This is a genomic window from Cerasibacillus sp., from assembly GCF_036516575.1.
Taxonomy (GTDB): domain Bacteria; phylum Bacillota; class Bacilli; order Bacillales; family Amphibacillaceae; genus Cerasibacillus.
This window is the reverse complement of record NZ_DATBTY010000026.1, coordinates 1-51739: the sequence shown is the minus strand read 5'-3', so window position 1 is coordinate 51739 and position 51739 is coordinate 1. Positions and strand designations below refer to the sequence as shown.

Sequence of the window (51739 nt, the reverse complement as noted above, 5' to 3'; positions counted from 1 at the left end):
GATGAGACTTCCCATCACTTCAAGTGAGTAAGATCCCTCAGAGACGATGAGGTTGATAGGTCCGAGGTGGAAGCGTGGTGACACGTGGAGCTGACGGATACTAATTGATCGAGGATTTGACTAGCTATTTAATTGATGTCTAAGGTTTTCTTCTTATTTGGTTTTCAGGGTGCAAATCTTGTTAAAATACTTGCATTTCTTTCATGTGGAATGCTATAATTAAATTTACAATTCAAATAATTTGTCTGGTGACGACAGCGAAGAGGTCACACCTGTTCCCATACCGAACACAGAAGTTAAGCTCTTCAGCGCCGATGGTAGTTGGGGCATAGCCCCTGCAAGAGTAGGACGTTGCCAGGCAGATTTTTGTATTCAAAATGATTTTTAAAAATATTCCACAGTAGCTCAGTGGTAGAGCAATCGGCTGTTAACCGATCGGTCGTAGGTTCGAATCCTACCTGTGGAGCCATTTTCATGCTTCCATAGCTCAGCAGGTAGAGCGCTTCCATGGTAAGGAAGAGGTCGCAGGTTCAAATCCTGTTGGAAGCTCTTCTTAAAACGCTTGTTCCACAAGGAATAGAGCGTTTTTTTGTTGCCTAATTGTTGCCCAATAGGCGTTCTCTTTTTCTTTTCATTTCTTTCCTTCAAACTTACTTTCAACACTTTTTCCTTTTGTAGAGCTCATTATAAATTCACAATCTACATAATTAAGCGGTCGAATATATGTGAACATCCATGTCTATTTCATGTATCCTTTAAGGAAATATTTTCCCATACCAAACATTTGAATAATGAACCCTTCACAGAGATTAAACGTCTTCTTGAATCAATAAAGGAAAGTGTGGTTGTTATCTGGATTGCCTCTAATTTCACATCGCGAATTATAGGCTATTCGAAGGATTTGAAACAAAACCAATAAAGACAATGGTGATGTTATTCCCCAAAAGTTATCTGTCCCTACATATCCGTGGTCTGTTTCCTCCCAACCTAAATTATTATAAAATTTACGGAGAAGATAGGGGATTTGATGAATTTAATATGCTAGTTATTAATGACCAGTAAAAGTTAGGGTATTCTTGTGAAATAATGTAATCAAATGAATGGTCCAAGAAAACATCTGCATCTCCAAGTGTTCAATTTTACTTGACGGTTACAATAGGTGCCTTGGTTGGTACACAAGGTAAAAATAATACGAAACAGCATAGTCTTTTGTGAACTATGCTGTTTTATTTGAGTATAATTAGTACTGCATTTTGAGGTGCAATTCTTATGTATTTTTAATGACAATTTAATGCACAAGGTATATTTTTGCGATATGTAATAGATTCCTGTAATTGCTAGAAAATACAGTGTCTAATATTTCATCATTGTCTTTCAGCAGTTTAAGGTAAAATTATATTGAATATACCCTCCCTTTTGGAAAAAGAAAAACTATAATTTTGTTGGTCAAATTCAGAACTAAATTTTCCTTATTAAATTAATTCTCAATATAAATTGACTTTTAAGAGAAGTGATGATAATTATTATTATAAAAGGAAGTTTAAGGGAATAAAGACTCATTCTTAGAAAATCTTTAGACAATATTCAGTTTAAAGATATTCAATTTATAGGAGGATAGAAAACTATGGCATCATGTTATTTATTCAACTATTATTTAATGAAGATACAATAAATGCGAGTAATATCCCTCAAAAGGAACTATCACTGCAAACAGACAAAGAGTATTCTGATGATGGTAATGATATTAATTACTCACGGAACTGGACAAAACTTGTATGGTGGATATCTAACAAAGCTGGAAACTTTATTTATAAGAGACAACCTACGAGACAAGTTGGGCCAAATTGGGACACAATAAGCTCTGGTACTATTAGTTTTAATTCGGGAAATTACGGAACTTCAACTAGGCATACAGTTAGCGTTAAACACCGTGATCATGAGATAGATACATGGCCTCAAACTTCAGTGGTTAACTGGGCTTCTAAAATATCAGTAATTATTACTAATCCCTCAAACACAGACGTTCGATCACGGTCTGTTACACATAATCAGCACACATACTATAAAGGCGGTCGTAATGGAACATACACTGTAAGGTACGCGCAACCCAGTAAACAATCGTGGGGGATATTTGGTTAAGATTATTTCATTGGACTGGATCGTGCAGTATACCACCATGCCCTATTCCAACAGGAGCAGAAACAGCCGCTGAGCTAAAAGATGGAGATGTCACCACTATTACTAACTTAGAGCAAATAAAGAATATAAAGCAATGCAGATAGAGGGCGGTCTTTATGTATTGCCTTCAAAGTCACATCTAGCTAATAATACTGCTTTCAAAGATGAAAAAACTTTTACTCTAAGCTCATTACAGAATCGTGCATTTGATACTGAACTTGGAGTATTAGTACGAAACTTTAAGGGACTTTCAATTGGAGATAAAATTACTCTAGAAGATGAAATAAAATTAATTAGGTATGATAAGGACCTAGATGAAACTTTTTTTGGTTTTGAAGAGTTCGGTGGTACTATCACAGAATGGCCATTCAATGGAGACTTGACATCTGAATTTACAGTAGGAGAAAAAGTAGCGTTTAAATTTGAAATTGTCAATGAACATTCAGATGGTCCATTTGAAACTTTAGATTATATTAAATATGGTCTAGATAATAATGGTAAGGCTCCTAAAATTGATAAATTTTTAAAATAGAAAATATCTTTGGCCAGTTCGGGTAACAGAATATTATTATTGAATGGATAAAAAAGTAAAGTAAATATACAGATAAAATAATTATCCTGTATAAATGCAATCGATGCTTGGAATACAGCTTTGTCAATAGTTGCTTTTTACAAAATTCATCGTCGGGAGGTATAATATGAAAAGGAATATTGCGAAAATATTAAGCTTCATAGTAATTTTCACTTTGCTTTTCAGTTTGTTAAGATTATTAATCAATATAAATGTAATTCCTTGGAACATATTAACAGATATTTTAATTTTACTGTTAGTCATTCCTATTTTAATCTTTATTTCCATTTTGTTATCAGTGAAATTAATAAATTCAATAGTAGATTAAAATTTGGTAATTTCCCCTCCTATAATATAAAGAGTATTTATCAGCATAATAGGGAGTAGTCCTTGGATAGGTGCCTACTCCCACCTTTAACAAATAATCCAAGGAGAACTATTGTAAAAAATCAAAGCACAGTCGTCTTGCCTAGCGGTAGGCTTCCCCCTGGATGGAATTTAAAAGTTTATTTATATCCAGGGATAGAGTGTGTCTATTTCAACTCAATAATTTGGAAATTAACTCAGCTATCCACCTTTTTCATGTCAAGATATTAAGGCGGCTTTATAAAGCATTTATATTTATTCCTTCGCTATAACCTTTTAGCTATTTCTCTTTCATCAAAATGTATCGTTTTATCATTAGGAATTTGATAAGTTTCATGCCCTTTACCAGCTATGTTATAACAACATCATTAGAAGAAGCCGTATTGATAGCTTTAGTAATGGCTTCCTTTCGATCAACTATTAATTCGTATTGTAATGAACTAGACTGAATAATTCTACTTTCAATAAACAAGCAGAGAATAAGAAGGTAGAAAGAAATGATGAGAAAGGGATTCGGTTTATTTTTGGAGAAGTTCGTTTTAGTCGTACGCTTATGTGTTTTTGTAACTAAAATAAGGGCTAAATTGTATGATATATTATTGATAAATAAGCCGGGGACGGTGAAAATATGAAATGGTCAGAGGTTAGAAATATGTACCCGAATCAGTTTGTAAAGATAAAAGTGTTATCGTCTCAAGTAAATAAAAATCAAGAAATAATAGAAGACATGGCTGTTATAAAATCTGTCCCGGATGAATTAGCAACAAAGGAATTATTAAATTCAAAAGGTGATGAGTTGGTATATCCCACTGCTCATGAAAATATTGTGCTCGAAATTCGTCAAGATGTCGGTTTAAGGAGAGATATGAAGTCCATGAAAATCAAGTATAAGCATGGGCTTTTATTAGTAGATATTACTCTAACACTTAATGGGAGGAAAAAGCTGATAAAGAACATGGTTTTAGACAATGAAGCAGCTAAAACTCTTATTTCTCAAGATGCTGTTGAAGATATTGGAATTCAAGTTGATCTAGAAGATACAATTGTGACTTACTTTGGCATTGGTGGTAAAGAACATGCATATAGAAAATGAATAGAACAAGTCTAAATGGGTGATTTTGTCATTGAAAATGTTGATGTTGATTTTAATGACTTTGGATATGAGGTTTGCTTGGATTTGTTAATGAAAGCAAAATTCATCATTGATCTCCGATATTTACAGATGAAAAGAAATGAGTGAACCATAAATAAGGCGTTTTTTTATGGAAACATACCCCTTCTTGTTGTAAAATGTCGGTGTGGGGGGGAACGAGTGTTGTTTAATTTATTTTACAAAAAGTGTTACTTATGTCATAAAAAAGTTCCGAAAAAGAAGTTGCGAAAGTATTTAGATGACAAAAATAAAGATATACATATTTGTGAACGATGTGTCGAATATGCAGAAAGAAGAGCTTTTAGAAAAGCACAATAATATGTTGTGTTAAAGAGATTTTAATTTATGTTTATAAATTATCCAATTACCCCTCGTTGCTTAGATAATGACAACAAGGGGCTATTTATTATGAGTTAAGAATCTCCTATGGCCAGATCCTTACCTAATAACACAGTGGATATTAATTGAGATAGAAAGGAAGCCCCCCTTATTACAAGACCGGTTAAGATGTTTTATATTAAAACAAAGTGGAACTACGAAAAGTTATTAGTTAATCGCTCGTTGATTACTAAAAATAGTCGTCAATGAGCATGAAAAGGCTGTACAATCCCTTTTTAAAAAATATTATAAACTTTTTATGGTTAACTATGGTTATCAAGTGCTACTTATATATGAGAAAAATAAAAAAAACGATAAAAAAGGTTAAACATTTTCCAAAACTGCCGATATAAGAAATGAGCATGAGAAATCATGTTCAAAAAGGGACACAAGGACGTGACCCAAAAATAATATTACATGGAGGTAATTTACATGAGAATCAATCACAACATTGCAGCACTGAACACTCATCGTCAGTTAGCTGCGAACAACGGCGCTGTGCAAAATTCATTAGAAAAGCTGTCATCAGGCCTTCGTATTAATAAGGCGGGAGATGATGCTGCAGGTCTTGCTATTTCTGAAAAAATGAGAGGGCAAATTCGAGGGTTAGAAATGGCGACTAAAAACTCACAAGACGCAATTTCATTAATTCAAACTGCAGAAGGAGCCTTAACTGAAACACATGCAATTTTACAGCGTATGCGTGAGTTGGCTGTTCAGGCAGGTAACGTAGGAACACAAGAAAAAGACACTGATCTTCAAGCAATTCAAGATGAGATTAACAATCTGGTTGCTGAAATAGATGGGATTTCCGAACGTACTGCATTTAATGGCAAAAAATTAATTGATGGAAGCTTTGCTAGTGGTACAGATTTAGTTTTCCAAATTGGTGCTAATGAAAATCAGTCATTAGCAGTAAATATCAATAGTATGTCGGCATCCGGTCTAGGAGTAAGTGGATTAGATGTTTTAGCATTCGGCGATGCCACTGACAAATCTGGCCTTGATAGTGCTGTTTCAGGTGTATTATCTAAGATTGATACAGCTATCAACAGTGTTTCAACAGAACGATCAAATTTGGGTGCAGTCCAAAACCGCTTGGAACACACTATTAACAATTTAGGTGCGTCCCAAGAAAACCTAACAGCTGCAGAATCACGTATTCGTGATGTTGATATGGCGAAAGAAATGATGGAGTTCACTAAGAACAACATCTTAACTCAAGCGGCACAAGCAATGTTAGCTCAATTTGAACAGGTTGCATAACTGTTCATAGGGCGTCCGGTAAAGTGATTTATCGGAGGATCACTGGGTGAATTGCTGGAATATCCTTAGAGCTTCATGACCACAACGTGGCCAGAAACGGCGAGCGTGAAGGTTTGAAAACATGAAGATTGGACAATCAGCAGCGAAGCTCCTGTAGGGAAACCTTGGAGAACGTTCAACGACTAGGATACACCGTTTAAGGCATGTGCTATGACGATGAAATCCGTAGAGTGTCATAACAGACATTCGAAGTGCCCAGCATCTCAATTGAGATGAAGATATAGTCTATTCTATGCTCGAAAGACATAGTGGCAAAGCAGGCCAACCAAACACCACAAGGAGTACTACAGTTACTTCGTTAATAGTGGACAAATCAAAGACTCTAGCCTTTGGCTAGAGTCTTTTAAAATGCGCAAAATATAATATACCGTCTATTCTTAATAAATCTTATAAAACCGACCAGTAGGTTTTTTTTCAATTTTACAAGATAGCTTTATTGGCATATTCTAAAATTGTATTAATTTTAATGAGAACTAATACCTACCTAACCTTTCTGCTATGATAGTGGTTAAAGAGAAATACCTCTTAATGTAAGTGATGAATTTATCTAGTTCTGTAAGTTTTCACCCATTTTTAAAGGAATGTTTTGCTCAGCTTCACAATACATTATATAGTTAAATAAACAAGTTCTGTTGTACATTTAATCTTTAAATTTTTTATCTTTAACCGATAATATTAGTAAATCCTACTTTTGGAGGTCGCTATGCAATTAATATACAAAAATAAACAGACAGAATTACCAAGAGATGAATCTGCATTTACAATGATTTTAGAAAAAGTAAATGAATTAACTAAAAAACAAGATGTTATATTTAGTCATTTAATTATTGATGAAATGGGAATATTTGAGAACCATGAATCATTCATAAATGAACGACTAAATGAAATTATGCAAATTGAAATCGTTACTCGTTCTACTAATGAAATGATATGGGACACGATGCAATCAATACATGAATATTTGCAAAGAGCAATACCGACGTTAAATAAATTAATTGATGAAAGTTATGACGTTTTTTCTAAAAAAACGTGGGAAGGTATTGGTCAATTATCAGAAGGATTCCAATGGCTGCTTCAGTTTATCACATTTACAGAGGCGGCACCTAAACAACCGTCCTATTGGTCTGAAATCATGAAGGACTTCAAAATGTGCGAAAATAATTTTAAACAATTATTAGAAGCAGTTGAAGTACAAGATACCGTACTTATTTTGGATATTCTAGCCTACGAAATAGTTCCCGCATATGAGTCATTGGAGCAGAATATAGCAAAGTCCCTGAAAGATAAGGAGTTTTTTACTCATGTTAATTGATAATATCCTTTTTTTAAGAGAACGCTTTCCTGTGATTAGGCAATATTTTGCACAGCATGAAACTGATTTGCAGCTACAGCAACTAGAGTGTATGGCTTCTAAGGCAGGATATAAAACCATTCGTTATCATGTTGATAAAAATCAGCCATTAATGGTACATAGTATATATAATCCAATTCGAGAAGCAGAGAGAGTGATCGCTTCCCATAAAGATGGTATAAAAGATGATACACATATCTTCTTTTACGGAATTGGAATGGGTTACCATGTTGAAAAGTTTATTGAACAATATCCAAATAATTCATATTCACTTTACGAACCTATTCCTGAAGTATTTTTTGAAATGTCTAAACATCGTGATATAAATCGTATTATTGCAAAAAATATCCGTCATTTATATGTTGATCAACATAATAAAGAAACTCTTGCTTATTTAGAGGAATTTCAAACAAACAATCGAAAGATACATTTAATTGTATTGCCAAGTTACAAAAATATAATAAAAGAAAAATATGAGCGGTTTCATAACAATATAAAAGAAATGATATTAAATCGGCGAATAAATTTACAGACTGACGCTGGTTTTCAAAAATTTTGGGTAATGAATAGCATAATTAATTTTAAAACGGTATTGAATACACCAAATATGTTGAAAGATATAGATCGTACGCAATTTGAGGGAAAGCCTGCTATTATAGTTTCAGCGGGTCCATCACTTGCAGAGGATATTGAATACATTCGATATATCAAGGCGAATAACTTAGCGTATATTTTCTCCGTGGGTTCCGCGATAAATAGTTTGATTGAATATGATGTGCTTCCAGATGCGGTTTTTACTTATGACCCTAAACGTAGAAATAAGAATGTATTTAAGAAGATGATTGAGAACGGTATTGATCATATACCGATGGTTTTTGGCTCAAGTGTAGGATATGAAACAATTAAAGATTATCAAGGTCCAAAGGTTCATTTTATTACTTCACAAGATAAAACATCACTCTACTTATTAGAAGAACAATTAGAGTTTGAAGAGCACCTAATTGTAGATTCCCCATCAATAGCAGTAATGGCGTTTCAAGTATTAACTAAGTTAGGTACAGATCCAATTATATTTGCTGGACAAAATTTAGGCTACTTAAATGGTCGTCAATATTCAAAAGGAATTGCTTATGACCATATTCCAACCAATATAGACAAAGAAACATTGGATAAGGCATTAATAACAACGGATGTTTATGGAAACGAAATGAAGACTAATCATAGTTTTAATAGTATGCGAAAAGCAATTGAAAAAATTGCTAAATTATATACAAAAAGAACTTTTATTAATACTACAAAAGGTGGAGCTAGGATTGAAGGAGTGCCATTTCAAACAATTGAGACATTAATTAGAGAAACTCTGAAACAATCAAATAATACTCTAAAGTGGTGGAAAGCTAAGAATAGCTATAATGAAAGAGAAGTGAGAATAAAGTATCAATTATTAAAGAAAAGTATGAAAGACTTTATAAATATAATATCTCAACTCGATAAAGTAATAAATAATATTTCTCTTAGTACTAAAGTGAGAAATAAAACACAACTTATTTCTGAACTACAAAAATTTGACTCGATTTACAATAGTCTCGGTAATAATGTATATTATAAATTCTTTGTATCCTTTTACATACGAACACATGTAAAATACGTTGCGAATGAGATAATTAGATTAAATTTAGAAGATGATATATTTATAAAAGGTAAAGAAATTATAGAACTAATTACTATGTTTATTTCACACTGTAAACAAGCTAATATTGAAATTAATGAGTTTTTAGATAAAGGTATGGAACATTTAAAATAGGAAGTGTAGCATGCAAAAAATAACTGTTCTACATATTGCTAGTTTTAACGGAAATATTGGAGATAATGCTAATCATACTGGATTAAGGAGAAAATTAAGTAATATAATAAAGCAGGAAATAACATATGCTGAAATTGAAATAAGACATTTTTATAAATCATGGAATCTTAGAGACTTCAATAGCGATGATTTTATTAGTTTATGTAATAAATATCAACTTGTTATCATAGGTGGAGGAAATTTTTTTGAACTAAAATGGGACTACTCCCATACAGGTACGACTGTAAACTTAAGTGAAGAAACTTTAAAGAAAATTAAAACACCAATACTCTTTTTTGGATTGGGAAGTGATATTGGGAAGGGATATAGCGAAAGCACAAGAGAAAAATTTAATAAGTTTTTACAAGTTGTTACTAACTCTGATAAATATTTAGTAACCGTTAGAAATGATGGATCTTTTGAGACTTTGAGCAACTTGTATGGAAAAGAATATATCGACAAGATTTATAAAGTTGCGGATGGTGCTTTTTTCTTTAAAACAGAACCTGTTGCCCTCCCAATAAATACGAGAGGAAAGAGATTTATTGGTATTAATGTTGTGTGTGATATGAAGCCTATAAGATTTAGTGAAAAATTTACTTATGATGACTTTATTAATGCTTTTTCCAGGTTTGTAAATCGTTTTTTACAAAGTCAAAATAAGTTCGACTTAATTTTCTTTCCACATATCTATAGTGATATCGAAGCAATTTCGGATGTATTAAACAACATAAATGACCAATATAGAAGATATAGGGTTACAGTGGCGCCATATATAAATGGAGAAGGCTCTGATAGATATATTTTCGGACTTTATCAAAAATGTGAACTGATTCTAGGTATGAGATTTCATAGTAATGTATGTGCCATTGCACAAAATATACCAACGATTGGTTTAAGTAGTTATAAAAAAATTCATGATTTATATTCAGAATTAGGTTTGTTGGATAAGGTAGTCTATGTAAATGAAGAAGGTTTCGAAAACAAACTTTTTAACAAGATTAGAGATACCTTAGATAATATCGAGATTATTAAAAAACAATATAAACAAATTAATCAAAGATTAAATGATGTAGAAAATATTTTTTATCAGAATTTAATAGAATGGTTAAAAAGAAACAAAACAATTAAAGGTGTGTGAGTTTTACACACCTTTATTTTCTATCATCCATTTAAATAAATTTATATCACTGGGTTCGTCAATATCTAAATCATAAATATTTTCCATGATATAAGCTAATTTATTATCATTCAGACTCGTTTCAGAGTTCATGCACGACGTTTTGTTAATATAAATGGCTCCGTTAACTTTGTATATTTCAGAAAAGTCTTGTCTTCTAACTGTACTATTCATATTTAGGATGTTTTTCAGTTGGTCATTCTTCATTAATGTACGCATTAGTATAGGATGTTCCATTACCTTCGAAACACTGGTCAGACTGTCTGCGTTATAATAAATAATCTTTTCAATGGCTTCATTAATATGTCTAGCTTGTCTTAAAGGTTGCGTTGGTTGTAATGTTACTACATAATCATATGTTCTGCCTAATTTTTTTTGCCCTTCAATGACATGGATTAAAGTTTCAATAGTTGGCGATTGTTCAGTTGCTAAATGCTTTGGTCTTAAGTAGGGGACGCTAGCGCCCAAATCCCGTGAAATTGTAGCAATTTCTTTATCATCAGTTGAAACGATAATATCATCTAAATATTTAGATGATAGAGCAGCATCTATTGTATATTGAATGAGCGGTTTTTTATTGATTTTGATAATGTTTTTTCTGGGAATTCCTTTACTACCACCGCGGGCAGGAATAACTGCTAAAAAGGTTTTGTCATTATACAATTACTTCTCGCTCCTTTGCAGAATCAACGAAGTTTTTTTGTAGGCTACTCTCCCATATTGTCCCGTTCTCTAAAAGCCGAATAAATTTTGTATGACTTTTTCCATCCCCGAAATTAAAGTTAGTATATTGCTTGTCTTCTACTAAATTTATAGCTTTTAAGATAAGTTCTTCGCTATCTGGTGTATAAATAATATTAGAAGTCTTACTAAGTTTGTATCTACCTTTTTGTCTATTGCCAATATCTACAGATGGTATACCATATATTTCTGTTTCCCGAATCCCAGTACTAGAATTACCAATCATAAATTCACTATGTTTTAATAAAGTTAAGAAATACTCAAATCGCATAGAAGGGAATACTTTAAAGTTACTATTGTTTTCAAAACGCTTATATTCTTCAAATATATAACGATTCCCCTCATCATTGTTGGGATAAATAACGATATAATTCTTACGTGAGCGAATCACAGCATTTACTACATTTTTTACGTTAGTAGGTAATTGATCTAATTCAGTTGTTACAGGGTGATAAATAAAAATAGCGTACTCATCAAAAAGAATATCATATCTGTTTTTAACCTCGTCAATTGTAGGTAGTTTATCTGATAACATAATATCAATATCTGGTGATCCAATTATATGGACAGATGAATCTTTTTCTCCTAGTTGAATGACTCTATTTTTTGCTTCTTCATTACTTACTAGATGAATATGAGAAAATTTTGTAATAGCATGTCTAATCGATTCGTCAATTGTTCCAGATACTTCTCCTCCTTCAATGTGGGCTACACGAATATTATTTAAGCTACCAACTATTGCTCCGGCTAGAGCTTCGAGCCGATCTCCATGAACAACAATTAAATCAGGTTGTAATTCATTCACATAGTTACTTAAACCTAATATAGTATTACTTAAGGTAATGTCCATTTTTGCGTCGTTTTGTTGATTAATAAATTGGTATAAGTTTTGAAAACCATCCTTTTTAATTTCTTGTATTGTATAACCATATTTCTTTAGCATATGCATTCCTGTTACAAATATATGTAGTTCAAATTGCGGGTTTTTTTCAACTTCTTTCATTAATGATTTAATCTTTCCGTAGTCTGCTCTTGTTCCTGTTATAAACAATATTTTTTTCACAGTTCAACATCGCTCCACTTTATATGTTCATTAGATTTTAGATTACGTTTAATCTTTTTACCTATTAATCTATCATAATGTTCAGCCTTAATTTCCCCTGTTCCTGGTCTTTTAACCCAAATATTATCTTTAGTTAATGTTTCCCCTATTTTTATTTTTTCTGTCGTAACAACGGTAGCAAAGGCAAAGTCCATCGTTACTTGTTCTTCCTTAGCCGGTTTCTTATCACCACCACGCATTTTCCATATTTCTTTAGTTCCGGAAATTAACAATTCTAACTCTGAAGGAGTCATAGAACAGACAATATCTGGGCCCTTTCGCGATTTCGTATCTGTAAAATGTCTCTCTAATACAGAAGCACCCAATGCTGTTGCTGCTAAACAGGCGTTATTATTTACAGTATGATCAGATAAGCCAATAACAGCTTTTGGAAATGCTTTGGTTAACTGCTCCATTCCACCTAATCTGACTAATTCTGGTGGTGTTGGATAAAGGTTTGTGCAGTGTAATAATGCATAAGGTACTTTAAATTTCTCCATTATTGATACAGCTTTTTTAATGCTACTAATATCATTCATACCTGTTGATACAATCATAGGTTTTCCGAATGAAGCGATATGTTCAATTAATGGATAATTATTACATTCTCCAGATCCAATTTTATATGCGAGAACGCCCATTTTTTCTAAGCGGTTGGCCGCTGCCCTTGAAAATGGGGTACTTAAAAAAATCATATCTTTAGATTCAACATAATTTTTAAGTTCAATTTCATCTGTTTCATTTAGAGCACAACGTTCCATAACTTCGTATATTGATATATTAGTATTGCCGGGAATAACCGTTTTAGCTTTTTCACTCATTTCGTCGTCAATTATATGTGTCTGATGTTTAATTATTTCAGCCCCGGCCTTATGAGCGGCATCCACCATTGCTTTGGCTGTTTCTAAATTACCTTCATGATTTATACCGATTTCTGCTATTACAACTGGTTCATAATCTAAACCAATTTTTCGTTTGCCTATTTGTATAAAAGGATTATTCATGTTGTATCCTCCCTCTCTATTATTATATCGGTAAATTAATATAGTTTTTAAAACTATGGTCTAACATTGTTTTCCATATGTTCCTAATCAGATCAAGTGGCTGTAAACTACCTCTCGTTAAATACGAAGGCTGCTAGGAACTTTTTCTTGCATTTTTGGTTGAACTTTTACTAGCGCAATCAATAGCGAGATTAGCAATGGAAAAAACACATGAAAAACAAGTCAATTTTTGTGAATGCGTCTTACACTTAGCTCCTTAATAAAATACTTATTGTAAAATAATGCTCTCGTCTTGAGCGTTATTTTTTTGCATATAAATAAAAAAGCGAGGTTCTTTGAATTTCATAGATGATGACAGTAAAATAAACATGATGAACAAATATTTTTCATACGACAAAATATATATGATGATTTAGTTTCTGTATAGAGAGGGTGGACGTCATCGATTTAACGACACGTATTTTAAAGTATAAAAAATCTATCGTGACTGTCTTTATCGTTTTTGCGCTTGTTAGTGTTGTCGTGCAGTTCGGGGTTTCGGTAAATTATAGTATGTTTGATTATTTACCGAAAAACGCACCATCAACGATTGCTATTGATGTGATGGAAGAAGAGTTTGCCGGGGATGTGGACAATACCCGTGTCATGATAAAAGATGTTAGTATCCAAGAGGCACTTGATTATAAGGAAAGCATTGAAGCGATTGATGGCGTGTCTAAGTTGACTTGGCTTGATGATGCCATGGATATAAAGATACCGATTGAAATGATGGATACAGATCTGGTGGAAACATATTATAAAGATGGGCATGCCTTGTTTACTTTCCATGTTGACGAAGGTAAAGAAGTAGAAGCGACAGATGCGATTTATGACGTTATTGGAGAGAAAAATGCGATGGCGGGGGATGCGTTAAATACAGCCATTTCCCAAAAGGCGACTGGACAAGAAACATTCAATGCAGCAGCGATTCTTGTACCGATTATTATTATCATCCTTTTGTTATCTACGAGATCCTGGATTGAGCCAGTATTTTTCTTAATGGCAATCGGCATTTCCGTTTTAATTAATATGGGAACGAATATTTTTATTGGTGAAATTTCCTTCATATCACAAGCGGTCGCACCTATTTTGCAGTTAGCAGTCTCTCTTGATTATGCTATCTTTTTACTACATAGTTTTGATGATTATAGGAAAAGGCTTGAAAGTCCAGAAAAAGCGATGCAATTGGCAATGAAAAGATCTTTTCCAGCTATTGCAGCAAGTGCTTCAACGACATTTTTTGGATTTATGGCGCTTACCTTAATGGATTTTGAAATTGGTGCTGATTTAGGTCTGAATCTCGTTAAAGGTATTTTACTTAGCTTTTTAAGTGTGATGATCTTTTTACCAGCATTGACATTAATGTTCTATCGCTATATTGATAAAACACAACATAGACAATGGTTGCCAAGTAAATACAAAATAGGGAAACATATTATAAAATTACGTTTGCCTGTTCTTTTAATGATAGCTATCCTCGTTGTTCCTGCCTTTCTTGCCCAAAGCAAGACGAACTTTATATATGGAATGGGAGAATTACCAGAGGATACACGAGCAGGGAAAGATGTGATGGAAATTGAGGCGGCATTTGGTAAATTTACGCCGATCGTTTTATTAGTACCAAAGGGTGATCTTGCTAGAGAAGCAGAGCTTATTGATGAGCTGAGTAATCTCAAACAAGTGAAAAGTACGATTTTTTATACGAACATGATTGGTTCTACAATTCCACCAGAATATCTGGATGAATCGGTGAAAGAGCAGTTTTTCTCTGAAAATTACAGTCGACTGATATTGAATACGACAACAGATGCAGAGGGAAAAGAAGCATTTGCTTTAGTTGAAGACGTTCAATCTATGACGGAGAAATTTTACGAAGATGATTACCATGTTACTGGAGAAAGTGTCACATTATATGATATGAAAAAGATCGTTGAGAAAGACAATGTGCTAGTGAATGGACTAACCGTTGTGATGATTGCGCTCGTCTTACTCATGACATTTCGCTCTTTATCTATTCCAATTGTTTTAATACTTACCATCCAAAGTTCCGTATGGATTAATTTAGCTGTTCCGTACTTTACGGATGACCCGCTTGTTTATATTGGTTATTTAATTATTAGTATCGTTCAGCTAGCTGCGACAGTTGATTATGCAATTTTATTTACAGAAGATTATACGAATAACCGAAAAGAGATGAGCGCTAAAGCAGCTATTATAAAAACAATCAACGAAAAGATTTTTTCAATTGGCGTTTCTGCGTCCATTCTTTCAAGTGTTGGTTTTATTTTATGGTTAACATCAACCGACCCAATTATATCGTCAATTGGCCTTTTACTTGGACGGGGAACATTATTAGCGTTTCTGCTTGTGATTCTCTTTTTACCAGCATTACTCGTCATATTTGACCGATTGATCGAAAAAACAACACGAAAAGCAAATTTTTATAAAGGGAAGTGATGATTTGCGAAGAAAACAAGGGTTGTCTGTTTTAATAATTGTCCTTTTATTGTTTATCATGTTTCCGTTTACTGTTTTATCGAAGGAACAAACGGATAGAAAAACGGAGCGCGGAGAATACGATACAAAAGATGAAGTCATCTATGGAAACTTAGATGTCTATGGTAAAAAACAGAATCTATATGTCGTCAATACGTTTCATATGACTAAACCAGGAATGATTGAGGATTACGGTGCGTATATAGATATACGGAATTTGACTGACTTAACGGATATGAAGCAATCCGAAGATGGAAAAGTTCAATTTCACGCGGATGAAGGGGAATTTTATTATCAAGGTGAGTTACACCATCAATCACTTCCATGGGATATTGTAATAAATTATTTATTAGATGGTAAAAAGGTAGAAGTAGAAGAATTAGCAGGACAAAGTGGTTTTCTTGAGATTCAAATCGCCACATCTGCTAATAAGAAAGTAAATCCTTTATTCTTTGAAAATTATTTATTGCAAATATCGCTTACATTGGATCCGGCTATATGTAACAATATTCAAGCTCCAGAGGGAACAGAGGCAAATGTCGGAAAGGATAAACAAATCACGTTTACAGTGATGCCTGAACAGGAAGAAGAATTTATTATAACGACTCATGTAATAAATTTTGAAATGGATCCGATTAATATTTCTGCACTGCCTGCTAATTTAGCGATTGATGATCCGGATTTAGGAACTATGATAGGTGATATGCAGTCCTTATCTGATGCGATTAAAGATGTGAATGATGGTGTTTATGAATTAAATAAAGGGATTACTGACCTTAATGCTGGTGCTTCAGAATTAAGTAAGGGGTCTAAAGATTATCGGAATGGACTTAATAAGCTCGATCAATCTTCACAACAATTAGTTGATGGTTCCAAAGAAATTCGTGATATTTTACAAATGGTAAATGGCTCTATGCATGAAAATATGGATGTACCAGACATAAGTGAGATGAAAGCTCTTCCGAAAGGTCTACGAAAAATCGCTAGTGGTTTAAAAGAGACAGCTAATGGACTCGATATGCTACAAGAAAACTACGGAAAAGTATATAACCAATTAGATCGGGTTATGCTGCAAATTCCAGAGGGGTCTATTAGTGAAGAGCAAATTCAGGCATTATATGAAAGTGATGCAGATGCTCAAGTTGTCAATCAACTAGTTAAAACATATATCGCCGCTCAAACAGCTAAAAAAACATATCTTGCTGTTAAGGACGGGTTTGACGCTGTATCCGAGACGTTGAAACACCTATCTTATCCAATATATGAAATGGAAAATCAACTAAAGACAATGTCCGATGCGATGGATCAGGCTATGAAAAACACCGAGCAACTGACTTTACTAGAAGAGTTACAGAACGGCTTATCGACTCTAGCAACCGAATATCAAGCTTTCCATGACGGCTTAGTCCGTTATACAGGGGGCGTAAGTACGTTAACGACATCTTATGATAAGCTTGATGATGGCATTCAACAATTATCAGATGGCGTTTCTACTTTAAGTAAAGGGACAGGTGAACTGTATAATGGTACGAAGGCATTACAAGAGTCTACCGCTGATTTACCAGGTCAAATGGAATCAGAAATCAAGGAGAAATTAGAAGCGTATGATTTCTCTGATTTTGAACCCGTATCATTTATGTCAGACAAAAATAAGAACATCGGTGTTGTCCAATTCGTGTTACAAACTGAACGTATTGAAATAGAGGAAGTAGAATCGGTTGAAGAAGAGGAGACGGAAGAAAAAGGGTTTTGGGCTAAACTGATAGACCTTTTTAAATAATCGATGATGTTAAAAGAAGCTGGGACAAAATGTGAACTGCCGATTATTAAGTAGGCAGTGGAAATAATAAAAACGGCTTTTGCTCTGTATTTAGAGCTAAAGCCGTTTTATTATAACTGTTATAAAGGTATATGGATCAATGACTTTGGGGAAATATTCAAAAATGGCGCCTTTTGATTTGTTCGTTTATATCGTGTCTTTTTTCTATAGTATCGCATTGAATCCGTCAATGGTATGTAAGTCTGCGTTGGTTGCTCAAGTTACCTCACATTGAAGTCGCCAATGGTATGTAAGTCTGTGTTGATTTCTCGGGTTACCTCACATTGGAGCCGTCAATGGTATGTAAGTCGGTCTGGGATTCTTGGGTTACCTCGCATTGAAGCCGTCAATGGCATGTAAGTCTGTGTTGGTTTCTCGGGTTACCTCACATTGAAGTCGCCAATGGTATGTAAGTCGGTCTGGGATTCTCGAGTTACCTCGCATTGGAGCCGTCAATAGCATGTAAGTCTGTGTTGGTTTCTTGAGTTACCTCGCATTGAAGTCTTCAATGGCATGTAAGTCTGTGTTGGTCTCTCGAATTACCTCACATTGGATCCGAAAACGCTAGGTAACTCAAATGACCCCGTCACTTTAACACTGGTAAAAAGAGAGGCTGGCGCACGCATAAGGAAAAAACTATAAAACATGCTTATTTCTAGGTTATGTCCGACTCTCTTCATTAGTTGTTAACTATCTACATGTCGTTTATCTTTCATTCGCTCCCAAATAATAATAGCAATTAATAAAATCGATAAATACGTACCGAGAAAGCCGAGCATGGCATAACTAGAGTATGCTACGATAACACCTGATAGAAGACTACCGGCGGTTCCACCTAAGGCGACCCAAACATCGACAGAACCTTGTGTTTGGGCGCGAATCTGCATATTTGTTGAATCAACGATAATGGCTGTTCCACTAATAAGTCCGAAGTTCCAACCAATACCTAGTAAAATTAAGGCAAAAGCCATCCAAAAGAGGGATTCACCAGGTGCAAAAGCAGCCATTAATCCAGAAATGGCAAGTGTTATACCGGATGCAAAGACCATCACATGGCGTCCAAGTTTATCGACTAACCGACCGGTCAAAACAGAAGGTAAGTACATGGCGGCGATATGTAGACCGATGACAATACCAACTGCTGTTAAACCTGTTCCATGATCTTGCATATGGATGGGGGTCATTGTCATAATCGCAACCATAACGACATGTGACAAAACGAGTACGAGTGCACCGACAACAATGCCAACACGATTACTCTTGGCTTCGCTCAATTCGTCAGTTTCTTGTCCCATGTTATGTGCTTGTTTTTCTCGTTCTTCAGCAATGGCTTTCGCAACTAAAAATGGATCAGGGCGTAAGTAGATAAATAATGTTAGCCCTGCAAGAATATAAGCTACCGCTGCTAATATAAACGGTCCAGCTAGTGGGGGGATGTTCATTAATGATGCAACCTTTCCCATCGGTGTGACCATGTTTGGACCGGCTACTGCTCCGAGCGTTGTTGAAACCATAGCAATACTAACTGCTGTGGCACGTTGTTTTTCATTTGCTAAATCTGCTCCGGCGTATCGTGCTTGTAAATTCGTCGACGTACCGGCTCCGTAGATAAATAATGCAAAAAAGAGCAGCCAAATATTGTTTATAACAGCTGCTATGATGACACCAATCGCTCCAACTCCACCTGTAATAAAGCCTAAAGATAACCCTTGTCTCCGTCCGAAACGCTGTGATAGTCGACCGACTAGAAAAGCAGATAAAGCAGATCCGAGTGTAAATAATGCAGCTGGAAGTCCGGCGTAACTCGTTGTCCCGAGCATATCTTGAGCAATTAATGCTCCGACGGTAATTCCAGCAGCAAGTCCTGCCCCGCCGAAAATTTGTGACATGACAACGACTGTTAGTGTCCGTTTGTATAATTTTTCTTGCATGGCTGTTGAGTGAATATATTTTAGATACATCTCTTGCATACCGCTTCCCCCTAACAATCTTCGTTCTATGCGTTCTACTTATACAAAAAGAGCCACACCAAAAGGAATGGTGCAGCTGTTTCTTGCTTAATTAACGATTGACGAGTCGAAATTCGCCAAAACCGAACATACTTTTTACAAAATCTAATTTAGTATTTTCGAAATATACGGCTTGACCTTTATCAACAACAAATTTTATGCCATCAATTTCTGTGACTGAATCATTAGGGCTTGTTGACTCTACCAGAGCCAATTGTAGTCTTGGACCACCTCAGCCATAGCCCATATGAATGCGGAGGTAACTTTCCTTCGTTTCTGGTTCAAAGTTTTCTAATTCTTCTTTAATCTGCTTCATTGCAGCATCTGTCACTTTAATCACAGTAAATTCCACCTTTCTATTTTCCTTAATAACATGATTTTTCATATTAAGAGCATCGTATGTTTCAGTGTATGGATGATAGATGTTTCAATTCATCATTAGAAAAAAATCTTGGAAATTAAAATGGCGACTCCTACCAGGAGCCAAACAAGTACCCCAGGTCAAATCGGAGGGAAGCTTTTTTGTGTGGGGTTCTTTTTGCTAATCCCTCATCCTCCATTTAGTTGACAATCTTGTTTTTTATCTTCCACAATCATCACGCTCCTAATATAATCCTATGAACAACAAATAAATAATACATATAGGGCTATGTGTATTATAAGGTGTAAAAAAATAATGGTCAATAAATTACTCCCTCTACATCCGTATCAAACATGATGAAAAGGGTGTAGAGGGAGTGCTTACTTGACGTAAATAGCTTTTTCTTTTTGCTCGATGACTTCTCCAATCACTTTCGCTTCGATGCCATGATTGTTTTTAAGTTGTTGGATATATGGCTGTGCTTCTTCTTTTGGTAAACTGATGAGTAAACCACCAGATGTAATCGCATCACATAAAATAACTTGTTCAATCTCTGCCATGTTTTCAGGGTATTGAACGACATCGATGAGCCAGCGATGATTTTCCCAAGAGCCTCCTGGAATGACGTGTTCTTCAGCGAGTTCTTTCGTCCCAGGTAAGACAGGGATTTCTTCATTTTCAATTACTAAGCTGACATGACTACCTTCAGCCATCTCATAAGCATGTCCGAGTAATCCGAATCCCGTAATATCGGTTACAGCGTGTGGGTGAAAATCTCTTAACGTCTCAGCCGCGTATTTATTTAATGTACACATCACTTCAGTTACGAGTTCAGTTTTCTCGTCAGATAGAACACCGCGTTTAATACCAGTTGTCAGAATTCCTATGCCAATTGGTTTCGTTAATATAAGAACGTCTCCTGGCTTTGCACCACTATTTCTATAAAATTTTTCAGGATGAACGATACCTGTAACAGAGAGACCGAATTTCGGTTCATTATCAATAACAGAGTGTCCACCGACAACTTGTGCGCCAGCTTCTTTCACTTTATCACTAGAACCTTGTAATATTTTAGCTAATATTTCAGGACCGATATCAGGCATTGGATAGGCAACGATATTTAACACCGTCTTCGGTGTACCTCCCATTGCATATACATCACTTAATGAGTTGGCAGCCGCAATTTGCCCGTACTTATAAGGGTCATTTACGACAGGGGTAAAAAAGTCAACCGTCTGAATAAGTGCGATATCATCTGTTAGTTTATACACACTACCGTCATCGGCATGATCTAACCCGACAATGACGTTTGGATCATGATGATTTTGAGGTAAGTAACGCAAAACTTGCGCTAGGTCACTTGGACCGATTTTGCAGCCTCATCCTGCTTTAGTAGATAGTGTCGTTAACTTTACTTGATCGCTCATTTTGATACCCCCCTTTTGTACAATAAAAATATATATGTCATAATAAAAGTATAGTTTGTCTAACAGAAAAAAGCGAATAAACGAATTTGGATGGTGTGCATAATGAATATTCTTCGCCATTTGCCAGCGATTCATGAATTAAAAGCACATTCGCGTTTTACAGAAATGGTTTTAAACATAGACATAGCAGAAGATGTGCTGACGGAATGGCTGGATGAACAAGTAGATCTCATGAGAAATAAAATAAGAAGCAATAAAATAACAGACCAAACATTAAATAGAGAAAAGTTAACTGAGCTTATTTTTGATGCGCTTGAACAGAAGGTACAGGCGTTCAAAAAAAACAATTTACAAAAAGTCGTGAATGCGACAGGTGTTGTTTTACATACAAATTTAGGAAGAGCGCGTTTGAGTAAACGAGCGATTGAGCATATTTCGAATACGGCTTCTTCTTATTCCACTCTCGAATATCAATTATCAACTGGTAAACGTGGTTCAAGGCATGATATCGTTGAAGATTATTTAAAACAAATAACCGGTGCTGAAGCGGCGATGGTCGTGAATAATAACGCGGCAGCTGTTTATTTAGTACTAAAAGCGCTTGCTTGTGATCAAGAGGTTATTGTGTCTCGTGGCGAGCTTGTTGAGATTGGTGGCTCCTTTCGAATCTCGGCAATTATGGAAGAAAGCGGAGCCAAATTAGTAGAAGTAGGAACGACGAATAAAACGTATGCTAGTGACTATGAACGCGCGATTACAGAAGAAACAGCACTACTTATGAAAGTCCATAAGAGTAATTTCTCATTAATTGGTTTTACAAAAGATGTCGATACAACTGAACTTGTAAACATATCAAAAGAGAAAAACATTCCTATATATGAAGATCTCGGTAGTGGCACATTGTTTGATTTTAAAAAACATCAGATTGGCACAGAACCGACTGTGCAAGAAAAGGTCAATTTAGGAATCGACGTGATTTCTTTTAGTGGTGATAAATTACTAGGTGGTCCGCAAGCAGGTGTTATTGTAGGAAAAAAACCTCTGATTGAAAAAATGAAAAAGCATCAACTAGCAAGGGTGTTGCGTGTCGATAAATTTACATTAGCTGGAATAGAAGGCACATTAAAGCCTTATTTAAAAGGACAGGCCGAAAATGAAATTCCAACGGTTCGTGATATATTAGAGACGGATCATTCTGTGTTAGAAAAGGCTCAGACATTTATTGAAAAGGTATCGTCAAGAGAAACAGAATTTACATTTCATATTGAGCGTGATAAGTCCAAAGTAGGCGGTGGGACAATGCCTGATGTGGATATTGATACGTTTGTCGTGAAGGTCAATCATCAGCAATATACAAGTAAGGAACTAGCGGAGAAATTACGATTTAATCGTATCCCCATTATCGTTCGCGTAAAACATGATGATGTTATCTTGGACTTTAGAACGGTACATATGGATGAATTGGATATCGTCATTGAAGCATTTTTACAGATGGAAGAAGAAATATGAGGGGTATTTAATTGGCGGGACCGTGTGGGAATCGAACCCACCGAAGACGACACGCGCCTCCCAATTGGTTTTGAAGACCAAGGAGAACACCAGTACCTCATCCGACCCCGTGAATGAATACTAAATCTATTATACAACTATAATAACTTTTTAAGCAAGAGGTGGGCTTTGTGAGCAATTATTTTACGATAGGCATGGCTGGACATATTGATCATGGGAAGACGGCTTTAACAAAAGCGTTAACAGGTGTCCAGACAGATCGCTTAAAAGAGGAAAAAGAAAGAAACATCTCGATTGAACCTGGTTTTGCGCCCTTTATCCAGGAAGATGAGCTTGAAGTATCGATCATTGATGTTCCCGGCCATGAAGATTTTATTAGACAAATGATTGCCGGTGTCGCTGGCATTGATATGGTCTTACTTGTGATTGCGGCAGATGAAGGTGTGATGCCACAAACAAAAGAGCATTTAGATATTTTAACATTATTAGGTATTGAAAAAGGCTGTATTGTCATTACAAAAGTTGATGTCGTTGAACAAGAATTACTTGATTTAGTCTTAGATGATATAAAAGAACATGTGAAAAATACATTTCTAGAAGATGCATCAATACACTTTGTCGACAGCATATCTATGAAGGGCATTCCGGAATTAAAAGCTGCCTTACGAGAGCAGTTGACAGAAGTTAAAAAAGGGAAAACAAAACCTTCTTTTCGTTTGCCAATCGATCAAGTGTTTACGGTTAAAGGTCAAGGTGTTGTTGTCCGTGGCACAGTTTACGATGGTGAGGTCAGACAGGGTGACAAATTAGTCGTCTTACCGAGTCGTCAAGAAGTACGTGTCCGCCAAATTCAAAGACATCATCAAGAAAAAACAATGGCTTCAAAAGGCCAGCGTACAGCGATTAATCTCGGTGGTGTTTCTTATGAAGACATCGCTAGAGGAGATGTCCTTGTTCGAGATGATTTCTTCTCGGTTTCCGACTGGATTGATATTGTCTTTCATCCATTAAAAGATATTCAGTATAAAATTAAACAACGTCAACTGATTAAATTGCATATTGGAACGGCAGAAGTGATGGGAAAAATTATCTTTTTTGACCGAAATGAAGTCAATGTGAATGAATCTGAAGAAATTCTGTGCCAATTGCAATTGAATGAGCCAGTCGTTGTCACAAGAGGGGATCGCTTTATCATAAGAAGACCAACACCTAAAGAGACAATTGGTGGTGGCTGGGTTATTGAGCCAAACGCAACAAAACATCGCTTCGGAGAAATGACAATCGAGGCGTTAAAACATAAAAAGGAAGGAACAGCTCAGGACAGGGTCTTCTCGCTATTAGAAGAAGAAAAAATGTTAACACGTGATGACATTCTAAAACAAGTTGCTATATCGGAAAAGGAATTTAACGAAGTCGAAGAGCATTTATTGGAAGTGGAAAGTGACCTTTATACGCTATCTTCAACAGTTCAATATATTGTGGAGCAAATAACGACGATTATACAAACATTTCATAAGCAATTTCCGATGCGCATCGGGATGAATAAGGCGGAGATTGTATCTGAATTAAAAGCATATCCGCTTAAGCTCATTGACTTTGTTTTTAATAAGTTAATTGAAGCCGAAATGATTAAAACAATAAATCAATATATTTCATTGTTTCATATGTCTCCGTCACTACCACCTGAATGGGAGAAACGGTTAAAGCAAGTTGAGAAGGAATTGATTGCCCAAGGTGTTGAAGTAAACAGATGGGATGAACTCCTTAACAAACACCATATACCAGCACAGATACAAAAGGAATTTTATCTGTTTCTTACTCAAACAGATCGAGCATATGTGTTTGATGATGAGCGACTTATATCTAAAACAGCGACAGACGAAGCGTTAAGCAAACTAAGTGAACATACGGGTATTCAAAACTTTAACTTGCAAACTGCGAGAGAAGTTTTACCACTCACCCGTAAAAATTTAGTTCCACTACTGGAACTATTCGATACGTTAGGATACACAAAAAGAGTGGGAAATGAAAGAGCGTGGATGAAGAAATAATCATGTGAATAAAATCCATTGGCTTGAGTATGACAAGAGTCAATGGATTGTTGTTTATAAAAGGTTTTTCCTTTTTGATTATTCAATTAAGAACTGGCTTTGGATAATCTCTAAAACTTCTCTCAGAATATCATCTGGAACTTGTTCAATGAATTTGGAATGACGTGCTTTTGTATCAAGTGATTTTATATGTGGGACATAGGATGGACCCAGTTGTTTTTAAGCGTTTATCTAATGGGACGTTGAGTGGGAAGTCATAGGCGGTGTTGGAAATCGGACAGACTAAAGCAAGACTGCTAAGCTGATTGAAAAAGTTATTGCTAACGACAACGGCCGGTCTTCTTCCGCTTTGTTCATAGCCTTTTTGAGGATTAAAGTTTAACATGATAATATCTCCTTGCCTAGCCTTGTAACTCATATTTCTTCCTCTCCTATATCTTCCCCCGTATTGATTTCTTTCATTGCTTCATTTTCTTTCAATTGGCTAAAGTCATAGTTTGCAAACCGTTCCTGTATGGTTAATGGCCGTGACGATTTATCAAGCAAGACACCTTTCTCACATACTTTGAATGATATTTTATCACCCGTATGAAGATTCAACAGTCGTCTAATTTCAATAGGAATGGTAATTTGTCCTTTACTCGTTATTTTTGCTTCATACATTTTTTACCTCCAATCAAAAGTAAATATAGATTAATCCTTACTTTTCCTTATATGCAGTGTATAAAAACAATATTTAATTGTCAATCATTTCTGATTTTCAAAGTTCCAAGTCATGATACGTCATCAGTAAGAATAAGAATAGAGAAGAAGGTTTGTCCGTTCTTTTTGTAACAATCGTCTTTGGAGGAGGCCACCTTATGAATGATTTTCCAAAAAAAAGTACATTTGTTTTCTTAGGTGGAATCATTCAAGGGTTAGCAATGGGATTGTTTTTGTTTCCGCAATCGATTCCATCTGGTGGTGCAGGTGGGGTGGCGATTTTATTAAATCATTTATTTAATATTCCTATGGGGCCTGCTCTATGGATGGCGAATTTCTCGTTGTTATTGTTCGGTATAACATATCTTGGTAAGCGATTTGCTGTCTGGACTGTTTTTGGCATGACGGTTGCATCCCTGTCGATTGATTTCTTTGAAACGTATTTGATTATCCCTGAGAGAAACCTGCTGTTCGATCTTGTGATCGGTTCAGTGATTCTTGGTATAGGAGTAGGATTATTGATGCGTCAAGGTGTTTCTAATGGAGGATTTGGTGTCCTTGCTTATATGTTAGCCTTTAAGCGGAATATCGCCCCGGGAAAGCCACTCTTTTTCTTTAATTGTACGATTTTCTTTATAACTGCAGCCGTGATTAGTTGGGAAATCATTTTCCTTGCTTTGATTAGCCAATGGATCTCAACACGCATTGTTGATATCATTTATAGCTATCAATATTATGAAGTATACACGCTTGATTGGCGTAATAAAAATGGATGATTGATTTAGATGGTGACATAAATTGTTACCGTTCTATTCGCTTTTAAAAAATGCGCCAACCCCCCTTTTTAAAAAACCTCATTTCTTTCTTTTCTCAATTCGACTTGTTGTTAGAATGGATGACATTCTATTGGTGATTACGGAGAAAATTAAATGAATATGGACAGGAACCTACTATTTGTTCATACATAGGCTAATATCAGTATTGTTTCAATTATTGATAAAGGATGGGTAGGAAAAGTATGAGAAAAAAGGTAACCATATTATGTTTCAGCATCTTACTCCTCTTCTTCATGGTCAATTTAACTGCTTGTAGTGATAAGGAAGGCGAAGCAAAATCAACGGATGCATATGAAGAAAAGGTTGTTCGGATTGGCTATCAGAAAAACTGTCCATTTGTTATCTTAAAAGGTTTGGGGACGCTTGAGGAGCGGCTTGCACCTTTAGGATACAAAGTGGAGTGGAAAGAATTTCAATCTGGTCCGGCTTTAATGGAGGCCCTCAATTCGGGTAGCATTGATATCGGTAGAACTGGAAATACACCGGTTATTTTTGCTCAAGTAGCCGAGACTCCTTTTGTCACATTGGCAGCTGGAAAACCAAAATACCATGGGAGCGGTATATTAGTACCGAAAGATTCATCAATTAATTCTCTAGAAGATTTAAAAGGGAAGCGGGTCAGCTTTGCGAAGGGATCAAGTTCACATTATTTAATTGTTAAAGCTTTGGAGAAGGCGGGTTTAGCGTATTCCGATATTTCTTCGTCATTTTTGCAACCAGGAGATGCGCGTGTCGCCTTTGAACAGGGTAATGTTGATGCGATGGTCGTTTGGGATCCATTTACTGCCTCAACAGAACTTCACTCAGATGGTGTCTTGCTCACAGATGGGGAAGGGTTGACAACAGATCGTGACTTTTTTATCGCGACAGAACAATTTGCTAACGCTCATCAAGATATTCCAGACATCGTTATTGAAGAAGTAGCCCATTCATCTGATTGGGCCAATAATAATCATGACGAATTAATTGCGATGCTCGCTCCGATTCTTAATCTTGATGAGGAATCCGTCAAAGTAGCAGTTGAAAGACGTTTGTACGGCATTGATGATATAAGTGAAGACATTATCAATGAACAGCAAGATATTGCTGATTTGTTTTATGATTTGGATATCATCCCTAAAAAAGTTGATGTTAGGGATGTCATGAACAAGTAAGGAGGTTGAACGTTGAAGCAACGACTGAAAAACTTTCCAACTAAAATGGTTCCTTGGCTTGTTCCTCTATGTTTGTTAACTTTTTGGCAATATCTCTCATCAATTGGAGTCATTCCAAAAAGAGTTTTACCAGCACCGATGGAAGTGATTAAGGCTGCAGGTACGCTTTTGTCTACCGGAGAGCTCTTAGAACATCTATCTGTCAGTTTAGGTAGAGCATTACTTGGTTTTTTCATCGGGGGAATGATTGGGTTTTTGTTAGGTATTTTTAATGGGATATCCCGATACTCTGAGCTGCTTTTTGATACGTCTGTACAAATGTTAAGAAACATACCACATCTCGCATTAATTCCACTTGTTATTTTATGGTTTGGAATTGATGAAACATCCAAAGTGTTTCTAGTGGCATTGGGAGTATTATTTCCGGTTTATATAAACACGTATCATGGCATAAAATCGATAGACAAAGGGCTCATTGAGATGGGGAAAGCATATGGTCTTAAAGGTAGGACGTTGTTTTTTACGGTCATTTTCCCTGGAGCTATGTCCTCCATTCTTGTAGGTATTCGATTTTCATTAGGGGTTATGTGGTTAACCTTAATTGTAGCAGAAACCATTTCTACCCATTCAGGTATAGGTTATATGGCCATGAATGCGAGGGAGTTTATGCAAATGGATGTCATTGTTTTAAGTATTGTCCTTTATGCATTACTCGGTAAACTGTCTGATGTCATTGCCAAGTATTTTGAAGGGAAATTACTAAAATGGGATACCTAATGAAAGTGGGGGAAATCAATGACGATTGCTAGAGATCAAGCCGTTCATATTCAACTGACGGGTATTCAAAAATCATTTTCAGAGTTGGAAGTGTTAAAAGATATTAATCTTGAAATTCAAGAAGGGGAGTTTATCGCGATTGTTGGTAAGAGTGGCTGTGGTAAAAGTACGTTGCTCCGCTTATTAGCGGGATTAGAAGGCCCTAGCAGTGGCGCGATTGTAATTAATGGTAGCCCGTTACAACATCTAAATACGAATGCCCGGTTAATGTTTCAAGATGGCCGGCTGCTTCCGTGGCAACGAGTCATTGATAATGTACGGGTTGGCATTTCAAATAAACAAAAGGAAAAAGCAATTGAAGCTTTACGCAATGTAGGGCTTGAAGATAGAGCGAATGATTGGCCAAGAACACTGTCTGGAGGTCAACAACAGCGAGTCGCTTTAGCAAGGGCATTAGTAAATGATCCGAAATTATTATTACTGGATGAGCCTTTAGGCGCACTTGACGCATTTACACGAATAGAAATGCAACAGTTAATTGAGTCGCTTTGGCACCAGAAAAAATTTACAGCGATTCTCGTCACACATGATGTGGAAGAAGCCGTAGCTATTGCAGATCGGGTCATTCTTATTGAGAATGGGTTCATTAGTTTGGATAGGCATATTGATTTACCAAGACCCCGTCAACGAACCCAAACTGAATTTATGTTGTATGTAGAGGAGATTATGGATAAAATTTTGAACGACAAAAAGTCTAATGTTTTTCTTTTGAAACAACGAACACTCACAGCTAGTATGTAAATGATTTTTCACGATGTCACGATAAAAGAACCTGTGTGATGAGATTTTCACACGCAGGCTCTTTTTTAGACTGAATCCACATTTTCAAAACATTGTTAGTTCAAATATTTCCCATACTCAGGTATGGCCATTTCCCTGAAATGAAGCACGAGTTTTGCCAAATCTGTCGTTAGTTCCTCCCCGCTGATTGGAAGACCATGCCCTGTTACAGCTATTTGTGGATTTAAAGCTTCTAATTTTTTGACAGAATCCCAAGCCTGTTGCCAGTCTGATGTTAAATATCTTGGTGGTCCATTGATTTCCTTCTGTTGGATAAGCACATTAAATAGTGCGTCTTGTCTGACGGTTACAAATGCATCGCCAACGATTAAGAGACCATCGTTTTCCCTAAAGAGGGAAATATGGCCAGGGGAGTGACCAGGCGTATGAATCCAGTGGAAATCGGGCATATACGGTATTTGACCATCCGCTGGAAGGGGGTGTACATGATTGCCTAATTGAATCGGCTCAATCGGAAACATGGGCGACATTTTTGCAATGAGTCCGCCTTCTACTGTCGCATCTGGTTCAGGATAGCTTTCTTTACCAGTTAAGAATGGTAATTCTAATGGATGTGCATAGACAGGAATATTCCAATGGTTTACTAACTCAATAATCGCACCGACATGATCAAAATGACCATGTGTTAAAATAATTGCCTTTGGTTTCTTGTTTTCTCCAAAACGTTCCTGAATTACAGATATGATTTTTTGAGCTGAATGGGGCATACCGGCATCTATTAAGACAAAATCATCTTTTTGAGGATGACCATATAAGAAGATATTTACAATTTGAATGGTGTGTTGGTATAAATCAGGCAATACCTCTATTCCTGTCCCGCTTCTAATTGAGAGTGCGGGTATATATTTATAATCACCACCATAGTTCATTTCGATATCCATTTGTAACACCGTCTTTCTAATTGATTTATCACTTAGTCTTTGTTGTTTTAAAAATAATAATCCGAGCAGTCTTAACTTTCGCATTAACGGTACAGAAATGTGCCTTTCAGATGTGGGATATGGTACTGAAATATTTAAACGATGTTTTTGGGGGGAGGATTTGACGATTAGACTCAATCATGGGAAATCTTAAGTCATTCAATTGAGGTATCGTTACTCGCCTTATATGACGTCGAGTCATTTCTAACAGCTTTGTAATCAATTAGAATTGTACAACATCATATATTATTCATCTTTTTATTAAGCAAAATACGGAGAAACTGAAACGTATCTCTCCGCATTTGCTAATTCTAGTGGACTTTTCGGCTACTCCGACAAGATGGTTGAACACATACAAATAAGTGAATCTACGATAGTTGCATCGTTGTAATACATGTTCCGTCGCTTTCAAAAGTGGAAATTTCCGATTCAACTTCTTTTCCTTCATGTGTTATTTTGACACGAAATGTTTGATCGCGTGGTAGCCATAAATCAATAAATCCATTTTCTAGGGATTGCATCGTTTCGTCAATGACTACTTTGCCATCTAAATCTTCAATATAAACATCAAATGTTTGTTCAACCATTTCTCCTTGACAGCCCGTTAAACTATGATTTGTACATGGATGTGTTTCATTAATAAAAGGCGCAATGGAAACAAAAAATTCATCTTTAGGTAAATCAAGAATGGTTTCCTCCTGATCACCGTCAGTAATGATTAAGTGTTTTGATGTAATTGAAGCGGATTCATCATTTGCTTTTCCAATACTATAGTCATGTACTAATTGCTTAATATCCTCGGCTTCTTGGCTTTCATTACTGTTTTCTTCATTCGTACTTGCGTTATTACACGCAACTAATATGAAGGAAGCTACAATTGCGATTATAATTATTCTTAATTTCATTGGTCGTCTCTCCATTTCATTATTTAATTGATGATAAGCTCTCGCGGGTTTCCTTTTCTTAACATTCATTATTCATGTAAATAGGGAGCCATTTTTTGTAAAACATGTTCTGGCAGGGCTTTTTCAATCATTGGGAAAATGATGCGTTCTTCTTTACGCACATGTTTCTCAAGTAGGAATGCTAATTCATGCATCAATGCGATATCAATATTTTCTGATGTACTGATTTTATCTATTAATGCACGTATATTGACATGTTCTAACAACATGTCAATAATTTCTTGTTGATCGATATTGGTGTGCTGTGCATACGTTGGAAGTAAAATTTCTTCTTCTCGGAAATGTTCTCGTCCACCCTGCTCCCAAAATTCTTTGAGCTCGTGTTTTATTTCTATTTTTGTTAGATTACCTTTATCTGTTCCAGCGTTTTAACTTCAATGCCATATGTAGTGCGACTATATGGTGGCGTGATAAGGGTTTTAATGTTTCGTGACATTTAATTCCTCGTTTTTTTGCGTGTCAATGCAATTACCCCTAAACCTTTTTTATTTTGATTTTATACGAAAAATAGACTTTTGTCATGATTTTTTAATATCTTATACTACTTGAATAACAAACATATGTTCGATAAAATGGTATCTAGGGAGGGAACGTACGTGCGAAAAGAAGTGATGAAGTGTATGATTTATCATCAGTTGGCGGATATATTGTATTTATCGGATCAAGGGATCCCGACAAAGCGTCGCATCAAATTCCTTCAAATTAAAGGAGATTGTGTTCAAGCTTATTGCTATTTAAGAAACGCAACGCGACTGTTCAAAATGAAAAATATATTAGCACTTATACCTGTTTACGATACGAGAAGGGAAGTTGTGTAAATGAATGAGCATATCAAAGATCGTGGCACAAAAAAGTGGACCTCCATCATGTTACCAGAGCATGTTAAGGCATTAAAGCAATTGTTAGCTGATGAAAAGAAAGAGCAGAAACCATTATTAGATGAACAACATTTAATAGAAATGAATCGAAAATTAACAGAGGCATTATCTTCTGGGGCAGATGTTAAGATGATTGTCTATAGTCAATTTATGAAGAAGAAGGTAATCGGAAAAATAACGGCGGTTCAAGCGGGATATGTTTATCTTCATCATCGGGAAGAATCATTAAAGTTTGCTTTAGATTGCATTTTAGATGTTGAAATAATATGATTGGCATATTTATGTAAGACAGGATAGAATAGGTCTTATGAACTACATGCCATTCATTTGAAAAGGGCAAACTATTCGAAAGGATAGGACGCAAAGTTATGGGTCTAATGTACAACTCGTACAATGATTGCCAGACTACCAAACTTTTTGGTGTTTTTGGCTATGTCACGATAAGGTGAGGTAGTCTTTTTTTTATGGAGGTGCGATGGGAGAAAAGTAACAAAAAGCAATCATAGCTGACCTTAAGCATTTTGTGCTTGTTGCCATATATAATCAAATGCGATCATGATGTCATGATGGGGCAAATAGAATGATACAGAAAGGAAATGGATCGTGAAAAAAGAACAGAAAAAAACAGGTGGTTTATTGTCGTTTTATAAAAAATCGTTACAGAATCAAATTATCATCCCGTTTATTATATTAATTTTGTTTACAGGAGGCGCGATATCATTCGTAAGTTATTATTTTAGTGTTAATAATACGACAGAAGAATTATCTAAAAATGTTGAAGTTCAAATGGAAAGCTTAAATGACACGTTTCAACTATTTTTTACGAATGTCGAAAATATTTTAAATCGTTATACGGAAAACGACTTATTTGTCGAATATGATGCTGATAAGAAAAAAGATATCGTGGCATATTTATTAGAAACACAGGAAGCTCATGATGAAATTGGTCATTTATACACGGGTACAGAAACGGGAGATGTTCTTCCGCAAGGTGATTTAGATGATGACTACGTTGCTAAAGATAGACCATGGTATAAAGAAGCTGTTGAAGCGGAAGGTGAAGTTGTTTGGTCTGATGCGTATGAGGATGTAGAGACAAAGCGTATGGTTGTGACAGCTTCAAAAGCATATTATAACGGCAATGAATTAGTCGGTGTCATGGCAGCGGATATTTTCATTGATACGGTAGTCGACTTAGTGAAAGATATTCGTATTGGAGAAACTGGTTATGCGGTTATCTATGATACAGAAGGTAAGTGGATTACACATGTTGAAGAAGAAAAGATTGGTCGCGATGAATCCCAAAAAAGTTATTATAAAGAAATGATGGAGCTTGGTGAACAAGGAACTGTTGAATTTAATGTCGATCAAAAAGAATTCGTGATTGGTTTTGTGAAAAACCCTACATTAGATTGGATTTTAGCTGGCGCGGCAAATAAAGTAGATTTTAAGAAACAAGCTCAGACAATATTTGTACCAATTCTTATTTCATTAGTCATTATTATTGCTATAGCCGTATCCGTTTCTTTATATATAGCGCGAAAAATCACTCGCTCTATTCGTTCTGTAATGGAGCGTATGACATTAATTGCAGCAGGCGATTTAAGCCAACCCCCACTAGAGAAGAAATCAGAAGATGAAATTGGTGAACTCGTGCAATCAACAAATGATATGAACGAGAATATGCGTCAACTATTATATGAAATTAATATGGTTGCTACAACTGTCTCTAGTCAAAGTGAAGAATTAACGCAGTCTGCTGGCGAAGTCAAAGCAGGTTCGGAGCAAATATCTTCTACGATGCAAGAACTGGCCTCAGGGTCAGAAACACAGGCACACAGTACGGCTGATTTATCATCCATGATGCAATCGTTTGCGTCAGATATTAATGAATTGCATAAAAACGGTGATGATATTCATGATTTCTCGGAAGGCATTACAGTAGCCACAGATGAGGGAAGCGAGCTCATGCGTGCTTCGAAGGAACAAATGGATAAAATCGATCAGGTTGTCCACGACGCAGTCTTAAAAGTACAAGGTTTAGATGTTCAATCCCAAGAGATTTCAAAACTCGTTGGAGTGATTCAAGATGTTGCTGATCAGACAAACCTACTTGCTTTAAATGCGGCGATTGAAGCAGCACGAGCTGGCGAACATGGTCGAGGCTTTGCTGTTGTTGCCGATGAAGTACGTAAACTTGCAGAACAAGTGTCGGAATCTGTTGTCGAAATTACAGATATTGTGGAAAATATTCAAGCTGAATCTAGCACTGTAGCGACAGCCCTACAAAGTGGCTATCAAGAAGTAGAAGCCGGAACGAACCAAATTGAAGAGACAGGTAAGAAATTTGATGGTATTAATGAATCCATCATTGAGATGGCCGATATTATCACATCCGTCCGTGATAAATTGACAGGTATTATGGGACAAAGTCAGGAAATGAATGGTTCGATTGAGGATATTGCTGCGGTAGCAGAAGAGGCTGCAGCAGGTATTGAAGAGACTTCCGCATCTTCCGAACAATCAAGTGCTTCGATGGAAGAGGTAACACAAAGCTCACAAGAACTAGCTAAATTAGCGGAACAACTAAATGGGTTAGTCCAACAGTTTAAACTATAAAGATGAGAGAAGAGACCAGGACAAAATGAACTTGTCTTTGTCAAGTAGATAGTAGAAATAATAAAAATCGTCTTAAGCGGCTTTAGCTCTGTATTTAAGAGAGCTAAGGCCGTTTAGTCTTTTTTCAATTGCTTTTAAGAGATCTTCACCCAATGTGCCGTGAATTTGTACGTATATACCGTGTTTTTTTCTACAATATCGCATTGGAGTGTTCAGTGGTATGTAAGTCAGTGATCTAGGTTGGAGTTAACTCGCATTGGAGTGTTCAATGATATGTAAGTCAGTGATCTAGGTTGGAGTTAACTCGCATTGGAGCGTTCAATGGTATGTAAGTCAGTGATCTAGGTTGGAGTTATATCGCATTGGGGCGTTCAATGATACGTAAGTCAGTGACCTTGGTTGAAGTTATCTCGCATTGAAGCGTTCAGTTTAAAAATTAATCCAAAAGAACAAGCGGAGAAAATAGATATATTTTCCCCGCTCATTTTGTGAATAGATCTTGTGTAATGTCTAACCAACTATATGGTACCCGGAATCGACGTGAAGAACTTCACCTGTGACACCGCGTGATAAATCACTTATGAAGAAAAGGGTCGCATCTCCGACTTGATCTTGGTCGACATTACGACGAAGGGGAGCTTTTTCTTCTATAATAGAATTAATTTCGTTAAATCCGGATACCCCTTTTGCAGAGAGTGTACGAATTGGGCCGGCTGAGATAGCATTAACACGAATGCCCTCTTTTCCAACATCTTCTGCTAAGTATCTGACGCTTGCCTCAAGTGCTGCTTTAGCAACCCCCATGACATTATAGTTTTTCACAGCACGCTCAGAACCTAAATAGGTTTGAGTAACGATGCTTCCACCTTCTGTCATTAGTTCTCTTGCTGCTTTTGTAACGGCGACAAGTGAATAGGCACTAATGTCATGTGCTAAGAGAAAGCCTTCGCGAGATGTGTCGTAGAAAGCGCCTTTTAGCTCTTCACGATTCGCAAAGGCAACAGAGTGTACGACACCATGAATAACACCGACTTCTTCTTTAATTTGTGTGAAAGCTTGTTGAATACTTTCATCATTTGCAACATCACAATTCACCATTAATTTTGCTTCTATATCATGTTTTTCTAATAATTTGCTTAGCTTCTTATAAGAACGTTCTTGACGATTGGTAAAAATGAGTTGAGCACCCGCACGGTGAAGTGACTTCGTAATTCCCCATGCAATACTTCGTTCATTCGCTACTCCCATAACAACGATGTTTTTTCCCTCTAGTAATTTAGTCAATTGACCAGCACCTCCAAAGTAATCTCTTGTTTAATTATAACCTAATCTTAGTATCAAGGTAACAAAAAGTAAATAGGGTGAAACACTTTCATTATGAAGGGGTGTTATAATGAAGAATTTCCTCATTGTTTTTGAAAAATTTTGCTGTAAGGAAGAAATCACAGAATTTTATTCACTTGCATCAAAAAAATAAGTAATATAAAAAAGAAGATGTTGATATAACGGGCTTTTTATCGATAAAAGCAAAAAAATATTACTTTTTTTAAAAAAAGTATTAAAAACCCTTTACAAAATGAAAAATCCTGTATATAATATAAATCGTTGACTTTACAAAAACGTTATAACGGCCCGTTGGTCAAGCGGTTAAGACATCGCCCTTTCACGGCGGTATCAGGGGTTCGAATCCCCTACGGGTCACCATGCCGGCCTAGCTCAATTGGTAGAGCAACTGACTTGTAATCAGTAGGTTGGGGGTTCAAGTCCTCTGGCCGGCACCATTTTTATGATGTATATAAAAATAATATAGTCACACAATAGTGGAGGGGTAGCGAAGTGGCTAAACGCGGCGGACTGTAAATCCGCTCCCTCTGGGTTCGGCAGTTCGAATCTGCCCCCCTCCACCATCTTTATCATTGGGCTATAGCCAAGCGGTAAGGCAACGGGTTTTGGTCCCGTGAGCCTAGGTTCGAATCCTAGTAGCCCAGCTTTTTTTATTTTCTGTTTCAATTATTAGCCATGTCGGTGGAGCAACGGGTAAGAAATCTACCGCGTTGACTGAATAAATGATGCGAAAGTCATTACAAGAAAATAAGAATATCAAAAACCAAAAAGCATCCTTACTTCATCCGAGCCATTAGCTCAGTCGGTAGAGCACCTGACTTTTAATCAGGGGGCCACAGGTTCGAATCCTGTATGGCTCATCTATTATGTAAATATGAACAAAATATATATGTTACAGCAAATAAACAAGGTAATCTACCTTGTTTATTTGCATTTTATACGGTTTTTTTACATAATAGAGGAGTGTTGCAAGAATTTGAATACGTCTATACTGCACAATCAGTGATTTTATATTATAATTTAAAGTATAAATGTAAAAATAAATACCGTTTAAAAGAAGATAGTATAATAAAATTGGCCTGATGCTCGATCTAAGTTAATTGGACAGCATGATAAAGGCGGAAAAAGGATGAAAAGATATGAAATCTTCCAGAATTCCCGGTTTCTATAATAAGACCGTCGATGAACGGAGGGAGATTTTACAAAGTCTGAACGATTTTTCTGAAGATGAAATGGGTGTTCTAACAAGAGAGCAGTCATTGCCGGTAGACCTTGCTGATAAAATGATTGAAAACGTCATTGGAACATATTCGCTCCCATTAGGATTAGGGTTAAATTTTTTGATTAATGGGAAAGATTATGTTATTCCAATGGCTATTGAAGAGGCTTCTGTCGTTGCATCGGCCAGTTATATGGCTAAGATCATACGTGACGCTGGCGGATTCAGAACTGAATCTACAGGCAGAGTCATGATCGGTCAAATACAAGTTGTTGGTTGTCAGGATTTCCAATTAGCGAAAAAAACATTATTAGAACATAAAGAACAGCTAATCAAAGCTTGTAATACAGCCTATCCTAGCATCGTTAAACGAGGTGGCGGTGCGCAAGATATGGATGTACGTATATTAAATGAATCATCAGAATCTAAATATGATAAAATGCTTGTTCTGCATATGTATATCGATACGCGTGATGCAATGGGAGCAAATATGATTAATACAATGTTAGAGGCATTAGCTCCTACTGTTGAAGAATTGACAGATGGTAAAGTATATTTACGAATTTTGTCAAATTATGCTGATCGTAGCTTAGCAAAAGCAACATGTGTTATTCCGCCTCATTTATTAGTAAGTGAAGGCTTTTCGGGTGAAGAAGTACGTGATGGTATTGTACATGCCTATGAGTTTGCAGCATCAGATCCATACCGTGCTGTCACGCATAATAAAGGTATTATGAATGGAATCGATCCTGTTGTTATTGCGACAGGTAATGACTGGCGTGCCGTTGAAGCAGGAGCACATGCTTATGCAGCACGTTTTGGAAAGTATGGTTCAATGACAACATGGTCCGTGGATGAAGAAGGGAACCTTGTTGGCGAATTAGAACTCCCAATGGCTATTGGGACGGTTGGTGGTGCAACCCGTGTTCATCCGATGGCTAAATTAGCTTTACGTATTCTTGGCACGGAATCGGCAGAAGAATTAGCCCAAGTTATTGTTGCTGTAGGCTTAGCCCAAAACCTTGGCGCATTAAAAGCACTGGTAACGGACGGAATACAAAAGGGACATATGGCATTACACTCTCGCTCTGTAGCGGTTGCAGCGGGAGCAACTGGGGAGATGATTGATATGATAGCTCAGCAATTAATCGAAGAAAAAGAAATCCGTGTTGGTCGAGCAAAAGAATTGGTGGCACAGTATACAAAATGAGCGCAGAAAGAGTAGCAACCGCAGAACGAATGGCTGTAGGCCTTGCCCATAGTAAGTTGATTTTAATTGGAGAACATGCAGTTGTACACGGACAACCTGCAATTGCACTCCCTTTTCCATTGATTGGTGTCGAATCAATCGTTGAATATGTGCCTGGTTTGGTTAAAATTGACAGTACGTTCTATCATGGCCCGATTGATTCTGCTCCGAATTCGTTAAAAGGAATTGTGAAAAGTATTCGAGCGACATTAGCTTACTTAAAGTTACCGGAACGTGACTTACTGATTCAAATTCATTCGTCTATACCACCAGGAAAAGGATTAGGTTCAAGTGCATCTGTAGCGATTGCTGTCGTTAAGTCATTATTTGCTTATAAGGAGCAATCATATACGAAAGAAGAATTGCTACAATTAGCCAATATTGCTGAAGAACATGCACATGGAGCGCCAAGTGGAATCGATACACTAACGATTACCTCTGAATGTCCTGTGTGGTTTGAGAAAGAAAATCCAGTCGATTATATTAAACCGAATGATGATTTTCATTTTATCGTCGCAGATTCAGGTAATATCGGTGACACACGTTCGGCGGTTGAATCTGTGACAAGTTTATTAAAAGCTGCACCAAAAATTATTACGAACAAAATTGAACGCTTAGGGGAATTAACATACCAAGCAAAAGAGGCTTTAGAAAAAGCAGGAAAGCAATTTTTGGGGCAATTACTAAATGAAGCGCAGAAGGAACTTGAAGCACTAGGTGTCAGTGATGAAACATTAAATAAATTGATTAATTTTGCGCGCCAAGAAGGAGCTTTAGGTGCGAAATTAACTGGTGCAGGATTTGGCGGATGTATCATCGCATTAGCACAAAATGAAGTACATTCTAGACAGCTAGCTGACAAGCTTAAGAAGTTTGGAGCAGCAGCTGTGTGGCCATTTGTTTTAAAGAAAAAAGATTAACGATGTTAAAAGCAGGTGAATTGATCCCTGCTTTTTCCACGAATAAAAGGTGTAAAGGGGATAAAATGATGAAAGCGACAGCTAGAGCACAGACGAATATCGCTTTAATTAAATATTGGGGCAAACGTGATGAAGAGCTGATTTTGCCGACAAATAATAGTCTTTCTTTAACACTGGACGGTTTTTACACAACGACGACCGTAGAATTTCGCGAAGACTTAACACGTGATTTATTTTATTTAAACAATCAGTGTGTCAGCGGTATTCCGTACAATCGTGTGAACCAGTTTTTAGATATAATTAGACAGAAAGCCGGTAAACATGTCTTTGCTGAAGTACGATCAACGAATCAGGTACCAACAGCAGCAGGCTTCGCATCATCAGCATCTGGTTTTGCTGCCCTTGCAGCAGCAGGTTCAAAAGCGATTGGATTAACTTTGGATGATGAGGAGTTATCACGTTTAACAAGACGTGGCTCCGGTTCTGCATGCCGTTCAATTTATGGTGGTTTTGCTGAGTGGCAAAAAGGCGAATTGTCAGATGGATCTGATTCTTTCGCTGTTCCAATTAAACCACAAGACTATTGGGATATTCGTGTCGCTGCTGTCGTATTACATGCAGACATGAAGAAAGTATCGAGCCGGGTTGGTATGAAGCGAACAGTTGATACATCACCTTTCTTTAAAGGTTGGGTCGATAGCATCCCGCATGATCTTGAACAAATTAAAGCTGGTATTTCAGAACGTGATTTTGAAAAAGTAGGTTCTGTAGCTGAAGCAAACTGTCTAAAAATGCATGCGACAACATTGGGGGCAAACCCGCCGTTCACATATTGGTATGATACGACATTTAAGGTCATGCAGCATGTACAAATGCTGAGAGAAAAGGGTATTCCAGCATACTTTACAATTGATGCAGGTCCTAATGTTAAAGTCCTTTACCTACCCGAAAATGAAGTGGAAATTAAACGTGAATTAGAGTCAATTCCTGGTGTGACAGACGTTATTTTAAGTAAGGCTGGACAAGGTATAAGCTATTTATAGAGGATGAGAACAGTTGTCTAAATCTAGTTTGACGATAAAAACCCCTGGAAAATTGATGATTGCAGGTGAATTCGCCGTTTTAGAACCGTATAAGAAATTAGCGGTCATGGCAGTGAATCGCTTTGTATCAACAATGATTGAAAAGCAGGAGACATGCTCACTTTCGTTAGTTAATTTTAATTTAATAAATCTAGCATGGCATTTTGAGGATAAGGAGCTCCACATAGATACGTCAGATAAACGTGTTCACTTTGTAGAAAGTGCCATGTCGGTTTCTCTTCAATTTTTGGAAGAGAGTCAAATCCCTTGGCAACCATTCAAACTGACAGTTAAAAGTGAATTAGATGATGCATCTGGAGTTAAATATGGACTCGGCTCAAGTGCAGCTGTGACTGTTTCTGTTGTTGAAGCGATATTGACTATGTTCATGCCTGATGAAGTAACAAGTGAACTTGTATTTCGCTTAGGAGCTTTATCACATGCAAGAACTCAAGGAAACGGTTCAGGGGCGGATGTTGCAGCTTCAAGCTTCGGTGGGGTCTTGCAATATGCTTCATTCCAAGCTTATTGGTTAAATGAGCAATATAAGAAAACAGACCGGCTACTAGATTTGGTTGAAGCGAAGTGGCCATATCTTTCTCTTCGTCCACTGAATGTCCCGAAAGATATCTATATTTGTATCGGTTGGACTGGAAAGCCAGCTTCTACACCTAAGCTTGTTGATCAAGTGCTTCAATTAAAACAAACACAGTCAGAGAAATTTAACGCTTTTCTCCAAGCGAGTGAACAGGCTGTTGATAAATTCATTAACGGGATGGAACAAGAAAATATAGATCTTATTTTAGAAGGAATAAAGGAAAACAGACAAGCCTTACGCACAGTCGGAGAAGATGCCAATGTCATGATTGAAACACCACAATTAACAAATTTATGTGATTTAGCTGAAGCACATGGTGGAGCAGGCAAGCCATCTGGTGCTGGTGGTGGAGATAGCGGTATCGCCTTTATGCCCACTAAGGAAAGTGCAAAACAATTACTGCATGCTTGGCAACAAGCAGGTATTAAGCCTTTAAATCTTACCATTCATAAGAAGTAGACAGACAAATCAGGGGGTTCTCCCTGATTTTTTTATTTGATGGTATTAGAGTATAAGCCATAATCGATAAAATAGGAAAAGCTATTTACTGTATTGACATGACAATTGGCTCTTACGTCAACTGCAGTCAACACCCATGTTGCATATATATACATAAAAATGTCCAGTTGAGTCATATAGGTTCTTTCGGATAAAATAAAAGAAAAGACCTGCTGTGATGTCTATTTTATCAAACCGAGTTACTTGAAACGGAAAGCGGCCACTCCTGCGGGAATAGCATGAGTCTTGAAACTCTGCAACGAGCGTTTTTTGCGAGTGAGGGCTCAAGTCATGTCGCCGAAAGGATCCGCCTGCAGTGGAAAGTAACGGTTGCACTAGCAGATACATTTTTTATGAATGAGTCAGATTGAAAAGGCGGAAAAGATAACGCCTAAACATATTATACTAGGGGGTTATATACATATGAATGAAAAACGAATATCAATGATTGGTGTGCCAATTGATTATGGTCAAAGTCGACGTGGGGTTGATATGGGACCTAGCGCGATTCGCTATGCAGGTGTTAAAGAACGTCTAGAAAACCTATCTTATACAGTAACAGACCTTGGAAATGTATCGACACCAAATCGTCATGATCAACAAGAACATACCACAAACAATTTAAAAAACTTATTGCAAGTTATTGACATAAATGAAAGCGTTGCCAAGATGGTTGATAATGAAATTGAAAAAGGATCATTTCCACTTGTTTTTGGAGGGGATCATAGTCTATCAATAGGAACGATTGCGGGCATTGCTAAGCATTATCAACGTTTAGGTGTTATATGGTATGATGCACACGGTGATCTGAATACAGATCAGACATCACCATCTGGAAATATACATGGTATGCCACTCGCAGCATCACTTGGATTTGGCCATAATACTTTAACCCATCTTTATGGCTATGCACCGAAAGTGAAGCCGGAAAATGTTGTTATTATCGGTGCAAGAGACCTTGATCCGGGGGAGAAAGACTTTATACGGAAACATAATCTAAAGGTGTTCACCATGCATGAAATCGATCGTTTAGGCGTGCCACAAGTTATAGAAGAAACAATTGCTTACTTAAAGGAGCGCACAGACGGTGTTCATTTAAGTTTAGATCTAGATGGGTTAGACCCAACAGAAGCACCAGGGGTAGGCACACCAGTGATTGGTGGTTTGACTTATCGTGAGAGCCATTTGGCGATGGAAATGTTAGCTGAAGCAAAACTCATCACATCAGCAGAGTTTGTTGAAGTCAATCCCATCTTAGACAAAAAAAATAAAACCGCCTCATTGGCGGTTGGACTGATCGGTTCACTATTTGGGGAAACATTAAAATAAACGATTTATTTTAAAAACATCTGTTTTAAAACGGATGTTTTTATTTGTAATAGGAAACAACGATCTAAAGCTTAATATTTTAGGTTGCTTTTTTGTAATTGATTTAAGTATTCGTCTAATTTCTTACTTGTTTGTACGACGGCATTTGATGTAAATGGATGATTGGTCGTTAAGTTAATCATTTTCTTACGATATTGCTCAATCTTCTCTAATAAATTTGGATTCATCAAATTGTCCTCCTATCCAATAACATATAATATGTGATAATTCATATTTTTTCAAGAGGGAACAGATAAAAGATTGTGAGTATCTATTAAATTGTGCGAGATTCTCGTTTTAATGTTAAAATTAAATAGATTTCTATCATTAATAATCATTAATAATGGAGAGTTTCATTTTAAATGAAACCTTTTAAAGAGGCAATACGTATTAATAATGCCGCATAGAATAGCGGAGGTACTGTTAATGGATAATATCATTAGAGAGAAAATAAAACGAGTCAAAAAAGGGGATCAATCTGCATTTGAAGATGTCGTCGTCTTATTTCAAAGCAGGATTTACCAACATTGTTACCGGATGTTAGGTAATGCACACGAGGCGGAGGATATCGCTCAAGAAGCGTTTATTCGCGCATATGTAAACATCCACTCTTATGATGATAAGCGGAAATTCTCCACATGGCTATATCGTATTGCAACAAATTTATCGATTGATCGATTGCGAAAGCGAAAGCCGGATTTCTTCTTAGATGCTGAAATAAAGGGAACGGATGGCTTAGATATGTATTCACAATTGGCTACAGATGCCCGATTACCTGAGGAAGAGGTTCAGGGAATGGAACTTCAGAATTATATTTATCAGGAGATCGCTAATTTACCACCGATTTATCGCAGTATCATCACTTTGCGTTATTTAGAGGAATTTTCCCTAAAGGAAATTAGCGAAATTATGGATCTCCCCCTCGGGACAGTTAAAACAAGAATTCATCGGGGAAGAGAAGCTTTACGGAAAAAGCTTCGTTATGTGTAAAGGAGTGATCCACTTGGACTGTAAACATGAAGCTGTTCACTTAATGCATATCTATTTAGACGGCGATATTACAAAAGAAGAGGAAATGAAGCTGAGCCAGCATCTGGAACAATGCCCAGATTGTCAGAAGCATTTTCATGAATTAAAGCGGACGATAACACTCATAAAAAGTACTGCTGAACCAAAGGAAGCTCCTGAAGGTTTTACGCAAAAAGTGATGCAAAATTTACCGACAGAGAAAAAGCGTATGAAATATATGCGCTGGTTTAGAGCACATCCAGTTTTAACTGCGGCCGCCATATTCTTTATCTTTATGTTTAGTGGTATTTTATCTACATGGCATCAAGATAATCGGCTTGTTGTCTCTAAACAAGAAGGCTTGATTATTAAAGGTGACACGGTTATTGTTCCGGAAGATGTCACGGTTGAGGGCGACTTAGTCGTCAAAAACGGTAATTTAAAAATAGATGGAAAAGTAGATGGAAAAGTAACGTTAATTAAAGGGAAACTTATCCATGACGATTATGACCAACTCCTTGATGGAGAAGGTCTAATGGCCTCTGCGGGAGAAGTTAGTGGTGAGTTTGAAAGCGTGAATGAAATCTTTGATTGGATTTGGTACAGTATGAAGCGCTTCGTTACAGGTGTTTTTTCATTCGGATCAGAATAAAGGCCTGAGGATTTCTCGGGCTTTTTTGCTTTATTAAGTGATGGTAATGGTACTTGTAAAAAACACCCCTATCGCATGTGTCAGAAAAGCGTTTTGTGGTATAATGACTATTATAGAAAAAAGTGTTTTTTAAAAAGGAAGTGCAAACATGCTCGATGGGGATTTTACTTTTATAGACCTAATGAATATTGTCGTTGATATCGGCCTCGTCTGGTATGTTTTATATAAATTAATCATGCTTATCCGAGGCACGAAGGCTATCCAACTATTAAAAGGAATAGTCGTTGTTATAGCGGTTCGGTTTATTAGTATTATTTTTGGTTTACAAACCATTCAGTGGCTAACAAAACAAGCGATTGATTGGGGATTTCTCCTTATCGTTATATTGTTCCAGCCTGAGTTAAGAAGAGCGTTGGAACAAATTGGGAGAGGGAATATTTTTGTTAGGAGTACGCGCACGGAGGAGGAAATACTAGAAAATATTATTAAAGATATTGGAGAAGCCTGTAGCTACATGGCTAAACGGCGGATCGGAGCACTTATTACGATTGAAAGAGAAACAGGAATAGGTGAATATATTGAAACGGGTATCCCGATTAATGGGAAACTGACTCACCAATTATTGACGAATATTTTCACACCGAATACCCCATTACATGATGGTGCTGTTATTATAAGTGGAGAAAGAATCGTCGCGGCAGCATGTTATTTACCGTTATCAGAAAGCCCACTTATTTCGAAAGAGCTAGGAACAAGACATAGAGCAGCAATGGGAATCAGTGAGGTAACGGATGCATTAACAATTATTGTTTCGGAAGAGACTGGTCAAATATCTTGTGCAAAAAATGGCGAACTCCATCGTGAACTGACTGAAGAACAGTTAAAACTGATTTTACGGGAAAATTTATCATTACATTTAAAATCCCCTGAAAAGAAATCATGGAAATGGAGGGGGAAAAAGAATGGATAATTGGTTCCAAAGTAAGTGGTTTGTACGCGCGATAGCTCTAGTGCTAGCTGTTTCTTTATACTTTGTCGTTTATACTGAGGATGATAAAGAGAGAAAAGACATTGATTTCTTTGGGAATACATCTGAAACACAAACAATGGAAGATGTACCCGTAAGTGTAAGGATCAATGCTGATAAATATGTTGTCAGCGGTATACCAGAAGCTGTTACTGTTACGGTCGAGGGAACGAATAGTGCTGTTACAAGAGTTGTTAAACAGAGAAACTTTGATATATATGTTGATTTAACAAAACTGGGTGAGGGCGAACATACGGTAGAAGTACAATATGAACGAATATCGGAAGACGTTGCTGTTTTTATTGAACCGAAAACGATTGATATTGTCATCGAAGAACGTTCAACCCGGAAATTCCCGATTACTGTTGACTTTATTAACCAACACCAGTTACCAGAAGGATTTGAAGTAGGTGATTATCAAGTCGAACCGAAAGAAGTGATGATTACCAGTTCGAAGGGTGTTATTGACAAGGTTTCTATTGTTAAAGTGTTTGTAAATGTGGCAGGAGTGGAAGAGCCGATTAAAAACCGGGAAGTGCCGATTAAGGTGTATGATAGTCAAGGCAATGAATTACGGGTTCGTATGGAACCAGAAAATGCACTCGTTTCGGCTGAAATAAATAATCCGAGTAAGGTTGTTCCAGTGACACTTGAAACGACTGGAAAACTTCCAGAAGGGTTCGAGTTAACATCAATGACATCTGATGTAGAAGAAGTGGAGATTTTTGGAACATCACATGTTTTAGCGGGAATTGATGAGGTTAAGGCGAATATTAATCTTTCAAAGGTTAACAAAACCGACCAAGTACAAGCAACACTTGATTTGCCGAAAGGTGTTTATGCTCCTGAACAAGAGCAAATTGATGTCTTAATCGAATTGGAACAGACAAAGCTTTTTAAAGCGGTGCCCATACAAGTAAGGCATCTCGAAAATGATCGAACAATTAAGTTTAAGCAGCCAGAAGGTAAGAAAGTTAACGTGACGATTACTGGTAACGAAGCAGATGTAAGAAATGTAAAAGTAGATGATTTACGTATCTCAGTTGATGTTGAAGGATTAGTTGGTGGAACACATCAAGTAAAGCCAATCATTGAAGGCCCGGATCAATTAGCAATAAAACCAGAACTAGATAATTTTACAATTGAAATTAATTAATAGTCAATGTAAAACATGCTCTCAATTCGTTTAATAGGGAAGGAAAAAGGAGAGGTAAAAAGAATGGTTAAATTATTTGGAACAGACGGTGTAAGAGGAATTGCGAACGAAGAGCTTACACCTGAGCTAGCTTTTAAATTAGGACGTTTTGGTGGTTATGTCTTAACAAGAGATATAACTAAACCAAAGTTTCTTGTTGGGAGAGATACACGTATCTCTGGGCATATGTTAGAAGCAGCTCTTACCGCCGGTTTATTGTCAATAGGTGCAGAAGTAATGCGCTTAGGTGTTATTACAACACCGGGAGTCGCTTATTTAACGAAAGCAACAAGTTCCCAAGGTGGCATTATGATTTCGGCTTCACATAACCCGGTTGAGGATAACGGCATCAAATTTTTCGGTCCAGATGGTTTTAAATTACTTGATGAGCAAGAGAAAGAAATTGAAAGCTTGATGCGTGAAGATGATAATCTGCCTCGCCCAATTGGCGGAGATGTAGGGGTTGTAAGTAATTATTTTGAAGGTGGACAGAAGTATCTATCTTATTTAAAAGATACGATTGACCATGACTTTACGGGTATAAAAATTGCCTTAGATTGTGCCCACGGAGCAGCCTCTAGTTTAGCGACACATTTATTTGCCGATTTAGAAGCAGATACATTTACGATTGGATCTTCTCCAAATGGGTTAAATATTAACGATGGCTGTGGTTCTACTCATCCAGAGGCAATGCAGAAATTTGTTTTAGAAAAGGAAGCCGATGTAGGGCTTGCTTTTGATGGTGATGGTGATCGATTAATCGCTGTAGATGAAAAAGGTAACATTGTTGATGGCGATCAAATCATGTTCATTTGTGGTAAACATATGAATGAAAAAGGTTTCTTAAATCATCATACAATTGTTTCGACGGTCATGAGTAATGTCGGCTTTTATAAAGCATTAGAAGAGTATGGCATGCGCAGTGAAAAAACTTCCGTAGGTGACCGCTATGTGATGGAAGAAATGCGAAAAGGTGGATTTAACCTAGGAGGAGAACAATCAGGACATATTATATTCTTAGATCATAATACAACTGGTGATGGTCTCTTATCTGCTATTCAGTTGGTCAATGTGATGAAAGAAACGGGTAAACCATTATCAGAATTAGCAGCTGAGATGAGCGTTTATCCACAAGTGTTAAAAAATGTGAAAGTCATTAATAAACATGAAGTGACGAATCATCCACAAGTCCAAGAGGTCATTAAAAAGGTAGAGAAACAACTTGGTGATGAAGGTCGTGTACTTGTAAGACCTTCAGGTACAGAACCGTTATTACGGATCATGGTTGAAGCGAAGACAGAAGAACAATGCCAACAATTTACTAAAGAAATCGCTTCAGTTGTTGAACAGTTATACGGTTCAAAGGAAGCATAAATGGTTAAAACTGCTTTTAGTCTCTAATGACTGGGAGCAGTTTTTTCTCTCATAATGAATGTAAGGGAGTGCATCAATATGCTAACGATTTTAATCGTCGATGATGATCCACATATTCGTGAACTTTTACGCTTTTATTTACAAAGAGATGGCTATAAGACAATAGAAGCAGGAGACGGTAAGGAAGCATTAGACATATTAGAAGAAGAAAAAATACATTTAGCATTAGTCGATATTATGATGCCACATGTGAATGGTTATGAGTTATGTAAAGATATCCGTTCATACTATGATATTCCCGTCATGATGATTACAGCTAAAGGAGAAATCACCGATAAAGAAATGGCTTATGACGCGGGGACGGACGATTATATTGTCAAACCATTTGAACCAAAGGAAGTGTTATTTCGAATAAAAGCTCTATTACGACGTTTTCAAATGATTAATGAGGATAAGATTCATATTGGTCACATTGTCATTAACCGTCATAATTATGAAGTGGAGATAGGAAATAAAGCCATGGTACTCCCATTAAAGGAATTTGAGCTACTTGCCCAGTTAGCAAACTATCCCAATCGTCTGTTTACAAGAGAACAATTGATTGATTTAGTATGGGGTCATGATTTTACAGGTAGTGATCGAACGGTAGATGTCCATATAAAAAGATTAAGAGAACGTTTTTCTAGTGAAGAACATGGTTTTACCATTAAAACAGTTAGAGGACTCGGATATAAATTAGAACAAACGAAGTAAAACGTATGGAGGACAACAAGCATGCGCACATTGTATGTTCGGATTATTATGACGACGATGGCCATCATGATTATAAGTGCTCTTATTTCATTTATGGTGGCAAATACGTATTATCATCATTATTTAAAACAAGAAAATGATGAGAAAATAACTGAAATTGCTAAGAATGTTGTTGAAATTTATGAAGAAAGTGATTTCGCTAATATAAGTGATTATTTATCAACTTTAACTGTTTTAGGATACCAATTTTATTTAATAGATGGTCGAGGCAACAGCGAGCTTTTAGGAGCACCTTTTAGAAAGTATAATATCGACCGTGAAACAGTAGAAAGTGTTTTAACAGGTCATATATACCATGGTATAAGGGATAATCCGAGGAAATTATTGGTGACTGGTTTCTTTGATAATGAGTTGCTAAATACAATTGGTATACCTGTCGAAACAAACGGGGAAACACTCGCATTATTTGTTCGTCCGAATACGGTTCAACAATTTGGTGAGATGCGCATCTTTCTAGCTGTATCGATTGGCGTTGTATTAATTATTAGCTTCTTATCTATAGTGATTAGTACGTCCTATATTGTGCGCCCAATAAAAAAATTAACAGAAGCGACGAAAAAGATTGCAGCAGGAAACTATCATCTGAAATTAGATGTCCATCGCCGTGATGAAATTGGAAGATTAGCTAATCACTTTTCTAAAATGAGTCAGAGCTTAGCCGAGACCGAACAGAATCGCCAAGAATTTGTTTCGAATGTGTCTCACGAAATTCAATCACCTCTGACATCGATTCAAGGCTTTTCCCAGGCATTACGTGAACATGATGTTCCTGAGGAAATGCGTCAACATTATTTGTCTATTATTGAAAAAGAAAGCAAACGCCTTTCATCATTAAGTAAACAATTATTAACTTTATCGTTTTTGAATAAGGGACTGGATGATGAAGCGGTACAATCATTCGATATTGCTAAGCAATTACGAGAAACGGTCTCTTCCACTGAATATCAATGGCGCCAAAAAGAAATCACGATTGAATTGAATATTTCACCATCAATCGTTAGGGGTTATCCACAATTAATGGAGCTTGTATGGATGAACCTAGTGACGAATGCCATCCGATACATGGATAGACACGGGGTTATCACACTGACGACAAAACAAGATCAAACAGCTGTGATTGTTACCGTTGAAGATACGGGTATTGGCATAAGTAAAGAACATCTGCCACATCTGTTTGAACGATTTTACAAAGTGGATAAAGCACGGACACGTACAGATAATAGCACAGGATTAGGTCTTGCCATTGTTAAAGAGATTATTGAATTACATCAAGGAACCATTATGGTTGAAAGTGAACGAGGAAAAGGAACAACATTTCAAGTAACGATTCCAAAAGTCTTATCTCCGACTCGAGACTGAAATACTATCGTACTTTAGCAGGTGTCATGTTGAGCGCAGTCGTGATATGATGGATTAAAATATGAAAGGGGTTGCATCTGAGTATAGGGTTAGTTATTGTTTTTAGCAGTTAAACTAACAAAAGGGAGTAGGTTTATATGATAAAATTTCCACGGCCAACCGTAGAGCAATTTTTCCGTACGTATACCATTACGAATTTTAAAGTAAGTGATGATGAGAAAAAGTTATTATTCAGTTCAAACTTAAATGGGGAGATGAATCTATGGGGAATGGATTTACCAGATACGTTTCCTTACTTATTTGCACATCATGATGAATCATGTAGTTTTATTAGCTTTGACCCGGAAAATCGTTATGTTCTAGCAGGATTTGACCGCGATGGCGATGAAAATTACCATATTTATGCGTTGCCTACTGAAGGTGGTCTCCCACAACCACTTGTCACGGGTGATAAGGCAGACAAATTTTATTTTAGCCATCTAAGTGAAGACGGGAAGCGCATTTATTATATGACATCAGAAGATAACCCTAGCTATTTAAATACGGTCGTTCGTGATTTGGAAAAAGGCACTGATCAAATCATTTATGTTGGGGAAGAGTCACCGACTTATTTAACGGCTGTATCGGAAAATGAACACGCCTTTGTTTATTTACGAATGTTTGCAAATACATATGTTACCTCTTTTGTTCAGGTTGGTGATGAGCACTATAATTTAACTCCAGATTCGACCAAGGTTCATGTTGTCTTTTCGCCTGTTTTTGTTAATGAAAATACGATTTATTTTACGACAGATTATGAAAGTGACTATCGCTATTTAGCTAAGTTTGAGATAGATACGGGACAGTTTTCTAAAGTATATGAAATAGAAGGAGAAAGCATCAATTTTTTAGAGTGGCATAAAGAAAGTAAAACATTATATATCATAACTGAAAAAGGGGTTATTGACCATCTATATCGTTTTTCGATAGCAACAGAAAAAATCGAAAAGCTCACTTGTCCAATTGATATCGTTGAACAAGTACAAGTGACGAAATCAGGTCATCTATATGTTCTAGGTCGAAGTGCAACTATCCCGCAAAATATTTTCCAGTCTATCGATGGTAGGGAGTGGAAACAATTAACCGATAATCGGGTACTAGGTTTAACAAGTGATGATATGGTGGAACCTGAAGTTATCACATATGCTTCTTTTGATGATATGGAGATTGAAGCATTACTATTTAAAGCGAAACCTGAAAATGACAATGGGCATATGATTTTTTGGCCACATGGTGGGCCACAAGCTGCAGAACGTAAGCAATTTCGAGCGATGTTTCAATGCTTATTAAATCGCGGTTACTCCATTTTTGCACCTAATTTCCGAGGAAGTACCGGTTATGGATCAACATTTGTTAAACTTGTTGAACGCGACTGGGG

Annotated in this window: 44 protein-coding genes, 8 tRNA genes, 2 rRNA genes and 1 riboswitch; of the genes, 40 read left to right on the top strand and 14 right to left on the bottom strand. The window is 36.6% G+C overall.

The window, feature by feature from the left end:
• From VIG73_RS04905 to VIG73_RS04855, 10 genes are all read left to right on the top strand, one after another.
• Nucleotides 1–124, top strand: a 23S ribosomal RNA gene (locus VIG73_RS04905); the annotation flags it as partial.
• A 120-nt stretch (nt 125–244) separates the two neighbouring features.
• Nucleotides 245–360, top strand: a 5S ribosomal RNA gene (gene rrf, locus VIG73_RS04900).
• Between the two features lie 34 nt (nt 361–394).
• Nucleotides 395–469: transfer RNA gene (locus VIG73_RS04895), tRNA-Asn, on the top strand.
• A gap of 7 nt (nt 470–476) precedes the next feature.
• Nucleotides 477–549, top strand: a tRNA-Thr gene (locus VIG73_RS04890).
• 1723 nt (nt 550–2272) lie between these two features.
• Complete coding sequence (locus tag VIG73_RS04885; protein WP_331639528.1) at nt 2273–2710, top strand: hypothetical protein; 438 nt, start codon at nt 2273–2275, stop codon at nt 2708–2710.
• 1033 nt (nt 2711–3743) lie between these two features.
• Nucleotides 3744–4208: a hypothetical protein gene (locus tag VIG73_RS04875; protein WP_331639527.1), complete on the top strand. Its 465-nt coding sequence runs from the start codon at nt 3744–3746 to the stop codon at nt 4206–4208.
• An 870-nt stretch (nt 4209–5078) separates the two neighbouring features.
• Nucleotides 5079–5912 carry a flagellin Hag gene (hag, locus tag VIG73_RS04870; RefSeq protein ID WP_331639525.1) on the top strand — a complete coding sequence of 278 codons (834 nt, stop codon included), beginning with the start codon at nt 5079–5081 and terminating at the stop codon, nt 5910–5912.
• Nucleotides 5913–6675: 763 nt separating this feature from the next.
• Entirely contained in the window at nt 6676–7284 is a 609-nt protein-coding gene (locus VIG73_RS04865; protein WP_331639523.1) for a hypothetical protein, read from the top strand.
• Nucleotides 7274–9127 (top strand): motility associated factor glycosyltransferase family protein, encoded by a 1854-nt coding sequence (locus VIG73_RS04860; protein ID WP_331639521.1) that lies wholly within the window; start codon nt 7274–7276, stop codon nt 9125–9127. Before VIG73_RS04865 ends, VIG73_RS04860 begins: the two co-directional genes overlap by 11 nt.
• A 10-nt stretch (nt 9128–9137) precedes the next feature.
• Entirely contained in the window at nt 9138–10307 is a 1170-nt protein-coding gene (locus VIG73_RS04855) for a polysaccharide pyruvyl transferase family protein (protein WP_331639519.1), read from the top strand.
• A gap of 3 nt (nt 10308–10310) precedes the next feature.
• On the opposite strand, the gene VIG73_RS04850 is transcribed toward VIG73_RS04855, so the two are convergent.
• The 3 genes from VIG73_RS04850 to VIG73_RS04840 are packed head-to-tail and all read right to left on the bottom strand — an operon-like array spanning nt 10311 to nt 13193.
• Nucleotides 10311–11009, bottom strand: coding sequence for an acylneuraminate cytidylyltransferase family protein (locus tag VIG73_RS04850; RefSeq protein WP_331639517.1), 699 nt, complete (start codon nt 11007–11009; stop codon nt 10311–10313).
• Nucleotides 11002–12150, bottom strand: a complete 1149-nt coding sequence (neuC, locus tag VIG73_RS04845; RefSeq protein WP_331639515.1) for a UDP-N-acetylglucosamine 2-epimerase — start codon at nt 12148–12150, stop codon at nt 11002–11004. The genes VIG73_RS04850 and neuC overlap by 8 nt, the downstream gene beginning before the upstream one ends.
• Nucleotides 12147–13193 (bottom strand): N-acetylneuraminate synthase family protein, encoded by a 1047-nt coding sequence (locus VIG73_RS04840; RefSeq protein WP_331639513.1) that lies wholly within the window; start codon nt 13191–13193, stop codon nt 12147–12149. The genes neuC and VIG73_RS04840 overlap by 4 nt, the downstream gene beginning before the upstream one ends.
• A gap of 552 nt (nt 13194–13745) precedes the next feature.
• Between VIG73_RS04840 and VIG73_RS04835 the strand changes: the two genes are divergently transcribed.
• Entirely contained in the window at nt 13746–15689 is a 1944-nt protein-coding gene (locus VIG73_RS04835) for an efflux RND transporter permease subunit (RefSeq protein ID WP_331639539.1), read from the top strand.
• Nucleotides 15690–15693: 4 nt separating this feature from the next.
• Nucleotides 15694–17508 (top strand): YhgE/Pip domain-containing protein, encoded by a 1815-nt coding sequence (locus VIG73_RS04830; protein ID WP_331639511.1) that lies wholly within the window; start codon nt 15694–15696, stop codon nt 17506–17508.
• A gap of 725 nt (nt 17509–18233) precedes the next feature.
• Here VIG73_RS04830 and VIG73_RS04825 read toward each other — a convergent pair.
• The 3 genes from VIG73_RS04825 to selD all read right to left on the bottom strand — a co-directional run bounded on the left by VIG73_RS04825 (nt 18234) and on the right by selD (nt 21344).
• The gene (locus VIG73_RS04825; RefSeq protein WP_331639509.1) at nt 18234–19517 is read right to left on the bottom strand and encodes an MFS transporter; all 1284 of its coding nucleotides are present in this window, start codon (nt 19515–19517) and stop codon (nt 18234–18236) included.
• 91 nt (nt 19518–19608) lie between these two features.
• Complete coding sequence (locus VIG73_RS04820) at nt 19609–19770, bottom strand: hypothetical protein (RefSeq protein WP_331639507.1); 162 nt, start codon at nt 19768–19770, stop codon at nt 19609–19611.
• Nucleotides 19771–20297: 527 nt separating this feature from the next.
• Complete coding sequence (selD, locus tag VIG73_RS04815; protein WP_331639505.1) at nt 20298–21344, bottom strand: selenide, water dikinase SelD; 1047 nt, start codon at nt 21342–21344, stop codon at nt 20298–20300.
• 102 nt (nt 21345–21446) lie between these two features.
• Here selD and selA point away from each other — a divergent pair, with 102 nt between their 5' ends.
• On the top strand, nt 21447–22853 hold the full coding sequence (selA, locus tag VIG73_RS04810) for an L-seryl-tRNA(Sec) selenium transferase (protein WP_331639503.1): 1407 nt from the start codon (nt 21447–21449) through the stop codon (nt 22851–22853).
• A gap of 12 nt (nt 22854–22865) precedes the next feature.
• Here selA and VIG73_RS04805 read toward each other — a convergent pair.
• Nucleotides 22866–22962: transfer RNA gene (locus VIG73_RS04805), tRNA-Sec, on the bottom strand.
• A gap of 61 nt (nt 22963–23023) precedes the next feature.
• Here VIG73_RS04805 and selB point away from each other — a divergent pair.
• Nucleotides 23024–24904, top strand: a complete 1881-nt coding sequence (gene selB / locus VIG73_RS04800) for a selenocysteine-specific translation elongation factor (RefSeq protein ID WP_331639501.1) — start codon at nt 23024–23026, stop codon at nt 24902–24904.
• Between the two features lie 175 nt (nt 24905–25079).
• Here the strand turns inward: selB and VIG73_RS04795 are convergent, their stop codons facing one another.
• Together VIG73_RS04795 and VIG73_RS04790 are read right to left on the bottom strand one after the other, a co-directional pair.
• On the bottom strand, nt 25080–25322 hold the full coding sequence (locus VIG73_RS04795) for a type II toxin-antitoxin system PemK/MazF family toxin (RefSeq protein WP_331639499.1): 243 nt from the start codon (nt 25320–25322) through the stop codon (nt 25080–25082).
• Nucleotides 25319–25567, bottom strand: a complete 249-nt coding sequence (locus VIG73_RS04790; protein ID WP_331639497.1) for an AbrB/MazE/SpoVT family DNA-binding domain-containing protein — start codon at nt 25565–25567, stop codon at nt 25319–25321. Before VIG73_RS04790 ends, VIG73_RS04795 begins: the two co-directional genes overlap by 4 nt.
• A 197-nt stretch (nt 25568–25764) precedes the next feature.
• On the opposite strand from VIG73_RS04790, the gene VIG73_RS04785 reads away from it, so the two are divergent.
• The 4 genes from VIG73_RS04785 (at nt 25765) to VIG73_RS04770 (ending at nt 29174) form a co-directional block, all read left to right on the top strand.
• Nucleotides 25765–26382 (top strand): YitT family protein, encoded by a 618-nt coding sequence (locus VIG73_RS04785; RefSeq protein ID WP_331639495.1) that lies wholly within the window; start codon nt 25765–25767, stop codon nt 26380–26382.
• 242 nt (nt 26383–26624) lie between these two features.
• Complete coding sequence (locus VIG73_RS04780; protein ID WP_331639493.1) at nt 26625–27596, top strand: sulfonate ABC transporter substrate-binding protein; 972 nt, start codon at nt 26625–26627, stop codon at nt 27594–27596.
• A gap of 12 nt (nt 27597–27608) precedes the next feature.
• Nucleotides 27609–28373 (top strand): aliphatic sulfonate ABC transporter permease SsuC, encoded by a 765-nt coding sequence (gene ssuC, locus VIG73_RS04775; RefSeq protein WP_331639491.1) that lies wholly within the window; start codon nt 27609–27611, stop codon nt 28371–28373.
• Between the two features lie 18 nt (nt 28374–28391).
• Nucleotides 28392–29174 (top strand): ATP-binding cassette domain-containing protein, encoded by a 783-nt coding sequence (locus VIG73_RS04770; RefSeq protein ID WP_331639488.1) that lies wholly within the window; start codon nt 28392–28394, stop codon nt 29172–29174.
• Between the two features lie 95 nt (nt 29175–29269).
• Here the strand turns inward: VIG73_RS04770 and VIG73_RS04765 are convergent, their stop codons facing one another.
• The 3 genes from VIG73_RS04765 to VIG73_RS04755 form a co-directional block, all read right to left on the bottom strand.
• Nucleotides 29270–30115, bottom strand: a complete 846-nt coding sequence (locus VIG73_RS04765; protein ID WP_331639537.1) for an MBL fold metallo-hydrolase — start codon at nt 30113–30115, stop codon at nt 29270–29272.
• Nucleotides 30116–30522: 407 nt separating this feature from the next.
• Nucleotides 30523–31059 carry a CueP family metal-binding protein gene (locus VIG73_RS04760; protein WP_331639486.1) on the bottom strand — a complete coding sequence of 179 codons (537 nt, stop codon included), beginning with the start codon at nt 31057–31059 and terminating at the stop codon, nt 30523–30525.
• A 68-nt stretch (nt 31060–31127) separates the two neighbouring features.
• Complete coding sequence (locus tag VIG73_RS04755) at nt 31128–31448, bottom strand: hemerythrin domain-containing protein (protein WP_331639535.1); 321 nt, start codon at nt 31446–31448, stop codon at nt 31128–31130.
• A 267-nt stretch (nt 31449–31715) separates the two neighbouring features.
• Here VIG73_RS04755 and VIG73_RS04750 point away from each other — a divergent pair, with 267 nt between their 5' ends.
• The 3 genes from VIG73_RS04750 (at nt 31716) to VIG73_RS04740 (ending at nt 34616) form a co-directional block, all read left to right on the top strand.
• Complete coding sequence (locus VIG73_RS04750) at nt 31716–31937, top strand: transcriptional regulator (RefSeq protein WP_331639484.1); 222 nt, start codon at nt 31716–31718, stop codon at nt 31935–31937.
• On the top strand, nt 31938–32267 hold the full coding sequence (locus tag VIG73_RS04745; protein WP_331639482.1) for a YolD-like family protein: 330 nt from the start codon (nt 31938–31940) through the stop codon (nt 32265–32267).
• Nucleotides 32268–32322: 55 nt separating this feature from the next.
• A riboswitch (cyclic di-GMP riboswitch) is annotated at nt 32323–32410 on the top strand.
• Between the two features lie 190 nt (nt 32411–32600).
• A complete protein-coding gene (locus VIG73_RS04740) occupies nt 32601–34616 on the top strand; it encodes a methyl-accepting chemotaxis protein (RefSeq protein ID WP_331639480.1) in 2016 nt (671 codons plus the stop codon).
• A gap of 510 nt (nt 34617–35126) precedes the next feature.
• On the opposite strand, the gene fabI is transcribed toward VIG73_RS04740, so the two are convergent.
• Entirely contained in the window at nt 35127–35900 is a 774-nt protein-coding gene (fabI, locus tag VIG73_RS04735; protein ID WP_331639478.1) for an enoyl-ACP reductase FabI, read from the bottom strand.
• A gap of 345 nt (nt 35901–36245) precedes the next feature.
• Between fabI and VIG73_RS04730 the strand changes: the two genes are divergently transcribed.
• From VIG73_RS04730 to rocF, 11 genes are all read left to right on the top strand, one after another.
• Nucleotides 36246–36320, top strand: a tRNA-Glu gene (locus VIG73_RS04730).
• Nucleotide 36321: 1 nt separating this feature from the next.
• Nucleotides 36322–36397 (top strand) — tRNA-Thr (locus tag VIG73_RS04725).
• A gap of 41 nt (nt 36398–36438) precedes the next feature.
• Nucleotides 36439–36523, top strand: a tRNA-Tyr gene (locus VIG73_RS04720).
• Between the two features lie 10 nt (nt 36524–36533).
• Nucleotides 36534–36604: transfer RNA gene (locus VIG73_RS04715), tRNA-Gln, on the top strand.
• A 143-nt stretch (nt 36605–36747) separates the two neighbouring features.
• A tRNA-Lys gene (locus tag VIG73_RS04710) sits at nt 36748–36820 on the top strand.
• A 279-nt stretch (nt 36821–37099) separates the two neighbouring features.
• Nucleotides 37100–38389: a hydroxymethylglutaryl-CoA reductase, degradative gene (locus tag VIG73_RS04705; protein ID WP_331639476.1), complete on the top strand. Its 1290-nt coding sequence runs from the start codon at nt 37100–37102 to the stop codon at nt 38387–38389.
• Entirely contained in the window at nt 38386–39348 is a 963-nt protein-coding gene (mvk, locus tag VIG73_RS04700) for a mevalonate kinase (RefSeq protein WP_331639474.1), read from the top strand. Before VIG73_RS04705 ends, mvk begins: the two co-directional genes overlap by 4 nt.
• 68 nt (nt 39349–39416) lie before the next feature.
• A complete protein-coding gene (gene mvaD / locus VIG73_RS04695) occupies nt 39417–40391 on the top strand; it encodes a diphosphomevalonate decarboxylase (RefSeq protein WP_331639532.1) in 975 nt (324 codons plus the stop codon).
• A 13-nt stretch (nt 40392–40404) separates the two neighbouring features.
• A complete protein-coding gene (locus VIG73_RS04690) occupies nt 40405–41487 on the top strand; it encodes a phosphomevalonate kinase (RefSeq protein WP_331639472.1) in 1083 nt (360 codons plus the stop codon).
• A gap of 278 nt (nt 41488–41765) precedes the next feature.
• Nucleotides 41766–41897: a hypothetical protein gene (locus VIG73_RS04685; protein ID WP_331639470.1), complete on the top strand. Its 132-nt coding sequence runs from the start codon at nt 41766–41768 to the stop codon at nt 41895–41897.
• A 52-nt stretch (nt 41898–41949) separates the two neighbouring features.
• Nucleotides 41950–42855: an arginase gene (gene rocF, locus VIG73_RS04680; protein ID WP_331639468.1), complete on the top strand. Its 906-nt coding sequence runs from the start codon at nt 41950–41952 to the stop codon at nt 42853–42855.
• A 71-nt stretch (nt 42856–42926) separates the two neighbouring features.
• On the opposite strand, the gene VIG73_RS04675 is transcribed toward rocF, so the two are convergent.
• Complete coding sequence (locus VIG73_RS04675) at nt 42927–43082, bottom strand: aspartyl-phosphate phosphatase Spo0E family protein (protein ID WP_331639466.1); 156 nt, start codon at nt 43080–43082, stop codon at nt 42927–42929.
• A gap of 238 nt (nt 43083–43320) precedes the next feature.
• On the opposite strand from VIG73_RS04675, the gene sigW reads away from it, so the two are divergent.
• The 8 genes from sigW to VIG73_RS04635 form a co-directional block, all read left to right on the top strand.
• Nucleotides 43321–43884, top strand: coding sequence for an RNA polymerase sigma factor SigW (gene sigW / locus VIG73_RS04670; protein ID WP_331639464.1), 564 nt, complete (start codon nt 43321–43323; stop codon nt 43882–43884).
• Between the two features lie 4 nt (nt 43885–43888).
• On the top strand, nt 43889–44554 hold the full coding sequence (locus VIG73_RS04665; RefSeq protein WP_331639530.1) for a zf-HC2 domain-containing protein: 666 nt from the start codon (nt 43889–43891) through the stop codon (nt 44552–44554).
• A gap of 148 nt (nt 44555–44702) precedes the next feature.
• The gene (gene cdaA, locus VIG73_RS04660; RefSeq protein ID WP_331639462.1) at nt 44703–45524 is read left to right on the top strand and encodes a diadenylate cyclase CdaA; all 822 of its coding nucleotides are present in this window, start codon (nt 44703–44705) and stop codon (nt 45522–45524) included.
• Nucleotides 45517–46737 carry a CdaR family protein gene (locus VIG73_RS04655; RefSeq protein ID WP_331639460.1) on the top strand — a complete coding sequence of 407 codons (1221 nt, stop codon included), beginning with the start codon at nt 45517–45519 and terminating at the stop codon, nt 46735–46737. The genes cdaA and VIG73_RS04655 overlap by 8 nt, the downstream gene beginning before the upstream one ends.
• A 63-nt stretch (nt 46738–46800) precedes the next feature.
• Nucleotides 46801–48150 carry a phosphoglucosamine mutase gene (gene glmM / locus VIG73_RS04650; RefSeq protein ID WP_331639458.1) on the top strand — a complete coding sequence of 450 codons (1350 nt, stop codon included), beginning with the start codon at nt 46801–46803 and terminating at the stop codon, nt 48148–48150.
• Between the two features lie 78 nt (nt 48151–48228).
• Nucleotides 48229–48903, top strand: a complete 675-nt coding sequence (locus VIG73_RS04645; RefSeq protein WP_331639456.1) for a response regulator transcription factor — start codon at nt 48229–48231, stop codon at nt 48901–48903.
• Nucleotides 48904–48924: 21 nt separating this feature from the next.
• Complete coding sequence (locus VIG73_RS04640; protein ID WP_331639454.1) at nt 48925–50322, top strand: HAMP domain-containing sensor histidine kinase; 1398 nt, start codon at nt 48925–48927, stop codon at nt 50320–50322.
• A 137-nt stretch (nt 50323–50459) separates the two neighbouring features.
• The coding region (locus VIG73_RS04635; protein WP_331639452.1) for a S9 family peptidase at nt 50460–51739 on the top strand (1280 nt) is incomplete at its 3' end.

Coding starts and splice junctions, on each gene's coding strand:
- VIG73_RS04865 (WP_331639523.1), top strand. CDS start 6,676: ATGCAATTAATATACAAAAATAAACAGACAGAATTACCAAGAGATGAA.
- VIG73_RS04770 (WP_331639488.1), top strand. CDS start 28,392: ATGACGATTGCTAGAGATCAAGCCGTTCATATTCAACTGACGGGTATT.
- VIG73_RS04885 (WP_331639528.1), top strand. CDS start 2,273: ATGCAGATAGAGGGCGGTCTTTATGTATTGCCTTCAAAGTCACATCTA.
- VIG73_RS04825 (WP_331639509.1), bottom strand. CDS start 19,517: ATGCAAGAGATGTATCTAAAATATATTCACTCAACAGCCATGCAAGAA.
- VIG73_RS04640 (WP_331639454.1), top strand. CDS start 48,925: ATGCGCACATTGTATGTTCGGATTATTATGACGACGATGGCCATCATG.
- VIG73_RS04760 (WP_331639486.1), bottom strand. CDS start 31,059: ATGAAATTAAGAATAATTATAATCGCAATTGTAGCTTCCTTCATATTA.
- VIG73_RS04675 (WP_331639466.1), bottom strand. CDS start 43,082: ATGAATCCAAATTTATTAGAGAAGATTGAGCAATATCGTAAGAAAATG.
- VIG73_RS04795 (WP_331639499.1), bottom strand. CDS start 25,322: ATGAGTTACAAGGCTAGGCAAGGAGATATTATCATGTTAAACTTTAAT.
- VIG73_RS04860 (WP_331639521.1), top strand. CDS start 7,274: ATGTTAATTGATAATATCCTTTTTTTAAGAGAACGCTTTCCTGTGATT.
- mvaD (WP_331639532.1), top strand. CDS start 39,417: ATGAAAGCGACAGCTAGAGCACAGACGAATATCGCTTTAATTAAATAT.
- glmM (WP_331639458.1), top strand. CDS start 46,801: ATGGTTAAATTATTTGGAACAGACGGTGTAAGAGGAATTGCGAACGAA.
- VIG73_RS04765 (WP_331639537.1), bottom strand. CDS start 30,115: ATGGATATCGAAATGAACTATGGTGGTGATTATAAATATATACCCGCA.
- VIG73_RS04685 (WP_331639470.1), top strand. CDS start 41,766: ATGAGTCTTGAAACTCTGCAACGAGCGTTTTTTGCGAGTGAGGGCTCA.
- VIG73_RS04645 (WP_331639456.1), top strand. CDS start 48,229: ATGCTAACGATTTTAATCGTCGATGATGATCCACATATTCGTGAACTT.
- VIG73_RS04835 (WP_331639539.1), top strand. CDS start 13,746: ATGTTTGATTATTTACCGAAAAACGCACCATCAACGATTGCTATTGAT.
- cdaA (WP_331639462.1), top strand. CDS start 44,703: ATGCTCGATGGGGATTTTACTTTTATAGACCTAATGAATATTGTCGTT.
- hag (WP_331639525.1), top strand. CDS start 5,079: ATGAGAATCAATCACAACATTGCAGCACTGAACACTCATCGTCAGTTA.
- VIG73_RS04875 (WP_331639527.1), top strand. CDS start 3,744: ATGAAATGGTCAGAGGTTAGAAATATGTACCCGAATCAGTTTGTAAAG.
- VIG73_RS04655 (WP_331639460.1), top strand. CDS start 45,517: ATGGATAATTGGTTCCAAAGTAAGTGGTTTGTACGCGCGATAGCTCTA.
- VIG73_RS04840 (WP_331639513.1), bottom strand. CDS start 13,193: ATGAATAATCCTTTTATACAAATAGGCAAACGAAAAATTGGTTTAGAT.
- VIG73_RS04855 (WP_331639519.1), top strand. CDS start 9,138: ATGCAAAAAATAACTGTTCTACATATTGCTAGTTTTAACGGAAATATT.
- VIG73_RS04785 (WP_331639495.1), top strand. CDS start 25,765: ATGAATGATTTTCCAAAAAAAAGTACATTTGTTTTCTTAGGTGGAATC.
- mvk (WP_331639474.1), top strand. CDS start 38,386: ATGAGCGCAGAAAGAGTAGCAACCGCAGAACGAATGGCTGTAGGCCTT.
- VIG73_RS04790 (WP_331639497.1), bottom strand. CDS start 25,567: ATGTATGAAGCAAAAATAACGAGTAAAGGACAAATTACCATTCCTATT.
- VIG73_RS04745 (WP_331639482.1), top strand. CDS start 31,938: ATGAATGAGCATATCAAAGATCGTGGCACAAAAAAGTGGACCTCCATC.
- rocF (WP_331639468.1), top strand. CDS start 41,950: ATGAATGAAAAACGAATATCAATGATTGGTGTGCCAATTGATTATGGT.
- sigW (WP_331639464.1), top strand. CDS start 43,321: ATGGATAATATCATTAGAGAGAAAATAAAACGAGTCAAAAAAGGGGAT.
- VIG73_RS04780 (WP_331639493.1), top strand. CDS start 26,625: ATGAGAAAAAAGGTAACCATATTATGTTTCAGCATCTTACTCCTCTTC.
- selA (WP_331639503.1), top strand. CDS start 21,447: ATGAATATTCTTCGCCATTTGCCAGCGATTCATGAATTAAAAGCACAT.
- VIG73_RS04705 (WP_331639476.1), top strand. CDS start 37,100: ATGAAATCTTCCAGAATTCCCGGTTTCTATAATAAGACCGTCGATGAA.